General features: G+C 69.1%; 39 protein-coding genes and 1 tRNA gene (1 of these 40 cut by a window edge). 19 read left to right on the top strand and 21 right to left on the bottom strand.

Going from position 1 to position 43,509, the window contains the following annotated elements:
* Positions 1-510 precede the first annotated feature (510 nt).
* The 7 genes from AC3A3G_RS12120 to AC3A3G_RS12090 all read left to right on the top strand — a co-directional run bounded on the left by AC3A3G_RS12120 (position 511) and on the right by AC3A3G_RS12090 (position 11,538).
* Positions 511-852: a hypothetical protein gene (locus tag AC3A3G_RS12120; RefSeq protein ID WP_200168305.1), complete on the top strand. Its 342-nt coding sequence runs from the start codon at positions 511-513 to the stop codon at positions 850-852.
* 57 nt (positions 853-909) lie between these two features.
* Complete coding sequence (locus AC3A3G_RS12115) at positions 910-2,163, top strand: TolC family protein (RefSeq protein WP_200168306.1); 1,254 nt, start codon at positions 910-912, stop codon at positions 2,161-2,163.
* A complete protein-coding gene (locus tag AC3A3G_RS12110; protein WP_487488286.1) occupies positions 2,163-3,335 on the top strand; it encodes an efflux RND transporter periplasmic adaptor subunit in 1,173 nt (390 codons plus the stop codon). Before AC3A3G_RS12115 ends, AC3A3G_RS12110 begins: the two co-directional genes overlap by 1 nt.
* 12 nt (positions 3,336-3,347) lie before the next feature.
* Entirely contained in the window at positions 3,348-6,569 is a 3,222-nt protein-coding gene (locus AC3A3G_RS12105; RefSeq protein WP_487488285.1) for an efflux RND transporter permease subunit, read from the top strand.
* The gene (locus tag AC3A3G_RS12100) at positions 6,566-7,174 is read left to right on the top strand and encodes a cation efflux transmembrane domain-containing protein (protein ID WP_200168309.1); all 609 of its coding nucleotides are present in this window, start codon (positions 6,566-6,568) and stop codon (positions 7,172-7,174) included. Before AC3A3G_RS12105 ends, AC3A3G_RS12100 begins: the two co-directional genes overlap by 4 nt.
* A 114-nt stretch (positions 7,175-7,288) precedes the next feature.
* A complete protein-coding gene (locus AC3A3G_RS12095; protein WP_200168310.1) occupies positions 7,289-9,847 on the top strand; it encodes a TonB-dependent receptor in 2,559 nt (852 codons plus the stop codon).
* A gap of 11 nt (positions 9,848-9,858) precedes the next feature.
* The gene (locus tag AC3A3G_RS12090; RefSeq protein WP_200168311.1) at positions 9,859-11,538 is read left to right on the top strand and encodes an alkaline phosphatase D family protein; all 1,680 of its coding nucleotides are present in this window, start codon (positions 9,859-9,861) and stop codon (positions 11,536-11,538) included.
* Between the two features lie 66 nt (positions 11,539-11,604).
* Here the strand turns inward: AC3A3G_RS12090 and hmpA are convergent, their stop codons facing one another.
* Both hmpA and AC3A3G_RS12080 read right to left on the bottom strand, forming a co-directional pair.
* A complete protein-coding gene (hmpA, locus tag AC3A3G_RS12085; protein WP_200168312.1) occupies positions 11,605-12,807 on the bottom strand; it encodes an NO-inducible flavohemoprotein in 1,203 nt (400 codons plus the stop codon).
* A gap of 55 nt (positions 12,808-12,862) precedes the next feature.
* Positions 12,863-13,180: a TehB family protein gene (locus AC3A3G_RS12080; protein ID WP_234287867.1), complete on the bottom strand. Its 318-nt coding sequence runs from the start codon at positions 13,178-13,180 to the stop codon at positions 12,863-12,865.
* 124 nt (positions 13,181-13,304) lie between these two features.
* Between AC3A3G_RS12080 and AC3A3G_RS12075 the strand changes: the two genes are divergently transcribed.
* Complete coding sequence (locus tag AC3A3G_RS12075) at positions 13,305-13,754, top strand: RrF2 family transcriptional regulator (protein ID WP_200168313.1); 450 nt, start codon at positions 13,305-13,307, stop codon at positions 13,752-13,754.
* Here the strand turns inward: AC3A3G_RS12075 and AC3A3G_RS12070 are convergent.
* The 3 genes from AC3A3G_RS12070 to pdxR (AC3A3G_RS12060) form a co-directional block, all read right to left on the bottom strand.
* Complete coding sequence (locus AC3A3G_RS12070) at positions 13,730-14,218, bottom strand: peroxiredoxin family protein (protein WP_487488284.1); 489 nt, start codon at positions 14,216-14,218, stop codon at positions 13,730-13,732. The genes AC3A3G_RS12075 and AC3A3G_RS12070 overlap by 25 nt on opposite strands.
* Before the next feature lie 32 nt (positions 14,219-14,250).
* Positions 14,251-14,324 (bottom strand) — tRNA-Cys (locus tag AC3A3G_RS12065).
* A gap of 63 nt (positions 14,325-14,387) precedes the next feature.
* Positions 14,388-15,827, bottom strand: coding sequence for a MocR-like pyridoxine biosynthesis transcription factor PdxR (gene pdxR, locus AC3A3G_RS12060; RefSeq protein WP_200168315.1), 1,440 nt, complete (start codon positions 15,825-15,827; stop codon positions 14,388-14,390).
* Positions 15,828-15,944: 117 nt separating this feature from the next.
* On the opposite strand from pdxR (AC3A3G_RS12060), the gene AC3A3G_RS12055 reads away from it, so the two are divergent.
* The 3 genes from AC3A3G_RS12055 (at position 15,945) to pdxY (ending at position 18,382) form a co-directional block, all read left to right on the top strand.
* Positions 15,945-16,181: a thioredoxin domain-containing protein gene (locus tag AC3A3G_RS12055; RefSeq protein ID WP_125901901.1), complete on the top strand. Its 237-nt coding sequence runs from the start codon at positions 15,945-15,947 to the stop codon at positions 16,179-16,181.
* Positions 16,182-16,295: 114 nt separating this feature from the next.
* Entirely contained in the window at positions 16,296-17,564 is a 1,269-nt protein-coding gene (gene glyA, locus AC3A3G_RS12050; protein ID WP_487488283.1) for a serine hydroxymethyltransferase, read from the top strand.
* 17 nt (positions 17,565-17,581) lie between these two features.
* Positions 17,582-18,382, top strand: a complete 801-nt coding sequence (gene pdxY, locus AC3A3G_RS12045; RefSeq protein WP_487488282.1) for a pyridoxal kinase — start codon at positions 17,582-17,584, stop codon at positions 18,380-18,382.
* Between the two features lie 6 nt (positions 18,383-18,388).
* On the opposite strand, the gene AC3A3G_RS12040 is transcribed toward pdxY, so the two are convergent.
* From AC3A3G_RS12040 to pdxR (AC3A3G_RS12025), 4 genes are all read right to left on the bottom strand, one after another.
* Positions 18,389-19,546 carry a DegT/DnrJ/EryC1/StrS family aminotransferase gene (locus AC3A3G_RS12040; RefSeq protein WP_487488281.1) on the bottom strand — a complete coding sequence of 386 codons (1,158 nt, stop codon included), beginning with the start codon at positions 19,544-19,546 and terminating at the stop codon, positions 18,389-18,391.
* A 27-nt stretch (positions 19,547-19,573) separates the two neighbouring features.
* Positions 19,574-20,335, bottom strand: a complete 762-nt coding sequence (locus AC3A3G_RS12035) for a YggS family pyridoxal phosphate-dependent enzyme (protein ID WP_487488280.1) — start codon at positions 20,333-20,335, stop codon at positions 19,574-19,576.
* Complete coding sequence (alr, locus tag AC3A3G_RS12030; protein WP_487488279.1) at positions 20,332-21,468, bottom strand: alanine racemase; 1,137 nt, start codon at positions 21,466-21,468, stop codon at positions 20,332-20,334. Before alr ends, AC3A3G_RS12035 begins: the two co-directional genes overlap by 4 nt.
* Positions 21,469-21,584: 116 nt before the next feature.
* A complete protein-coding gene (gene pdxR / locus AC3A3G_RS12025) occupies positions 21,585-23,075 on the bottom strand; it encodes a MocR-like pyridoxine biosynthesis transcription factor PdxR (protein WP_487488278.1) in 1,491 nt (496 codons plus the stop codon).
* A 115-nt stretch (positions 23,076-23,190) separates the two neighbouring features.
* Between pdxR (AC3A3G_RS12025) and hemA the strand changes: the two genes are divergently transcribed.
* Positions 23,191-24,438, top strand: a complete 1,248-nt coding sequence (gene hemA / locus AC3A3G_RS12020) for a 5-aminolevulinate synthase (protein ID WP_289648365.1) — start codon at positions 23,191-23,193, stop codon at positions 24,436-24,438.
* A 49-nt stretch (positions 24,439-24,487) separates the two neighbouring features.
* Here the strand turns inward: hemA and AC3A3G_RS12015 are convergent, their stop codons facing one another.
* From AC3A3G_RS12015 to AC3A3G_RS12005, 3 genes are all read right to left on the bottom strand, one after another.
* On the bottom strand, positions 24,488-25,462 hold the full coding sequence (locus AC3A3G_RS12015; protein ID WP_200168323.1) for a DUF6607 family protein: 975 nt from the start codon (positions 25,460-25,462) through the stop codon (positions 24,488-24,490).
* A gap of 62 nt (positions 25,463-25,524) precedes the next feature.
* Positions 25,525-25,959: a hypothetical protein gene (locus AC3A3G_RS12010; RefSeq protein ID WP_487488277.1), complete on the bottom strand. Its 435-nt coding sequence runs from the start codon at positions 25,957-25,959 to the stop codon at positions 25,525-25,527.
* On the bottom strand, positions 25,842-27,815 hold the full coding sequence (locus AC3A3G_RS12005) for a TonB-dependent hemoglobin/transferrin/lactoferrin family receptor (protein ID WP_487488276.1): 1,974 nt from the start codon (positions 27,813-27,815) through the stop codon (positions 25,842-25,844). The genes AC3A3G_RS12010 and AC3A3G_RS12005 overlap by 118 nt, the downstream gene beginning before the upstream one ends.
* 215 nt (positions 27,816-28,030) lie before the next feature.
* On the opposite strand from AC3A3G_RS12005, the gene AC3A3G_RS12000 reads away from it, so the two are divergent.
* Genes AC3A3G_RS12000 through mnhG form a run of 6 tightly spaced genes read left to right on the top strand, consistent with a single transcriptional unit; the run spans position 28,031 to position 34,127 of the window.
* Positions 28,031-30,991 (top strand): monovalent cation/H+ antiporter subunit A, encoded by a 2,961-nt coding sequence (locus tag AC3A3G_RS12000; protein ID WP_487488275.1) that lies wholly within the window; start codon positions 28,031-28,033, stop codon positions 30,989-30,991.
* On the top strand, positions 30,988-31,332 hold the full coding sequence (locus tag AC3A3G_RS11995; protein ID WP_487488274.1) for a Na+/H+ antiporter subunit C: 345 nt from the start codon (positions 30,988-30,990) through the stop codon (positions 31,330-31,332). Before AC3A3G_RS12000 ends, AC3A3G_RS11995 begins: the two co-directional genes overlap by 4 nt.
* Positions 31,329-32,924 (top strand): monovalent cation/H+ antiporter subunit D, encoded by a 1,596-nt coding sequence (locus tag AC3A3G_RS11990; RefSeq protein WP_125901911.1) that lies wholly within the window; start codon positions 31,329-31,331, stop codon positions 32,922-32,924. Before AC3A3G_RS11995 ends, AC3A3G_RS11990 begins: the two co-directional genes overlap by 4 nt.
* Positions 32,921-33,418, top strand: a complete 498-nt coding sequence (locus AC3A3G_RS11985; protein ID WP_487488273.1) for a Na+/H+ antiporter subunit E — start codon at positions 32,921-32,923, stop codon at positions 33,416-33,418. The genes AC3A3G_RS11990 and AC3A3G_RS11985 overlap by 4 nt, the downstream gene beginning before the upstream one ends.
* Positions 33,415-33,696, top strand: coding sequence for a K+/H+ antiporter subunit F (locus AC3A3G_RS11980; protein ID WP_368923311.1), 282 nt, complete (start codon positions 33,415-33,417; stop codon positions 33,694-33,696). Before AC3A3G_RS11985 ends, AC3A3G_RS11980 begins: the two co-directional genes overlap by 4 nt.
* A complete protein-coding gene (gene mnhG / locus AC3A3G_RS11975) occupies positions 33,693-34,127 on the top strand; it encodes a monovalent cation/H(+) antiporter subunit G (RefSeq protein WP_292056400.1) in 435 nt (144 codons plus the stop codon). Before AC3A3G_RS11980 ends, mnhG begins: the two co-directional genes overlap by 4 nt.
* Here mnhG and AC3A3G_RS11970 read toward each other — a convergent pair.
* The 5 genes from AC3A3G_RS11970 to chvI form a co-directional block, all read right to left on the bottom strand.
* The gene (locus AC3A3G_RS11970) at positions 34,087-34,374 is read right to left on the bottom strand and encodes an HPr family phosphocarrier protein (protein ID WP_368923314.1); all 288 of its coding nucleotides are present in this window, start codon (positions 34,372-34,374) and stop codon (positions 34,087-34,089) included. The genes mnhG and AC3A3G_RS11970 overlap by 41 nt on opposite strands.
* A complete protein-coding gene (locus AC3A3G_RS11965; RefSeq protein ID WP_200168329.1) occupies positions 34,371-34,775 on the bottom strand; it encodes a PTS sugar transporter subunit IIA in 405 nt (134 codons plus the stop codon). Before AC3A3G_RS11965 ends, AC3A3G_RS11970 begins: the two co-directional genes overlap by 4 nt.
* A 101-nt stretch (positions 34,776-34,876) precedes the next feature.
* Entirely contained in the window at positions 34,877-35,320 is a 444-nt protein-coding gene (locus AC3A3G_RS11960) for an HPr kinase/phosphorylase (RefSeq protein WP_200168330.1), read from the bottom strand.
* A 10-nt stretch (positions 35,321-35,330) separates the two neighbouring features.
* Entirely contained in the window at positions 35,331-36,941 is a 1,611-nt protein-coding gene (gene chvG / locus AC3A3G_RS11955) for a two-component sensor histidine kinase ChvG (protein ID WP_487488272.1), read from the bottom strand.
* Positions 36,910-37,617 (bottom strand): two-component response regulator ChvI, encoded by a 708-nt coding sequence (gene chvI / locus AC3A3G_RS11950; RefSeq protein ID WP_200168332.1) that lies wholly within the window; start codon positions 37,615-37,617, stop codon positions 36,910-36,912. Before chvI ends, chvG begins: the two co-directional genes overlap by 32 nt.
* Before the next feature lie 193 nt (positions 37,618-37,810).
* Between chvI and AC3A3G_RS11945 the strand changes: the two genes are divergently transcribed.
* Positions 37,811-39,550 carry a hypothetical protein gene (locus AC3A3G_RS11945; protein ID WP_487488271.1) on the top strand — a complete coding sequence of 580 codons (1,740 nt, stop codon included), beginning with the start codon at positions 37,811-37,813 and terminating at the stop codon, positions 39,548-39,550.
* Positions 39,551-39,563: 13 nt separating this feature from the next.
* Here the strand turns inward: AC3A3G_RS11945 and AC3A3G_RS11940 are convergent, their stop codons facing one another.
* The 4 genes from AC3A3G_RS11940 to polA form a co-directional block, all read right to left on the bottom strand.
* Complete coding sequence (locus AC3A3G_RS11940; protein ID WP_487488270.1) at positions 39,564-39,914, bottom strand: TFIIB-type zinc ribbon-containing protein; 351 nt, start codon at positions 39,912-39,914, stop codon at positions 39,564-39,566.
* A 146-nt stretch (positions 39,915-40,060) separates the two neighbouring features.
* On the bottom strand, positions 40,061-41,284 hold the full coding sequence (locus AC3A3G_RS11935) for a BaiN/RdsA family NAD(P)/FAD-dependent oxidoreductase (RefSeq protein ID WP_487488269.1): 1,224 nt from the start codon (positions 41,282-41,284) through the stop codon (positions 40,061-40,063).
* A gap of 39 nt (positions 41,285-41,323) precedes the next feature.
* Positions 41,324-41,632, bottom strand: coding sequence for a GNAT family N-acetyltransferase (locus AC3A3G_RS11930; protein ID WP_487488268.1), 309 nt, complete (start codon positions 41,630-41,632; stop codon positions 41,324-41,326).
* Between the two features lie 29 nt (positions 41,633-41,661).
* On the bottom strand, positions 41,662-43,509 hold the 3' portion of the coding sequence (gene polA / locus AC3A3G_RS11925; RefSeq protein ID WP_487488267.1) for a DNA polymerase I. Its footprint extends 1,047 nt past the window's final position; the window shows 1,848 of its 2,895 coding nt (coding positions 1,048-2,895); its start codon lies off the right edge, out of view; the stop codon is at positions 41,662-41,664.

Genomic DNA, 43,509 nt, shown 5'->3' with positions numbered 1-43,509 from the left:
CTCCCGCCGGCGACGCAGATCGGCTATCAACCCCCTGGGCTCTCACAATGATCAAGGGACCAGAGGGGGGCACGTCAGAGGGTTTCATGCGAATTGCGTCATTGGCCTCGTCGCGCGTGTGAAGGTTACGCGCGGGCGTCACGTCACCCTCGTGCCGACATGAAGGCGTAACGCGGACCGCCTTGTTTGGCGGGGCCGTAACGATCTTAGCTCGAAGATGATGTCGTCGTGCGCAGCCGGGCGACCTTGTGCGGTTCGGCGGGATCAACGCCCGGGGCAATGACAGGCTGTCTGGTTTGGGCGCATTTTCTTTTGGGAAGTCGAGCGCTGCGCATGTTTTTGCTTCCGGCGTACTTGAATGAGAGTTGGCGGCATGAATTGGATTTCAGATACTTGTTGATTTCGAGAACATGTGTTTGCTGGCGTGTTATAACTTATCGTTTTGGTGATTTTTGATGTATTGTTACTCCGTAACGTTGTAATTGGGTTGGCGGATGCTAGATGGGCTGAATGGCTCGTCGGTTCGCCCGATCTCGATGGTTTCTCGCGTTCGTCGCGATGCTCCTGTCCCTGTGCGTCTTGGCGCCGGTGGCGGATGCGGCGACGTGCGCAGTCGAGTTTGATCCGTCTCATGTCGTCGCGGTTGTGGATACGGGCGATACGCATCAGGACGACGCTGGCGCTGCGCACGGAGCCTGCAGTCACGGCCATTGCCATCATGGCGTGAAGGCGCCGACGGACGTTTCTGTCGAGACGGCGGCCGATTTCGGCGGTCTGCGTCGTTTGCTCGAGCCTGACCAGACGTTGGCGTCCGTCTCGCTCGATGGCCTGAAGCGACCGCCCAGAACCTGACGGGATTCCGCGCGCCCTGTCGCGCGTCTCGTGTCAGATTTTCTGGGAAAGTAAACCATGCATCCCCCATTTCGCCTGCCGCCGCGCTCTGCGGCCGGTTGGGCGCTGGCCGCGCTTGCGGCCCTCCTCGCCGGCCCCGTCTGGGCTGATCCGGCGCCCTCCTACGCCGTTCTGCTGAAGCAACTCGGCCAGACGCCGGCCGCCGTCGAAGCGGACGCCCTGAGCGACGCCGCCGAGGCGCGAGTCCGTCAGGCCCGCGTCCGGCCCAATCCCAACCTGTCCATCGACCTCGAGAACGTGATCGGGTCCGGTCCTTATTCCGGTCTCAGCGCGGGCGATCTCAGCCTGGCGTTCAGCCAGAATCTGGAGCTGTGGGGCCGCCGCCCCGCAAGGGTGAACGCCGCCCGCGCCGATGCCGGTGCGGCGGCGTTGCGCCGCGACCTGACCGTGGTCGACACGGCCGGGCGATTGGCCCTGATCTACGCCGAGGCCGAGGCGGCGCAGCGCCGCGCCGCCCTGGCCGAGGAAGCGCTGACCCTGGCCGTGGCCGACGCCCGCGCGGCCCTGGCTCTGGTCGAGGAAGGGCGCGAACCCCTGCTGCGCGGCATCCAGGCCGAAAGCGAGGCCGCCGCCGCCCGCGCGAGCCTCGATGAAGCCAAGGCCGAGCGCGACGCCGCCTTCGCCCGCCTGAGCGCCGTCGCCATGCTGCCGACGCCGGCCACCTCGATCGAGGCCGGGCTGCTGGATGCGCCGACAATGCCGTCCGCGCGGTCCGAACGTGACGCGCCGACGGTGCGGGTGGCCGAGGCCGAGGCCACGGCGGCCGAGCGCCGCATCGATGTCGAGCGCATTAACGGCCGCCCTGACGTCACCGCCAGCGTCGGCGTGACCCGCTTCGGCGAGAACGATCAGACGGCCATGACCTTCGGCCTCAGCCTGCCCTTGCCGCTGTTCGACCGGAACCGGGGAAACATCGACGCCGCGCGCGCCGAGCACCGGGCCGCCGAGGCGCGCGTCATGCAGGCGCGTCAGGACGCCGGAGCCGACCGAGCCGCCGCCGGAGCGCGTCTGGCGTCTTCGGCCAGCCGGGTGTCGGCCGCCGATGCGGGCGTGACCTCGGCCGAGGAGGCCTATCGCCTGTCGCGCATCGGCGCCGAGGCCGGGCGCATCTCGCAACTGGAGCTGCGCACCGGACGCGCGGCCCTGATCAACGCCCGATCCGCCGCCGTCGACGCCCGCATGGCGCGCGTCCGCGCCGAAATCGATCTGGCGCGCCTGGAAGGCCGCGCCCCCTTTGAAGGAAGCCGCTGATGCGTAAGCCGTCATCGAACAAGAAAGTCCTGATCGCGGGCGCCGCCGCCGTCGTCCTGCTCGGCGGCGGGATGCTGGCCCTGACGCTTAGCCGATCCGATCCGCCCGTCGCCGAGAAGGCGGAGACCGAGGCGGAAGGCGAAGCCGCCGAAGCGCCCGAGGGCGTGGTCGAACTGACCGCCGAACAGCTTCAGGCGGCGGGCATCTCGGTCGTCGCCGTCTCGCGCGGCGGGGGCGGCGAGACGCGCCTGTCCGGCCGGGTCGAGGCCATGGTCGACGCGCGCGCCGCTGTCGGCGCCGTGGTCGGCGGCACGGTCGAGCGGGTGCTGGTGGCGCCGGGTCAGGCGGTACGCGCGGGCCAGCCCCTGGTCAGCCTCATCAGCGGCGACGGCGCCGCCCTGCGCGCCGAGATCGACGCGGCCTCGGCCGCCGCGACCGCCGCGCGTCAGGCGCATCAGCGCAACCGCAACCTGGCCGACCAAGGCGTCGTCGCGCGTCAGGAAGTCGAAGCCTCGCAGGCTCAAGCCGCCAGCGCCGAGGCTCTGGCCCGCGCCGCGCGGGCGCGGGCGGCGGCGGCGGGCTCGCCCAACGCCTCGGGCCGAATGAGCGTCGTCAGCCCCATCTCGGGTGTCGTGACCAACGTCCAGGTCGGCCCCGGCGGCTTCGTCGCCCAGGGCGCGGTCGTGGCCGAGGTGACCAATCCGGCGCGGGTCGAGCTGGTCTTCAACGCCCCGCCGCAGCTGGCGGCCCAGGTGCGCCTCGGCTCCCACGTTCGCGTCACCGGTCCGCAGGGCGAGTTCAACGCCCTGGTCACGGGCGTCGCCGCCGACGCCGGATTGCAGGACAGCGGCGCGACCGTGATCCGCGCCCGGCCCGAGGGCGGCCGCCTGCCGCCCGCCGGATCGCCCGTCACCGGCGCGGTCGTCACCGAGGGCCAGTCCGGCAGCGCCCTGACCGTGCCGTCCGAGGCGGTGCAGACGGTCGACGGCGCCACGGTGGTCTTCGTCCAGGCGGACGGCGGCTTCCGCGCCCAGCCCGTGCTGGCGGGTCGTCAGGCCGGAGGCTCCACCGAGATCCTGCGCGGCCTGACCGGGAGCGAAAAAGTCGCGGCGGCCAACGCCTTCCTGCTCAAGGCCGAACTGGCCAAGGGCGAAGCCGAGCACGGCCACTAAGGGAGGGCGATCATGTTCAAAGCGATCATCGAGGCGTCCGTCCGCTTCCGCTGGTTCATCGTTCTGGCCACGACCCTGGTCGCGGCCTGGGGCCTGTTCCAGCTGACCAAGCTGCCGATCGACGCCGTGCCGGACATCACCAACCGCCAGGTGCAGATCAACACCGTGGCCCCGGCCCTGGCCCCCGAACAGATGGAGCGTCAGGTCACCTACCCGCTGGAAACGGCGATGGCGGGCATTCCGGGCATCCAAAGCACCCGCTCCCTGACCCGCAACGGTTTCAGCCAGGTGACGGTCATCTTCAGCGACGCCACCGACATCTACTTCGCCCGCCAGCAGGTGGCCGAGCGGATGGCCCAGGCGCGCGAGAACCTGCCAGAGGGCGTCGAACCGGCCCTGTCGCCCATCACCACCGGCCTGGGCGAAGTCCTGATGTGGACGGTCGATCTCAAGCCTTTCGACGCCAAGACAGCGCGCGCAGGCCGACCCGGCTGGCAACCCGACGGCGCCTATCTGACGCCCGAGGGCGAGCGGCTGGACACGCCCCAGGCGCGCGCCACCTATCTGCGCACCGTTCAGGACTGGATCATCGCGCCCCGGATGCGGACCGCCCCCGGTCTGGCGGGCGTCGACGTCAACGGCGGCTATGTGAAGGAATACGCCGTTCGCCCCGATCCGGCGCGACTGGCGAGTTACGGCCTCAGCCTGAATGATCTGGTCCAGGCGCTGGACCGCGCCAACACCCAAGCCGGCGCGGGCTATATCCAGCGCGCGGGCGAGGCCCTGACCGTGCGCACCGACGCCCTGGCCCAGACGGTCGAGGATCTGGCCCAGGCGCCTGTGGTCAACCGCAACGGTCTGGTCGTGCGGGTCGTTGATGTGGCGACGGTCGAGATCGGCCAGGCGCCGCGTCTGGGCGGGGCCAGCCGCGACGGCCATGAGGCGGTCATCGGCACCGCCCTGATGCTGGCGGGCGAGAACAGCCGCACCGTGGCCCAGGCTTCCGCCGAACGGCTGGAGCAGATCAGCGCCAGCCTGCCGCCCGACATCGTGGCCGAGCCGGTGCTGAACCGCAGCGCCCTGGTCAACTCCACCATCAAGACGGTGGCCAAGAACCTGACCGAGGGGGCGCTGCTGGTCATCGTCGTGCTGTTCTTGCTGCTGGGGAACATCCGCGCGGCGACGATCACGGCCCTGATGATCCCGATCAGCTTCCTGTTCGCGGTCATCGGCATGAACCGCTTCGGCATCAGCGGAAACCTGATGAGCCTCGGCGCCCTGGACTTCGGTCTTCTGGTCGACGGCGCCGTGGTGGTGGTCGAGAACACCCTGCTGCGGCTGGGCCAGAAGCGCGCCGATCTGGGCCGCGCCCTGACCCGCCACGAGCGGCTGGGCGTCGCCGCCGACGCCGCGCGTCAGATGGTCAAGCCCGCCGCCTTCGGCCAGCTGATCATCCTGCTGGTCTTCACCCCCCTGCTGATGCTGGAAGGGGTCGAGGGCAAGACCTTCATCCCCATGGGCGCCACGGTTATGCTGGCCCTGGTCGGCGCCTTCATCTTCTCCTTCACCTTCGTCCCGGCCATGACGGCCCTGCTGGTCAAGGAGCCCAAGACCGTCCACGTCGATGAGAACGGCGAGGCGGAGGAGCACGAGACCTTCCTGCTGCGCCACGCGCGCCATTGGATCGAACCGGCCATCCGCGCCGCCGTTGCGCATCCCAAGACGGTGCTGGCCTCGGCGTTCGGGGCCCTGCTGGTCGGCGCCCTGGCCTTCACCCTGCTGGGGCGCGAGTTCATCCCGACGCTGGACGAAGGCGACATCGCCATGCAGGCGCTGCGCGTGCCCTCGGCCTCGCTGGAGCAGTCCCTCGCCATGCAGATGGCGCTGGAGCGGGCCATTAAGGCCCAGCCTGAGGTGAAGACCGTCTTTTCGCGCACCGGCACGGCCGAGGCGGCGGTGGACCCCATGCCGCCGAACATCTCAGACGCCGTCATCGTGCTGAAAAAACGCAAGGAATGGCCCGATCCGCGCCTGCCGAAGGAAGAGCTGATCGCCCGTATCGAGAAGGCCGCTTCGACCCAGTTGGGCAACGCCTTCGAGTTCAGCCAGCCGATCGAACTGCGCTTCAACGAACTGATCTCGGGGGTCCGCACCGATCTGGCGGTCATGGTCTATGGCGACGACTTCGCCAAGCTCCAGGCGACGGCGGATCAGGTGGCCAACGCCCTGCGCGACACGCCCGGCTCGGCCGACGTGCGGGTAGAACAGGCGTCCGGCCTGCCGACCCTGACGGTCAGCGTCGACCGCTTCGCCGCCGCCAACTACGGCCTGTCGGCGGCCGACGTGTCCGAAGCCGTCTCGGCCGCCATCGGCGGCGCCGAGGCGGGTCAGATCTTCGAGGGCGACCGCCGCTTCGACGTGGTGGTCCGCCTGTCGGACGCGGAGCGTAACGATCCCGCCGCCCTGAACGCCCTGCCCGTCACCACGGCGAGCGGCGTGACCATCCCCCTGTCCTCGGTCGCCCGCATTCAGGTGAAGGAGGGCCAGAACCAGATCAGCCGCAACGACGGCAGCCGCCGCATGGTGGTTCAGGCCAATGTGCGCGGCCGCGATCTGGGCGGCTTCGTCGCCGACGCCCAGAAGCAGGTCGATCAGCAGGTCAGCCTGCCCGCAGGCTATTCGCTCAAATGGGGCGGACAGTTCGAGAACCTGAAGCAGGCCGAGCAGCGGCTGGGCCTGGTCATCCCCGTGGTCTTCGTCCTGATCGGCATCCTGCTGTTCATGGCGCTGGGCTCCTTCGCGGAGGCGGGGCTGGTGTTCGCCTGCGTGCCGCTGGCCCTGGTCGGCGGGGCGCTGTCGCTGTTGCTGAGGGGGATGCCCTTCTCGGTCTCGGCGGCGGTCGGCTTCATCGCCGTGTCGGGCGTGGCGACGCTGAACGGCCTGGTGCTGATGCAGGCCATCCGCGAGCGCTTGCAGGCGGGCCAGACGCCGCGTGACGCGGCCCTGCTCGGCGCCTTCAGCCGTCTGAGGGCGGTGCTGACCACGGCCCTGGTCGCCATCGTCGGCTTCATCCCCATGGCCATCGCCACCGGGGCCGGGGCCGAGGTGCAGAAACCCTTGGCCACCGTGGTCATCGGCGGCCTTCTGACAGCGACAGCCCTGACGCTGCTGGTGTTGCCGACCTTCGCGGCCAAGGCCGTCAAACACCGTAAAGCGGAAGGCGTGGAAGAATGAGCGGATCGCATCATGGAGAGGGGCTTCAGCGCCGCACCCTGCTGATCGTGCTGGTGCTGAACGCCCTGCTGTTCGTCATGCTCGGACTCGGCGGCCTGTTCGCCGAGTCCAGCGCCCTGCTGGCCAACGCCGCCGACAACGGCTCGGACGCCATCGTCTATCTGATCAGCTTCCTAGCGGTCGGACGGGCGATGGCGTGGAAGCGCGGCGCCGCTCGATTGTCGGGGATCATGCTGTTGATCTTCGCCGCAGGCGTCCTTCTGGACGTCGGGCGGCGCTGGATCGTCGGGACCGAGCCGGTCGGCTGGACCATGATGGGTCTGGCCGTCATCGCGGCGGTGGTGAACCTGATCTGCCTGATGCTGATCCGGCGTCAGGGCAGCGACGACGTCAACATGCGCGCGGCCGAGACCTTCAGCTTCAACGACTTCGCTTCGAACGGCGGCATCCTGGTCGCCGGGGGTCTGGTCATGGTGCTGAACCAAGCGTGGCCGGACCTGGTGGTCGGGCTGATCGTGGCGGCCATCGCGGTGAAGGGCGGGATCGACATCCTGCGTGACGCCGCCGCCGAGGACGTGTCCGAACCGCTGGAAGATACGCCGTAGGGCGAGTGAATTTCGCGCATCCGCCGTCGCAGCTTCATTGCGCCGTGACGGCGGCGTCGCGCCCGCGACATTCAGCGTCTTTAGGTCTGCCCTGCTTTCTCAGGGGGTAAGACCATGAAGCCGATCAGCCTCAAGCGTGGATTTCTGGCGGGCGCCGCCGTCGCGGGCCTGATGGCGGCGGGCGCCGCCCATGCCCAGAGCGTTTCGTCGGGCGAGACGACGACCGCCGTGGACGACATCGTGGTGACGGCCCAGCTGCGCGCCCAGGATCCGATCGAGGTGCCGTTCGCCTTGACGGCCTATAGCGGCGACTTCCTGGAAAACCTGGGCGTGCAGGAGTTCGACCAGCTGTCGGCCTTCGTGCCGGGCTTCCTGGTGCAGAACCAATCGCCGAACAATCCGGGCTTCGTGATGCGCGGCATCACCTCGGACTCGGGCGCCGCCACCGCCGAGCCGCGCGTGTCGGTGTTCCAGGACGGGGTGTCGATCTCCAAGTCGCGCGGCTCCTATGTCGAACTGTTCGACATGGAGCGGGTCGAGGTGGCCAAGGGGCCGCAGTCGACCCTCTATGGCCGCGGCGCCCTGATCGGCGCGGTCAATCTGGTGCAGAACCGCGCCCGTCCGGGCCAGTTCGACGCCGGCGCCCGCATCGAGGCGGGCGATCTGGACTATCGCGCGGTCGAGGGTTTCGTGAACGCGCCCGTCGGCGAGACCGGGGCCCTGCGTCTGGCGGCGCGGATGAAGACGCGCGGCGGTACGGTCGAGAACCTGCTGGGCGGCGAGGATTACAACTCGATCGAGACCAAGGCCCTGCGCCTGTCGGGCGCCTGGGCGCCGACCGACAATCTGCGCGCCGATCTGATCGCCAACTATCAGACGGATACGGCCAGCGGCACCTCGTTCAAGTCGATCGCCTATGATCCGTTCGACCCGAGGACGGGCGCCTCCCTGGGCGGGCGCGCGCCGTGGGAAGGGGCGGCCCTGACGCCGGGCGCTGATTTCGACGGGGGCGTCGGCCTTGGGCTGGATCGCGAGGTCTGGGGCGTGACGGGCCTGGTGAAGTGGGACTTGTCGCCGTCGCTGACGCTGAACTCGACCACGGCCTATCGCCAGTTCGACTCGACCGAGGTGTTCGATCCGGACGGCACGTCGCTGCCCCTGCTGACGGCGGCCGAGCACGCCTATGGCGAGCAGTGGAGCCAGGAATTCCGCCTGAACTTCGACAACGGCGGTCGCTTCTCGGGCTTCGTCGGCGCCGGCTATTTCAATGAGGAAGGCTTCCAGCGGATGCCGACCCAGTTCGACGAGCGCCTGGCCCTGCTGCAGCTGGCGACGCCGCTGGGCGATCAGCGGCTGAAGATGATCTACGCCGCGCCGACGCCGTTGCTGATGGGCGGCATCCTGCAGTCCATGCTGCCCGCCGCGGCGCATCCGCTGATCCCCGGCATCGTCGGCAATCTGAAGCCCGCCCATATCGAGACGGCGACCAACCGGGCGGACCTAACCTCCTATGACCTGTTCGGCGACCTGACCTTCAAGGCGACCGACCGTCTGGAGTTCTCGGGCGGGGTGCGCTGGACGCGCGACGACAAGACGACGGGCTATTCGGCGGCGGTGCTGAACGGCCGCTCCATCGCCGGCGGCCTGGTGGCGGTGCAGACGCTCGGCGCTCAGGCGCAACGCCTGGCCCAGGCCGGCGATCTGGCCGGCGCCCAGCGGCTGCAACAGCAAATCACGGCCATCCTGACGGGCCTGGCGACGCCGGGCGCGGCCAGTCTGCCCGTGGCCTCGGGTCTGCCGCTGTTCGCCTTGACCGCCCAGCCGACCGCCAATAACGGCGACCTGATCCAGGCCGATCACGAGGACGACGGCTTCACCTGGCGTCTGACGGCGCGCTACGCCCTGTCGGACGACGCCAGCCTGTACGCCAACTATGCGCGCGGCCGTCGCCCCGAGGTGCTGGAAGTGCGCGGTCCGTCCGTTCCGCTGGGCGCCCCGACCTTTGAAGTTATCCCCGCCGAGACCGTCGACAGCTTCGAGGTCGGCTACAAGACGGCGCTGATGGATCGCCGTCTGCGCCTGGACGGGGCGGTGTTCCACTACGCCTACGACAACTTCCAGACGACCGAGCAGGACGGCACCCGCTTCGTCACCGTCAATGCGGGCAAGGCTGCCGCCTATGGGTTTGAGGGCCAGGTCGCCTTCGCGGCGACGTCGACCTTCGATCTGTTCGGCACCTACGGCTACAACCACTCACGCTTTGACGGGGGCGCGCGCGACGGCAACCGCTTCCGCCTGTCGCCGGACCACATGGCCTCCATCGGCGCGACCTGGCGCCTGCCGGTCGAGACCGGGACCATCGAGGTTCAGCCGACCTACACCTGGCAGTCCAAGGTCTTCTTCGATGACGACAACGACCGCCCGGAGCTGCAGACCGGCAACTTCGTCGCCGACACGGTGCAGGACGAATACCAGGACGGTTACGGCCTGCTGAACCTGCGGGTGCGCTACGCGCCGTCGTCGGGGAACTGGGGCGTCGAGGCCTTCGGCGACAACATCCTGGACGAGGAATACATCAAGGACGCGGGCAATACGGGCGATGCGCTGGGCCTGCCGACCTTCATCGCCGGACGGGGCGCCAGCTACGGCGTCGCCTTCACCCTGCGCTACTGAGGAACAGAGCCATGACCATGAACCGTCGCGGCCTTCTGGGCCTGTTCGGCGCGGGCGCGGCGGCGGGCTGCGCCACGGTCCCGTCAGGCGAAGGCGTCGCTGTCGCCTTCGCCCACGGCGTGGCCTCGGGCGATCCGGCGACCGACCGGGTGATCCTGTGGACGCGCGTCACCCCGGCGGACGGCCATGTCGGGCCGGTCTCGGTCGCCTGGCGCGTGCTGGACGGGCAGGGCGACCGGGTCGTCGCCTCGGGCCGGTTCGAGACGGGGCCTGAGCGCGACTATACGGTCAAGGTCGACGCGGCGGGCCTGCGTCCCGGCCGCGACTATCGCTACGATTTCGCCGTGGGCGAGACGCGCTCGCCCATGGGCCGCACCCGCACCCTGGCGGCGGAGGGCGTCGCGCCGGTCAATCTGGCGGTGGTGTCGTGCCAGCTGCACCCCGGCGGCCTGTTCAACGCCTATGAGGCGATCGCCGCCCTGCCGACACTCGACGCCGTGGTCCACCTGGGCGACTACATCTACGAATACAGTGCGGATTCCGACGCCTATGGCATGGCGACCGGCCCGAAGCTGGGCCGCGTGCCCGAGCCGGCGCACGAGATCGTCTCCCTGGCCGACTATCGGCTGCGCCACGCCCAGTACAAGCGCGACGCCGACCTTCAGGCCGCCCACGCCCGCGCGCCCTTCATCTGCGTCTGGGACGACCACGAGACGGCCAACGACGCCTGGCTGCACGGCGCCGAGAACCACCAGCCCGAGACCGAAGGCGACTTCGCTCTGCGCAAGGCGGCGGCGCTGAAGGCCTATTATGAGTGGATGCCGATCCGCGAGGCCGCGCCCGGCGCGCTGAAGGAGGCGATCCACCGCAGCTTCCACTTCGGCGATCTGGCCAGCCTGATGATGGTCGAGACCCGCCTGACCGGCCGCACCGAACCGCTGGCCTATGACAAGGATCTGACCGCCAAGGACGGGCCGGACGGCGAGCCGGTGCTGGACCTGGACGCCTTCCGCGCCAAGCTGAACGACCCCGCCCGCGATCTGATGGGACCGCAACAGCGCGACTGGCTGAAGCGCGAACTGGCCGCCTCCAAGGCCAAGGGCCGTCCGTGGCAGGTGCTGGGCAATCAGGTCGTCATGGCGCGCGTGGCCGGTCCCGACGTGTCGCGCACCCTGACCGAGGCCCAGGTTCAGGGCCTGATGGCCCAGATCCCCGAAGCCTATCGCGACCAGTTCGAACAGGCCCTGTTCCTGTTCAAGATGGGCCTGCCGTTCAACCTCGACGCCTGGGACGGTTATCCGGCCGGGCGCGAGCGGCTCTACGCCGCCTTCGCCGAGGCGGGGGTGCAGCCCATCGTCCTGGCGGGCGACAGCCACGCCTTCTGGGTCAATGAGCTGAAGGACGCCGGCGGCGCGCGCCGGGCGGTCGAGTTCGGGACCAGCGCAGTCTCCAGCCCCTCGATCGGCGACGCCATCGGCGGCTTTCCCCTGGGCGCGGCGTTGATGCAGGCCAATGACGAGGTGCGCTTCTGCGACCAGTCGGCCAAGGGCTTCATCCTGCTGACCCTGACCGAGGACCGGGCCGAGGCGGCCTTGATGCAGGTCTCGACCATCTTCGCCAAGCCGTTCGAGGTCACGACGTTGAAGCGGGTCGGCGTGAACCGCGCCGATGGGGCGATCACGGGCGTCTGATCGCCAGCTTCCTTTCTGGCCTGTCTCCGGTCCGCCCCGCCGTGCGGCGCGGACCGGATCACAGCCTCAGGCGGCGAGGATTTCGTCGGCCGGGCCGAAGAATTCATAGTGGATGCGGTCGGCCGGAACGCCGGCGTCGCGCAGGTCCGACACCAGGGCGCGCAGGAAGGGGCGCGGGCCGCACAGATAGTAGTCGGCTTCCTGGATCGGCGTCTGCTGACTCAGCCAGGCGCCGGAGATGCGCCCCGCATGGTCATGGCCGTCGCCGTCATTGGCGGGGGCTTCATAGAAGACGGTGCTGCGCGCGCGCGGATGGGCCGCCGTCAGGGCGCGGATGTGCGGCCCCATGGCGTGCGCCCCGGCGTCATAGGCGCCGTGGACATAGTGGACCTCGGTGTTGGCCTTCTCGGCGACCAGGGCCTCCAGCATCGACACCATCGGCGTCAGGCCCACGCCGCCGGACAGCAGGACGACCGGGCGCGGCGGCGTCTCGGGCAGGAAGAAGTCGCCCGCCGGAGCCCCGACCTTCAGCACCATGCCGACGCGGGCGTTGTCGTGCAGCCAGCCCGAGGCCAGACCCTTGTCCTCGCGCTTGACCGAGATGCGATAGGTCACGTCGTTCGGAGCGCAGGAGATGGAGTAGTTGCGCTTGATCGGCGGATGGCCGGGGATGTCGAACCAGAAGGTCAGATACTGGCCGGGCCGGTGGCGCAGCACCGGGCCGCCGTCCTTGGGCTTGAGCACGAAGGAGGTGATGACCGAGCTTTCGGGACGCACCTCGACCACCTCGAAGGCGCGCCAACCGTTCCAGCCGCCGTGGGCCGTCGCCAGGTCTTCATAGATGGCCGCCTCGCGGGTGATCAGGATGTTAGCCAGGAACCAGTAGGCCTCGCCCCAGGCGGTCATGATCTCCTCGGTCGCGGCCTCGCCCAGCACATGGGCGATGGCGCCCAGCAGGGCGTTTCCGACGTGCGGATAGTGTTCGGGCAGGATCTGCAGGCCGACGTGCTTCTGGGCGATGCGCTCGACCGCGGCCGCCAGGGCGCCCAGGTTATCGATGTTGGCGGCGTAGGCCAGGATGGCGCCGGTCAGGGCGCGCGGTTGCGAGCCGGCGTCGCCGTGGTGCGACTGGTTGAACAGATCGCGGATCTCGGGGTTCTGGAACATCCGCGAATACATCTCGCGGACGATGTCGAGGCCGTGGGCCTCGAGCGCGGGGACAGTGGCTTTGACAAGCGCGATCGTGCGCTCGCTGAGGGCTTGAGCCATCAGGAAACTCCTAGGCGTTGCGATGTGGAAGGGAAGGAAGGGGGAAGGCCGGGCCCTAGCCGTCGGGCGGCCGGTCAAAGAAGTCGACACGCATCTTCATCGGCCCCAGAGGCTCGACGAAATGAACCTGCTGCGGTCCGATGCGGCCCGGCGTTCCGGGCTTCAGGACAGTGGTCATGTGCGGGTCGCTATAGGTCAGGCGAACCTCGCCCTCCAGCACCTGGATCAGGCCCCAGGTTCCGGCCTTGAGGCTGTGTTCGGCTCGCAGGGCGGGGGGCAGGGTGGCGGCGTCGAACACCGGGGTGGAGCGATAGGGCGCGGGCGGCGAGGCGCCCGTCGGCTGGGGTTGCTGGCTATGCGAGCGGCCGTTCATCGCCTTCGCTCCATTGATGCATTGATAATGCATCTATAGCCCGCGTTTGAAACATGCAACGAGGATGCATATAATTTTCTGCGGCGCGATGACGCGCTGATCGCCGAGGCTTCTGAGAGGCTGAATGCGCCTGACGCGCTACACCGACTACGCCATGCGGGTGCTGCTCTATCTGGGGGCGCGCCAGGATCGGCTGTGCTCGATCGCCGAGATCGCCCAGGCCTACGGCATCTCGCAGAACCATCTGATGAAGGTGGTCAGCGACCTGGTGAGCGCGGGTTATCTGGTCAGCGTGCGCGGGCGGTTCGGCGGGGTGCGGCTGGCGCGTCCGCCGGATCAGATCAACGTCGGCGCCGTGGTGCGCCATACCGAGGACGGCTTTGATCTGGTCGATTGCGGCAGTTGCGTCATCGCCCCGGCCTGCGGCCTGACGGGCGCCCTGCATCAGGCCCTGGCCGCCTTCATGAAGGTGCTGGACGGCTACACCCTGGAAGGTCTACTCAGCCGCCGGATCGACATGGCGGGCCTGTTCGCCGCCGCGCCGGCGGCTCAGGATTCGCCGGATGCGGGTTGACGCTCCAACAGCAAGGCCATGATCTCGGCGCCCAGTTGCATGTCCGAGACCGGACCGAAACGGCGGGTGCGCATCCTCCCCTGCCGATCGACCAGCACCAGACTGGGCGTGCCCTGTAGGTTATAGGCGGTCATGGTTCGCGGCGCGGTCGTCGTTTCGGACGGCGCATCGACGGCGACGGGAAAACGGCAGCCGTTGTCCGCCAGCCATCGAGCCAGGCCCGCACGGTCCGACTGTTGTTCGTGATGTTCGAACACGCTGTGCACGCCCAGCACCACGACCTCGCCCGAGGTGAAGGTTTCGGCGACGCGGCGAGCCTGGGGCAGGGCGTAATGCGAACAGCCGGGGCACAGGCGTTGCAGAAAGACGATGCAGACCACCTTGCCGGCCAGGTCCGTCAGGCGCACCGGCTCCGGGGCGTTCAGCCATTCGGCGGCTTCGATCGGCGGTGCGGGACGAGGCATGGGCGGTCTCTTTGTCGACATCAGCGCGCCGATGGAGGCCGGACCTGGAATCGAACCAGGCTGGACGGATATGCACTCCGTCGCGTAACCGCTCCGCCATCCGGCCTTCGGCGTGTGGAGCTTCGATAGCAGGCGACGACCGACTTGGCCTCGGCCGGTTTGCACGTCTTCAAGGGGCCGGTTTCGTCGCGGCCAGCCGCTTTACCGCGCGTCGCAATTCATCGTCATCCAGGCTGGCGAAGCCCAGGCGGAAGGCGTTCAGCCTTTGCGCCGGGTCCAATTGCAACTGGCCGCCGTAGGTGAGCATCAGGCCCGCCTTTTCCGCGGCCGCGGCCCAGGCGGCGGCGTCGATGGAAGCGTTCACCTTCAGCCACAGGGCCAGGCCTCCGGCGGGGCGTTCGAACGTCGCGACGTCGCCCAGGGCCTGGGCGATTTCGGTCGCGAGCAGGTCGCGGCGCTGTTCATAGATGCGGCGCGCCTTGCGCGCGTGACGGCCCAGGTCGCCTTCGTCGATCAGCTTGGCCAGGGCGTGTTCCAGCGGCACGTCGCCCTGCCTGTCCACGGCTTCGCGCAGCCGCGCCATGCGCGCCAGGATCGGCCGGGGCCCGGTCGCGTAGCCGATGCGCAGGGCCGGAGCCAGCAGCTTGGAGACTGAGCCGATGTGCACCACCCGGTTCTCCGCCTGGGCGCGGGAGGCCAGTGGCAGCACGGGGCGGCCCTCGAAGCGGTATTCGTGGTCGTAGTCGTCCTCGATCAACGTCAGGCCATGGCGGCGGGCCAGATCCAGCAGCCGCAGCCGCCGCCCGGCCCCCAGCGTCACCGTGGTCGGATACTGATGGTGCGGCGTGACATAGACGGCGCGGATCTCCGGGTCGCGCGCCAGCAGGGCCTCCAGCCGGTCGACGTTCAGACCCTGGCCGTCGACGGGGGCGCCGACCACGCGGGCGCCCGCCGCGCGGAAGGCCTGCCAGGCCAGCGGATAGCCGGGATCCTCGACCGCGATCGCCTGACCTGGCTCCAGCACGGCGCCCGCCGCCAGGAACAGGGCCATCTGGCTGCCTCGCGTCACCAGCACGTCGTCGGCGCCCGCCGTCAGGCCGCGCTCGGCCGTCAGATAGCGGGCCAGGGAGGCGCGCAGCGGCGGCGCGCCGCGCGGATCGCCATAGCCGGTCAGCATGCGCAGGCCCGCCGCCGACACCGCCCGGCGAAAGGCGCGCGCCAGTTCCGCGCCGGGCATCAGTCGGGCGTCCGGCGCGCCGTCCGAAAAGCGCAGGGGCGCAGGCGTCGCGCTCGGCCGCAACGGCGAAATCGGCGCCGCCTCGCTTTCGTTCCAGCCGCAGACGCCCAGGTCAGGCAGATCGCGCGCGACATAGGTGCCGCGCGACGCCTCGGCCGCCAGCCAGCCCTGCAGGATCAGCTCCTGATAGGCCGCATCGATCGTGTTCCGGTGCAGGCTTAGCGTCGCCGCCAGGGCGCGCGTGCCCGGCAGACGGTCGCCCGGGTTCAGCCGCCCGCGCTCGATCTCGCGGACGATGGAGGCGGCCAGGTTGATGAAGATCGGCTGGGCCGGGTTGTCGATCAACTCGATGACGATGGCGCTTCGCCCCATGAACCGGCCTATCCATTTTGAATAAAGCGGCTCTTAGCGGCAGGCCGTCAGATGGGTATCCCACGCTCGATCCCGCACAGCAACACCGCTGTCGGACAGAGCGAAGGGATAGGCGTCATGGCCCGCAAAGCTGTTTTCTATCATGCCGGATGCACCGTCTGCGTCGATGCGGAGCAGCGTTTCGCCGGGGCGCTGAACCCGGCTGACTACGCGGTCGAGGTCGTCCATCTGGGCGAGGCGCCGGGCCGCCTGGATGAGGCTGAGGCTGCAGGCGTCAAGTCGGTGCCCGCCTTCGTCATCGACGGCGCCGTCTATCACATCAACCACGGCGCGGACCTGTCCGCCCTGCGTTGATCGACGTTCGGCCCTCGCCCTCTCCCCCGAGGCGAAGGCCGCTTGGCGGGTCGGCGTCCCTCCTCCTCAGATCGGCCCGACCCGCCCCTTTTTTATCCGACTGACGGAGACGGCATGACTTCCGAACTGGCGACGCGGGCTCTGGACCCGCAACTGGCCCAAGCCCTGATGCTGGAGCGCCAGCGCCAGCAGGACAGCATCGAGCTGATCGCGTCCGAGAACATCGTAAGCGCCGCCGTGCGTCAGGCGCAGGGCTCCGTCCTGACCAACAAATACGCCGAGGGCTATCCGGGCCGCCGCTACTACGGCGGCTGCGAGGCGGTTGACATCGCCGAGAAGCTGGCCATCGAGCGCGCCTGCACCCTGTTCGACACGGCCTACGCCAACGTCCAGCCGCACTCGGGCGTCAACGCCAACCTGGCCGTGCTGTTCGCCCTGATCAGGCCCGGCGACCGCATCATGGGGCTGGACCTGGCCTGCGGCGGCCACCTGACGCACGGCTCGCCGGTCAGCCTGTCGGGCCAGTGGTTCGAGGTCAGCGCCTATCGGGTGCGCGAGGACGACGACCTGATCGACTATGACGACATGGAACAGCGCGTCCTTCAGGACCGGCCGCGCCTGATCTATGCGGGCGGCTCGGCCTATCCGCGCCGCATCGACTTCGCCCGGATGCGCCAGATCGCGGACAAGGTCGGCGCCTATCTGGTGGCCGACGTGGCCCACTACGCCGGGCTGATCGCGGCGGGCCTATATCCCAATCCGACGCCGCACGCCCATGTCACCACCTCGACCACGCACAAGACCCTGCGCGGCCCGCGCGGCGGCCTGATCCTGTGCAACGATCCGGAATTGGCGCGGCGCATCGACAAGGCGGTCTTCCCCGGCACCCAGGGCGGGCCGCTGATGCACGTCATCGCGGGCAAGGCGGCGGCCTTCCATGAGGCGTTGCAGCCGGACTTCGTCGAATACTCCAAGGCGGTGATCGTGAACGCCCGCGTACTGGGCCAGACGCTGGCGGACGGGGGCCTGCGCCTCGTCTCGGGCGGGACGGACTGTCATCTGGTGCTGGTCGATCTGCGCCCCTTCGGCCTGACCGGCAAGGCGGCGGTCGAGGCGCTTGAGGATCACGGCCTGATCGCCAACAAGAACGCGGTCCCCTATGACGCGGCCTCGCCGATGGTGACGTCCGGGCTGCGGCTGGGCTCGCCATCCTCGACCTCGCGCGGGTTCGACGCCGAGGCGTTCCGCACGGTCGGCGGCATGATCCTGACCATCCTCAAGGGTCTGCGCGACGGCGATCTCGACAGCGCGGCGGTGAAGGCGCAGGGAAGAGAACTGACGCGGGCCTGGCCGATCGCCGGACCGGCGCTGACGCCCGCTTAAGGAGGTTCCGAACGCGCGTGCGGGTCATCTCGATTCAAAGCCAGGTCGTCTACGGCCACGTCGGCAACAGCGCGGCGGTCCAGCCGATGCAGGCCATGGGGCTGGAGGTGGCGGCGGTGCCGACCACCCTTTTGTCCAATCACCCGCACTATCCCACCATGCGCGGCCGGATTCTGGAGACGGAACTGGTCGCCGACCTGCTGTTGGGGGTCGAGGAGCGCGACCTGCCCATGACATCCGGGGCGGTGGTCACGGGCTATATGGGCTCGGCCTCCAATGCGGCGGCGACGGCGGGTTTCCTGCGTCGCTGGAAGGCGAAGAACCCCGCCCTGCTGCACATCTGCGACCCGGTGATCGGCGACGATGATCTGGGCGTCTTCGTCGCCGATGGCCTGATCGAACAGTTCCGCGACTTCCTGACGCCGATGGCCGACATCATCACCCCCAACCAGTTCGAGCTGGGCCGACTGGTCGGCGAACGGCCCGATACGGTCGAGGAGGTGATCGAGGCGACGCGCATCGTGAACGCGCGGGGAACCGGGCGGACGGTGGTGACAGGCTGCGTCCTGACCGACACCGCGCCCGGCGAGGTCGAGACCGTGGCGGTCGACGGCGGCGTCGCCCATCGCACCTCCATTCCCCGCATTCCGATCCGGCCCAGCGGCACCGGCGACCTGTTCACCGCATACCTGACCGGCTGGCTGATGCGCGGCGAGGGGCTGGCCGAGGCCGCCGCCCGCGCCACCGCCGAGGTCCAGACCGTTCTGCTGCGGACCCAGGCGGCGGGCGCCTTCGAGATGCGCCTGACCGAGAGCTGAAAGCCCTCAGCCGAAGCTGGCGACGGCGGCGATCACCCGGTCCTGTACCGCCTCGTCCAGATAGGCGCTCATCGGCAGGCTGATGACGCGTTCCGCCCTGGCCTCGGTCACGGCCAGACCGCCGGGGCCGATCGGGTGATGGCGATAGGCGGGCTGGCGGTGCAGGGGGATCGGATAATAGACGGCGGTCGGCACGCCCTGCGTCTTCAGATGGGCGGCCAGGGCGTCGCGGTCGTCGTGCTCGACGGTGAACTGGGCCCAGACCGAACGGCCGCCGGGAATGACCACCGGCGTCGCCGCCACACGACCGGCCAACCCCTGCACATAGCGCTCGGCGATGCGGTTGCGGCGTTCGATCTCTTCCGGGAAGATCTTCAGCTTCTCCAGCAGGACGGCGGCCTGCAACGTGTCCAGACGCCCGTTCATGCCCAGACGCGGGTTCAGATATTTGGGGTCATGCGCAAAGCCCTGCGCTGCCGCGTCCGCCGCCGTCGCCTGACCGTGGACGCGAAGGGAAATGAGGTGATCCATCAGGGCCGCCTCCTTCATCAGCACCGCGCCGCCGTCGCCATAGGCGCCCAGAGGCTTGGCCGGGAAGAAGCTCAACGTCGTCGCGTCGGCCCAATGGATGGGGTGTCGGCCGTTCAGGGTGCAGCCGAACCCCTGCGCCGAATCCGCGATCAGCTTCAGCCCGTGTTTCTGGGTGATGTTCGACAGGGCGGGATAGTCGGCGGGCTGGCCGAACAGGTCCACGGCGATGACGGCGCGGGGTTTCAGCACGCCCTCGCGCTCGACCGCCTCGACGGCGGCGCGCAGGTGGTCGGGGTCGATTGTCCAGGTGTCGGGGCGGATGTCGACGAAGACCGGCGTAGCGCCAGCCAGCGCGACCACCTCGGCCGTGGCGGCGAAGGTGAAGGCGGGGCAGAAGACGGCGTCTCCCGGCCCCACGCCCCACGCCATCATCAGCAGCACCAGCGCATCCGTTCCATTGGAACAGGACAGGGCGTGGGGCGCCTGGCCGAAGTCGCACAGGGCCTGTTCAAAGGCGCCGACCGCCGGACCCATGATGTACTGGCCGCTGGCCGCGACCTCCATCAGGGCGGCGTCGATGGCCGGGCCGATGCGGCGGCGCTGGCTGAGAAGATCGATGAAGGGAATGGACACGCGGTTACTCCGGGGAGGGAAGGTTGGTCAGGCCAGACCGGGCCAGTAGTGGGCGTTCGGCGTCGGGCGCGGGCCGAAGATGGCCTGTCCGACCCGCACCACGGTCGCGCCTTCGCGCACGGCCAGTTCGTAGTCGCCGGTCATGCCCATCGACAGACCGGTGACGCGCGCATCGATGCGCTCGGCCCGGTCGCGCAGGGACCGCAACAGGGTGAAGCAGGGCCGCACCCGGTCGGGATCGTCGCTGAACACCGCCAGCGTCATCAGCCCCTGCGGCTTCAGCCGGGGAAAGGCCTCCAGCCGTTCGATGAAGTCCAGCGCGTCGTCGGGATGCAGGCCGAACTTGCTCTCCTCGCCCGAGGTGTTGACTTGGACATAGATCTTCATGTCGCGCCCGTCGGTCTCCAGCCGCTTGTCCAGCACCTCGGCCAGTTTGAGGCTGTCCAGCGCATGGAACTCGTCCGCCAGACGGGTCAGGTATTTGACCTTGTTCGACTGCAGGTGGCCGACGACGTGCCAGCGCATCGACAGGTCGGCCATGGCCTCGGCCTTGTCGCGGGCCTCCTGCAGCTTGTTCTCGCCGAAGTCGGTGACGCCCGCGGCCCACGCCAGACGCAGTATCTCGGCCGGAACCGTCTTGGTGATCGGCAACAGGCGCACGCTGTCGATCGGCCGCCCGACCTGTTCGCAGGCAGCGGCGATGCGGCGATGAACCAGCGCCAGATTGGCGGCGAACCGCTCGCGCGGATCGGGGCCGAAGCGTTCGAGGTTTTCAGGCGAAAGGGTCACGAAACATACTCCCGACACAGGCGGCGGCCCAGCCGCGCGATGACTTCATAGTCGATGGTCGCGCCGTCCAGCGCCAGTTGTTCCGGCGTGCGGTTGGGGCCCAGAAGTTCCACCTGATCGCCTGCCTTCAGCGCGTCAGGCGGAAGGGCGCTGATATCCACGACCAGACTGTCCATCGAGATGCGCCCGACGAAGGGCAGCAACCGCCCCTCGAATGCGGCGGCGCCGCTCGCCGATAACTGGCGCGGCCAGCCGTCGGCATAGCCCACGCCGATGGTGGCCAGCCCCATTCCCTTAGCCGCTGTAACGGCCCAGCCGTAGCCGACGCCGGCGCCCGCAGGCACGGCGCGGGTCTGGATGACGCGGCCCGTCACCTCGACCACCGGCTGCATGGGCCGCGCAGAGGGGGAGGCGTCCAGCCCGAACAGGGCCGCCTCGACCCGGCACAGGTCGTAGTGATAGTCCTGGCCCAGCCAGCAACCGGCCGAGTTGGCCAGCGAGCGCGGGGCGCCCTGGGGCGCGTGGGCCAGAATGCGCTCGAAGGCCTGACGCTGGCGCGCATTGCCTGCGTGGCCGGGCGTGTCGGCGACGGCCAGATGGCTGAGGATCAGGCGCGGTTCGATCCAGCGGATCGGGCCGTCCGGGTCGAAGGCGAAGGCGGCGTCCTCGGGCGGCAGGCCCAGCCGCGACATGCCGGTGTCGAACTGGATCGCCGCCGCCAGCGGCCGCCCGACGGCCCGGCCCAGACGCGCCCAGCCCTCCATCTGCTCGCGACTGTTCAGCACGGGGATCGCTCCGGCGGCCAGGGCGGCGTATTCGGCGCCCGGCGCCAAACCGTTCAGCACGAACAGTTCGGCGTCGGCGGGCAGGACGCGGCGCAGGTCCACCGCCTCGAACAGATGGGCGACGAAGAAGACGCGGCATCCGGCGTCATAGAGGGCGGCCGCGATGCGGGCCGCGCCCAGACCATAGGCGTCGGCCTTGACCACGGCGGCGCAGGCGGCGGGCGCGACCTGACCGCGCATGGCGCGATAGTTGGCGGCGACGGCGCCGAGGGAGACGCGAATCCGGCCGCCGCCGTGGTCGGATCGGCGGCCGGGCGGGTCGGTCGGAAACAGGGCGAGGGCAGGCAAGGGACGGGAACTCTCACGGCGTCGGCTGACCGCCGACATCCGCACCCTAGACACCTATATCCCGGCCATTCCCCGCCACGTCGGCGCAGATCGTCAGACCGCTTTGTAAGCGTCGATCACGCGGGGAACAGCTTCGCCAGCCGATCGACGGCGGCGTCGATCTCGGCCGGGGTCGAGGCGGCGAAGCCCATCAACCAGCCGGGACGGCCCGCGCCCGCGTCGTGCAGGGGCGTCAGGCCGGTCAGATGGACGCCGACGCGCCGGGCCGCGCGCACCGTCTCGGCCTCGTCAAAGCCGTCCTTCAGGAAGCAGGGCATCTGTAAGCCGCCGACAGGCCGGTCGGGCGTGACGACGTGGGGCAGGCGAGCCCTCACCGCCGCCTCCAGCGCATCCAGCCGTTCCGCATAGACGCCGCGCATGGTGCGGACATAGGCGCCGAACCGGCCGTCCTCGATGAAGCGGGCCAGGGTCAGTTGCGCCACCGAGGCGGTGAAGCCGTCCATCAGGCTGCGCGCCGCCACCATCGGCTCGACCAGAGGGCGCGGCAGGATCAGATAGGCCAGCCTCAGACCCGGAAACAGCGACTTGGTGAAGGTGCCCAGATAAAGGGTCCGGTCGTGGGGGTCCAAGCCCTGGACGCAGGCGGTCGGCCGCCCGGCATAGTGGAACTCGCTGTCGTAATCGTCTTCCAGAATCCAGGCGTCATGCTCGGCCGCCCACTGGATCAGGGCCAGCCGCCGGTCCAGCGACAGGGTGCGGCCGGTCGGAAACTGGTGCGAGGGGGTGACGAAGACCGCTCGCCCATCCTCACGCCGGGCCAGCAGGTCGTCGGTCCTCAGCCCCTGGGCATCGACCGCCACGGGGAGGCGCTTCAGCCCCGCCGCGTCCAGCGCCTTGGCGGCGCCCTGATAGGCCGGGTCTTCGATGAAGACGCCGTCGCCGGGATCGGCCAGCACCCGGGCGCACAGGGACAGGGCCTGCTGCGAACTGGTCAGGATCAGGATCTGGTCGGGATCGGCGCGCGCCCCGCGTTCCAGGTTCACATAGCCGGCGATGGCGCGGCGCAGGCGCGGATGGCCCTGCGGGTCGCCGTGGTGCAGGGCGGCGGCGCCCTCCTCGCGCAGGGTCAGGCGGTGCAGCCGGTCCCACTGGGCGAAGGGAAACAGCCGCGTCTCCGGCACGCCGGGCGAGAAGGCCAGCGGAGCGTAAGGATCGCGCAGACCCCCGCTGTCGGCCATCGCCTGCCCGCGTTTGCTCAGGGTCGGCGCCGTCGCCGGTTGCAGGGCGGGGCGGCGGCCTGCCGGGCGCAGCACGCCGCGCTTCAGCCCCAGTTCGGTCAGCTCGCAGACGAAGCTGCCGCTGCCGACGCGCCGCTCGATGAAGCCCTCGGCGTGAAGCTGGGCATAGGCCGTCTCGACCGTGTCGCGCGACACGCCCAGCGACCGGGCCAGCGTCCGCGACGAGGGCAGGGGCCGCCCCGCCGTCAGCGATCGCTCGACGATCAACTGGCGCACGGCGCGCTGGATGCGGGCGTGCAGGGGCAGGCCGGACTGGGCCGGGTGGTCCATGAAGGCCTGAACGGATTCCAGCTGGGCGCGCTTCAGCAATGGTCTGCGACTTCTTTCCAAAGTGGCCGGAATGATCCGGCCAATGCAGCGTTAGGTGTCACGCCCCCGGCGGGATGGCAATGTCGCCGCCCGTCCTGTGATGGGATGTGATGTCATGGGCGCTTTCGACTTCGCCGACTTCTTCAGCCGCGATCTGGACGATCTGAAGCAGGAGGGCCGGTATCGCGTCTTCGCCGATCTGGAGCGGCTGTCGAAAGGCGCGCCCTACGCCTGGGATCACCGGCGCGAGCGGACCATCACCATCTGGTGCTCGAACGACTATCTGTCGATGGGCGTCCATCCCGAGGTGGTCGAGGCGGCGCAGGGCGCGATCCGCACCTATGGCGCGGGCGCGGGCGGGACGCGCAACATCTCGGGCACCAGCCACGAGCACGTTCTGCTGGAGCGCGATCTGGCCGATCTGCACAGCAAGGAGGCGGCGCTGCTGTTCACCTCAGGCTATGCGGCCAATGACGCGGCCCTGTCGACGCTGGCGTCGCGCCTGCCGGGGGCGGTGATCTTTTCCGACGCCCTGAACCACGCCTCCATGATCGAGGGCGTGCGGCGCTCGGGCGTGGAGAAGCACATCTTCGCCCACAACGACTGGCGCGATCTGGATCGGCTGATGAGCGGGGTCTGCCGCTATCGGCCCAAGCTGGTCTGTTTCGAGAGCTGCTATTCGATGGACGGCGACTTCGCCCCCATCGCCGCCCTCTGCGACGTGGCCGAAAAGCACGGCGCCTTCACCTATCTGGACGAGGTTCACGCCGTGGGCCTGTACGGCGCGCGCGGCGCGGGCGTGGCCGAGCGCGACGGCCAGTCGCATCGCATCAGCATGATCCAGGGCACCCTCAGCAAGGGGTTCGGCGCCATGGGCGGCTATGTGGCGGGCGATGCGGCGGCGGTCGATTTCGTGCGCAGCCACGCGCCGGGCTTCATCTTCAGCACGGCCCTGCCGCCCTCGGTCGTGGCCGGGGTGCGGGCGGCCCTGCGTCATCTGAAGGCCGACGGCGCGCCGCGCCGGGCGCTCGCCGCGCGCGCCGCCTCGATCAAGGCGGGGATGCAGCGGCTGGGCCTGCCGGTCCTGCCCAGCCCCAGCCATATCCTGCCGGTGATGATCGGCGACGCGGCCACGGCGCGGGCGGTGACGGACGCCTTGATGGATGAGCACGGCGTCTATATCCAGCCGGTCAACTTCCCCACGGTGCCGCGCGGGACCGAGCGGCTGCGCGTCACGCCGACGCCGCTGCACAGCGACGACGACGAGGATCATCTGCTGGAGGCTCTGGCCGCCGTCTGGGCCGATAACCCCGACTGGCGCCGGTTCTCGCGACGGGCGGGTGCGAGTATGGCGCACGCCTGACGTGGTAACGACGCCCCTCGTCGCGTGCAGGCGGCGAGGGGCGAGACGATCAGCGCCGGGTCGCCCGGTTGATCAGGGCGCGGGCTTGCTCGATGGCGGCCGGGGTGGTCAGTTCGCCGGCGTGAATCTTATCGGCCATCTCCATCAGCGAGGCGCTGGTGGCGGCGCCTGTGTCGGCGACCTCCTGGACATGAACGCCGTTGTCGCGAGCTATGACGGCGTCCCAGGCGGTGCGAACCTCGCCCCAATAGTCTTGAGTGGCGGCCCAGTAGTCGTCGCCTAGCTTGGGGTCGAAGGCGGTCGAGGCGTCATAGGTGTTGACCACGTCTTCCTGAACCACGACCAGTGGCTCGCCGCCATTGCGGCCGGTCATCTTGACGTTGTCCTGAATGTGAACCCAGCCGCCGGGCCGTATGACGTGCCGGTTAGTTCCGAGGTAGCGGTCATAGACCGGGTTGCGCACGGCGTCGCGCCGGGCCAGCGGACGCCAGGTCGGACCGGACGTCCAGACGGTCATGCCGTTGTCGTAGGTCCAGCGGCCGACACCGCCGTAACGCGGCGAGTCGTCCGTCTGCCACACTGTCTGGGACCAGGCGCCGCGACGCGCTTCAGCCGACACGGGGGTCAGGGTCCACTGGTTCGGGCCGGCGTAGGTCAGCACGGTTTCGGGTTGATAGACCCAGTCCTGACGCCAGTGCTTGACCAGGACGGTCTGGCCCTCGTGGTGCATGACGAGGATGTGCTGCAGGCTGATGCGGTCGCCTTGGTCATAGACGACGCGCACGATCTCGGTGCCGCCGGACCGCTTGGGTTCTAACGGCTGATAGTCAGCCTGCAGGCTGACGGTCTCGCGCATGTCGAAACGCACGCGATAGTCGCCGACCTGAGCCAGGATGGCCTGACGATCGCGTTCAAAGGCGCTGGCGGGGGCTTGGGTCTGAGTTTGGGCCGCGAGGGCGGCGGGCATGGCCTGGGCGGCGGGCGCGCCGGTCAGCAGGGCGGCGGCGATCAGGATGGCGCGCATGGGGGCTCCATTTGCTTGCGGGGTGCGGGGCTTAAGCTTGCGCTTCTGGGTCATGGTCGGGTTCACAGGCGGACGCTCAGGGAGACGCCGACGTTGCGGCCCGGCTGGGTGAAGGCGTCCAGCGTTGCGGGACTGGCGCCGACGGCGGGGCGGCTCAGGCCGCGTACGTCGCTCCACCAGGCGTATTTCTCGTCGAAGACGTTGAAGACGCCGGCGCGCAGGGTGGCCCGCTCAGCCACGTTCCAATAGGCGGTGACGTCCAGCAGGGTGAAGGAGTCGCCCGGCCAGCACAGGCCGCCGCCGCACTCATGGTTCGACTTCTTGTCCGACCAGGTGACGGTGGCGCTCCCGCCCCAGACGCCCGAGGGCGCGGCGTAGTTCAGGCCGCCGACCAGCTTGATGGATCGACGCTGGTCAGGGCGCCGCGCTCGCCCTCCGTCTCCTGTTCGCCGTCGGCGAAGGAGGCGGCGACGATGGTCGAGAAGCCGTTGTCCCAATGGATGTCGCCGCGCGCTTCCAGACCCCAGATCTTCACCGTGGTCAGGTTGACGTACTGATAGATTAGCGGGTCGACGCCGGGACGACCCGTGCCGCGCACCACCACCTGGTTGATGAAGTCGTCGTATTCCGTGCGGAAGGCCGTCGTCTGCAGCGACAGGTGCCCGCCGAAGAGGTCCAGGTTGCGGAAGCGGAAGCCGCCCTCGATGCTCTCGCTCGTCTCGGGCTTCAGGTCCGGGTTGGGGATGGACTCATAGCCGAACACCGGGTTGGCGAAGAAGTTGTTCACCTGCATCGGCGAGGGCGCCTTGAAGCCCTGGGCGTAGTTGGCGAAGACGCCGAAGTGGTCGTCGGCCCAGTAGATGACGCCGATCTTGGGCGACAGATGGCTGTCGCTCTGCTTCTCGGCGGCGGCGGGGAAGAGGGCGTCCTTCTTGGGCGTCAGCTCATACCAGTCGTAGCGCAGGGCCGGGATGATGCTGAGGCGGCCGCCCAACAGGTCGATCTCGTCCTGAATGAACAGGCCCGCCAGATCGAACTCGGTCTTGGGGAAGGGGCGGGTCGGGAAGGTTTCGCCGGTCGGCGGCGCTGTGCCGTCGCGGACGCCTTCCTGGGTCGTGCGCGACCAGTCGGCGCCGAAGGTGACGCGGTGGCGGACGGCCTCGCCGACGAAGCTCTTGGACCCCTGCGCCGCCAGGCCCCAGACGGCGTTGTCGAAGGTCACGTCGCGGGTGCGGTCGCCCGAGACGGTCGCCGGCGGGGCGGCGCCGACGATGGTGGTGATGTCGCGGTCTTCAAAGGTGAACTGGCGGGTCGTCGCCTCCTGCCAGAAGCCGGCGACCGAACCCTTGTCCAGGCCCAGGAAGTCGCTGAAGCGCCAGTCCAGGCTGACGCGGTCGCGCTGGGTCTCGTCCTCGGCCAGAACCTGATTGACGGTGGTGACGGTGGTGCGGCCGGGCATGGCCATGGTGCTGGAGCCGCGGGTGCTCAGGGCGTCGCCGCTCATGTCCTGGTCGAAGTGGTCATAGGTCAGGCGCACGACGTGGTCCGGGTTCACGTCCCAGACCAGCTTGGCCAGCACCGCGTTGGAGGCGAAATCCTGCGGGTTGGGCTGGGTGCGGGCCGCGCCGACGCCGCCCGTCTCGGCCATGTTTTCGGTCTCTTGAGCGTCACGACGGGTGTAGGCCAGCAGGCCCGAGAAGGCGCCGCTGCGCCCGGCCAGGGCCAGGCCCTCGGTCCAGCCTTCATCGGCCGAGTTGTAGCCGACGCGCGCGCGGGCGCCGAAGTTGCGGCCCGCCTCGATGAAGTCGGCCGGGTCTTTCGAGGTGAAGCTGACGGCGCCGGCGATGCCGTCCGAACCATAGAGGGCCGAGGCCGGACCGCGCAGGATCTCGACCGACTTGACCAGATCCAGGTCGTTATAGCCGCCGCGACCGACCGACTGGGCGCCGAAGGCGAAGCCGTCCGGCACGCGCACGCCGTCCTGCACGATCAGCACGCGGTTGCCGCCCATGCCGCGAATGGTGAAGCCGGAATTGCCGTCGCGCCCGGCGCCCGACAGGGCGGCCGAAAAGCGGGCGGGGCTGGTCGGGACGCTGACGCCCGGTTCGAACCGGATCAGATCCTTGATGTCGGTGACGAGGTTGGTCTCGATATCCTTGGCGGTGATGACGCTGATGCTGGCGGGCACTTCGTCGACGCGGCGCTCGGTGCGGGTGCCGACGACGGTGACCGGGGCCACGCGCACGGGCTCGTTCAGGTCGATCGCATTGTCTTCGACGGCGGGCGCGGCGATGGCGGGAACAGCGGCGGCGAGGGCGGTCAGCCCGACGGAAATCATGAGTAGCGAGCGCATCGGCGAGACCCCGGTTGAAACTGGGCCTGCTTTAATGCGAACGATTATCAGAATCAATCTTAGTCTTTTGACGCTTCAATCGTTCCCGCTACGGTCACAATCGCGCCAACTCGTCGCCTTGACGCAAGCGCGTCATTTCCCTTAGGAAAAACTCTGGCAGAACGAGAAGGCGCGATCCGCAGCCTTTCGGACGCCGTCCCAAAATTTTTTCGGAGATGATCGACACGCCCGTGCCCGCCAGCTTCCTCTTGCTCGTCATTCTCGTCCTGCCCTTCATCGGGGCCATGATCGCCTCGGGGCTGCCGCGCCATGCGCGCACCGCTGCGGCCATCCTGTCGTGGATCATCGCCCTGATCAGCGTCGGCTGTCTGGCGGTGCTCTGGCCCAGGTTCCAGGACGGCGAGGTGCTGAAGCTGACCCTGGCATGGCTGCCGTCTCTGGGGGTCAATCTGACCATTCGCCTGGACGGCCTGTCCTGGCTGTTCAGCGCCCTGATCCTGGGGATCGGCGCGCTCGTGGTGCTGTATGCGCGCTACTACATGTCGCCGAAGGATCCGGTGCCGCGCTTCTTCTCCTTCCTGCTGGCCTTCATGGGCGCCATGCAGGGCGTGGTGCTGTCGGGCAATCTGATCCAGCTGGTCGTCTTCTGGGAGCTGACCAGCCTCTTCTCCTTCCTGCTGATCGGCTACTGGCACCAGAACGCCTCGGCGCGCGAGGGCGCGCGCATGGCCCTGTCGATCACGGCGACGGGCGGGGTGGCCCTGCTGGTCGGCATGATCCTGATCGGGCGCATCGTCGGCAGCTATGAGCTGGACGCCGTCATCGGCGCGCGCGACGTCATCCTGGCCAGCCCGCTGTACCCGGTCGCCCTGGGCCTGATCCTGATCGGCGCCCTGACCAAGAGCGCCCAGTTCCCGTTCCACATCTGGCTGCCGCGTGCCATGGCGGCGCCGACGCCGGTCAGCGCCTATCTGCACTCGGCCACCATGGTGAAGGCGGGCGTCTTCCTGCTGATGCGGTTCTGGCCCGTCTTCGGCGAGACCGAGATGTGGTATTTCGTGGTCGGGGGCCTGGGCCTGACGACCCTGTTGGTCGGCGCCTGGTGCGCCATCTTCCAGCACGACCTGAAGGGCCTGCTGGCCTATTCGACCATCAGCCACCTGGGCCTGATCTGTCTGCTGCTGGGCCTGGGGTCGGACCTGGGCGCCATCGCCGCCATCTTCCACACCATCAACCACGCCACCTTCAAGGCCTCCCTGTTCATGGCGGCGGGCATCATCGACCACGAGGCCGGCTCGCGCGACATGCGCAAGCTCAGCGGCTTGATCCGCTTCATGCCGATCACCGCCACCCTGGCCATGGTCGCCGCCGCCGCCATGGCGGGCGTGCCGCTGCTGAACGGCTTCCTGTCCAAGGAGATGTTCCTGGCCGAGGCCCTGGCCAGCACCCAGACCTCGGCGCTGAACCAGGCCCTGCCGGTGCTGGCGACCCTGGCGAGCGCCTTTAGCGTCCTCTATTCGCTGCGCTTCATTCACAGCACCTTCTTCGGCCCGCCGCCGACCGAGCTGGACCGCGTCCCGCATGAGCCGCCGGCCTGGATGCGGCGCCCGGTCGAGGTGCTGGTGGCCCTGTGTCTGCTGGTCGGGATCTTCCCCGCCATCACCGTCGGCCCCTTCCTGCGCAGCGCAGCCGTGACCATGCTGGGCTTTGACCTGCCCCAATACAGCCTGGCCCTGTGGCACGGCTTCAACCTGCCGCTGCTGCTCAGCGTCATCGCCATGGCGGGCGGGATCGGCCTCTATGTCGTGTTCGGCAAGGCGTTGAACGCCAATCCGCGCGGCGGCCCCTGGGGCATGAAGCGGCTGAACGGCGGCTATCTGTTCGAGCGATCCCAGGTCATTCTGATGGACCTGTCGCAGTGGATCGTGCGTCATCTGGGCGCGCGGCGCCTGCAGCCGCAGCTGCGCCTGATCCTGTTGACGGCCCTGCTGTCGGCGGCCGTGGCGGCGGCGGGCGGCTTTGTGCTGACCTGGCCCGAGTTCCGCGTTCCCCAGGCGCACAACCTGGCCTTCGCCGCCCTGTGGCTGGCGGGCGGGGCCTGCGCCCTGGCCGCCGCCTGGCAGGCCAAGTATCACCGCTTGGCCGCCGTCATCCTGATGGGCGGGGCGGGTCTGGCCAGCTGCCTGACCTTCGTCTGGCTGTCGGCGCCCGATCTGGCCCTGACCCAGCTGGTGGTCGAGGTGGTGACGACGGTGCTGCTGCTGCTGGGCCTGCGCTGGCTGCCCAAGCGCCTGGCCGAGATCCATGTGCCCGAGTCCGAGCAGCGCCGCGCCCGCTGGCGTCGTCGTCTCGACCGGGGGATCGCCGTCTGCGCCGGGGCGGGCGTGGCCCTGATCGCCTGGGCCGTCATGGTGCGCCCGCCGGTCGAGGGCGTGTCGCGCTTCTTCGTCGAGAAGGCCTATGAGGAGGCGGGCGGCCGCAACGTCGTCAACGTCATCCTGGTCGACTTCCGCGCCTTCGACACCTTCGGCGAGATCACCGTCCTGGGCGTCGTCGGCCTGACGGTGCTGGCCCTGTTGCGTCGTTTCCGCCCGGCCAGCGACAGCCTGTCCCAGCCGATGCAGAAGCGGGTGCAGGACGCCTCGGACCGCGCCCGCGAAGGCCGCACCGAGGGCGACACCCTCAGCGACACCATGATGATCCCCGGCGTGGTGATGCGCTGGCTGTTCCCTTTCATCATCCTGCTGGCCGTGCACCTCTTCCTGCGCGGGCATGATCTGCCCGGCGGCGGCTTCGCGGCGGGTGTGGCGCTGTCGATCGCCTTCATCCTGCAATATATGTCGTCCGGCGCCCGCTGGGTGGAGGAGCGGCTGGAGATCCGCCCGATCATCTGGATCGGCGTCGGCCTGCTGCTGGCCGCGCTCAGCGGGGCGGTGGGCTGGATCTTCGATCAGCCCTTCCTGACCACCTATTTCCAGTACGCCGATCTGCCGCTGCTGGGCCGCGTGCCGCTGGCCAGCGCCGTCCTGTTCGACCTGGGCGTGGTGGTGCTGGTGGTGGGCGCCACGGTGCTGGTGCTGGTCGCCCTGGCCCACCAGTCGCTGCGCCGCGCGCGCATCGAGGAAGCCGAGGCCGAAGCGGAAGCCGAGGCCGAGCAGAAGGGAGGGGCGCAATGACCCAGATTGTCCTGGCCCTGGCCATCGGCGTCCTGACCGGTTCGGGCGTGTGGCTGATGCTGCGTCCGCGCACCTTCCAGGTCATCATCGGCCTGTCGCTGGTCTCCTATGCGGTCAACCTGTTCATCTTCTCCATGGGGCGGCTGCGCTCGGCCGCGCCGCCGATCGCCAGCAAGGGCGCGGAAGACCCTGCACTTTACGCCGACCCGACGCCCCAGGCCCTGGTGCTGACGGCCATCGTCATCAGCTTCGCGCTGACGGCCCTGTTCCTGGTGGTGCTGCTGGCTTCGCGCGGCGAGACCGGCAGCGACCATGTCGACGGCCAGGAGGCGCCCGAATGACCGACTGGCAGGAACACCTGATCATCGGGCCGATCGTTCTGCCCATGGTCATCGCTGCGGCCATGCTGCTGTTCGACGAGCGTCGCCGCCTGCTGAAGGGCGGGCTCAGCCTGTTCGCCATGGCGGCCATCCTGGCCATGGCCCTGGCCCTGCTGCACGAGAGCGCGACCGGGGCGACGGGCGGGGGTGACACCGCTCGCGTCTATCAACTGGGCGACTGGCCGGCGCCGTTCGGCATCGTCCTGGTGGCCGACCGTCTGTCGACCTTGATGGTGGCCCTGACCAGCGTCCTGGGCGCCTGCTCCATGATCTTCGCCCTGGCGCGATGGGACCGGGCGGGGCCGCGTTTCCACGCCCTGTTCCTGTTGCTGGTCATGGGGGTCAACGGGGCCTTCCTGACGGGCGACCTGTTCAACCTCTTCGTCTTCTTCGAGATCATGCTGGCGGCCTCCTACGGTCTGGCGCTGCATGGGTCGGGCGAGGCGCGTATCCGGGCGGGCCTGGCCTATATCGCCGTCAACCTGACGGCCTCCATGCTGTTCCTGATCGGGGTCAGCCTGATCTACGGCGTCACCGGCACCCTCAACATGGCCGATCTGGCCGTGCGCATCCCCCAGATCGCCGAGGCGGACCGGGGCCTGTTCCACGTCGGCGCGGCCGTCCTGGGCGTGGCCTTCCTGACCAAATGCGCCATGTGGCCGCTGGGCTTCTGGCTGACCACCACCTATTCGGCGGCCAGCGCCCCGGCCGCCGCGGTCTTCGCCATCCTGTCCAAGGTCGGCGCCTATGTGATCATCCGCCTCAGCTTCCTGCTGTTCGCGCCGGACAGCGGCGCCTCGGCCGGGTTCGGCCAATTGTGGATTCTGTTGGGCGGCCTGGCGACCATCGGCTTCGGCACCGCCGGGATGATCGCCGCGCGCGATCTGTCGATCGCCGCCGCCTACGCCGTCATCGTCTCGTCGGGCACTGTGTTGGCGGCCGTCGGCATCGGCAACACCGACGTCCTGGGCGGGGCGGTCTTCTACCTGGTCGGCTCGACCCTGGCCTGCGGCGCCCTGTTCATGCTGGCCGAGGTGCTGAACCGGGGGCAGGATCCCGGCGCGCGCTCGGGCCGCGCCGTCTTCGAGGACGAGTACATCGATCCCTTTGACGACGAGGAGCGCAACGAGCCCGGTCTGGTCATTCCGGCGGCGGTGGCGGCCCTGGGCGGCGCCTTCCTGATCTCGACCCTGATGATCGCGGGCCTGCCGCCGCTGGCGGGCTTCATCGGCAAGCTGGCGATGATGGACGCCCTGTCGGGCGTCGGCGGCTGGGCGGGCTACACGGTGATCGCGGCCTTGTCCCTGGCGTCGCTGGGCGCCCTGATCGGGCTGACGCGCCTGGGCATGGCGGCCCTGTGGGCGCGGGACGACGACGCCGAGCCGGCGGTCGTGGTCGGCGCCGCCGAAGGCGTGGCCATCGCGGGCCTGCTGGCGGCCTGCATCTTCCTGGCGATCTTCGGCGAGGCGGGCTTCGCCTATGCCGACCACACGGCCGACTGGCTGGTGCGGCCCGACGCCTATGTCCGCGCGGTGCTGGGAGGCGGCTCATGATCCGGGCGGTCCTGCCTCACCCCATCCTGTCGCTGGCCCTGTTCGGGGCCTCGGTGCTGCTCAGCGGATCGGCCGCGCCGCCGTCTCTGGCGCTGGCCCTGCTGATGGCCCTGGCCGCGCCCCACATCATGCGCGCCCTGGAGGTCGAGCCGGTTCGCGTCAGAAAGCCGCTGACCCTGCTGAGCTTCGGCCTGGTGGTCGCGCGCGACATCATCCGGTCGAACTGGGAGGTGGCTCTGGTCGTCCTGGGGCTGAACGCCTCGCGCGACAGCCGCGTCTCGGGCTTCGTCCATATTCCGCTGGAGATGCGCGACCGATACGGCCTGGCCGTTCTGGCGGTGATCATCACCAGCACGCCGGGCACCATCTGGGTCGAGTATGAGGACGCCACGGGCGTCCTGTTGCTGCACATTTTGGACCTTCGTGATGAGGACGACTGGGCTGACCGCATCAAGAACCGCTACGAGCGCCGCCTGATGGAGATCTTCGAATGAGCGGCGCCGTCTTCTACTGGGCGCTGGTTGTGGCGCAGCTGTTGCTGGCCGGGACGGCCCTGATCGGGGTCTGGCGCATCGCCAAGGGGCCGCGCGCTCAGGACCGCATCCTGGGGCTGGACACCGTCTATCAGGCCGGGATGCTGCTGGTCGTCGCCTTCGGGGTGCGGACGGGCAGCCACCTGTATTTCTATGCGGCCGTCATCATCGGCATGCTGGGCTTCACCTCATCGGTCGCCCTGGCCAAATTCCTGATGCGCGGCGAGGTGATCGAATGAGCGGCTTTCCCGCAAACGTCCCGGCCTGGGCGGCGCTGCTGGCGGCGGGGCTGGTGCTGGCCGGTTCCGGCCTGACCTTCGTCGGCGCCCTGGGCCTGGTGCGGCTCAAGACCTTTTATGAGCGGGTTCACGCCCCGACCCTGGGGGCGACGCTGGGCATGTTCCTGATCCTGGGCGGGTCGGTGGTCTACTTCACCGCGGCCGAAGGGCGGTTCATGCCGGTCGAGCTGCTGGTGGCGGTCTTCTTCACGGTGACGACGCCGGTGACGCTGATCATCCTGGCGCGCGCGGCCCTGTTCCGCGACCGGACCGATCGCTCCGGCGACGGGGTGCGGGTGCCGCTGGAGGGCGAGTGCGACGGGGTGGTGCGCACGCCGCCGGACCTGACGGCTATTGATCCTCGTCGAAGCGACGCGCCACAAGGTCGGTAAGGGCGGCGACGGCCTCGGCGGCGTCCGGCCCCTCGGCCTTGACCTCGACGCCGCAGCCGATCCCGGCGCCCAGCATCAGCAGGCCCATGATCGAGCGGGCGTCCACGGTCACGCCGTCGCGCGTCACCTTGATCTCGGATTCGAACTCGGAGGCCAGCTTGACGAACTTGGCCGAGGCGCGGGCGTGCAGGCCGCGCTGGTTGCAGATGTTCAGCACCGCCTGGGCGGAAGGGGCGGCGTCGCTCATTTCTCGCCCGCCAGCACCCACGACGCCACCGAGATGTATTTGCGGCCCGCATCCTGGGCGTGGGCCACGCAGGCCTCCAGCGTCTCGCGGCCGCGCACGCTGGCCAGCTTGATCAGCATGGGCAGGTTCAGTCCGGCGATGACCTCGGCGCCGGTCTGCTCCATCACCGAGATGGCCAGGTTGGACGGCGTGCCGCCGAACATGTCGGTCAGCAGGATGACGCCTGCGCCTTCATCGACGGCGGCGGCGGCGTCGACGATGTCGCGGCGGCGCCGCTCCATGTCGTCTTCAGGGCCGATGCAGATGGCGGCGACGCCGCGCTGCGGCCCCACCACGTGCTCCATCGCCGACAGGAATTCGGAGGCCAGGCCCCCGTGGGTGACGATCACCAGCCCGATCATATAGGCTTCACCAAAGACATCCCCAGCTCGCCTCGACGAGCGACAAGCCTCGTTTCATAGGGCAATCGCGGCGCGGATCAAAGGGCGCCGTCGTCGCGCCGTCACGGAAGCGTTGCGACGACGTTCATCGCCGCTGCGACGACCAGGGGCGCCGAGGCGGGGCGAGGGTCCAGAACCAGGCGTGGGATCGCGATTCCGTCGATCACGTCCTGGGCCTTTTCGGGCATCCGCTCGACCGGCTCATGGGTCAGGTGCAGCGACAGGGCGATCCGCGCGAAAGGCAGGAAAGGCCGGTCGACCAGGCCCAGGCCGCGCACCTCCATCCGCCCGGCGATGGTCGCGGGCGCGGCGGCGTAGAGGGCGCCCTCGCAGGCGAAAACCTCGACCCAATCGTCGCCGACCAGCCGCCAGCCGTTCTGCATCAGCCGCAGGGCCAGGTCGCTCTTGCCGGCGCCGGATCGTCCCTGGATCAGCACGCCGCGCCAGGCGCCGCCGAGCCGGAGCGCGGCGACGGTGGCGTGCAGGGGCTGTCGGGGCGCGGTCATGAGGGTCAGATCACGGGCGCTTGCCCGTCGCCGGCAACCGCACCTCGAAGCGGGCCCCGACCACGGCGCCGTCGGGGCCGGTGCGGTTCTCGGCGTGAACGCGCCCGCCGTGGGCGTCGATGATCTGGCGCACGATGGCCAGGCCCAGGCCCGAGTTGGCGCCGAAGGCCGTGCCCTTGGGCCGTGAGGTGTAGAAGCGCTCGAACACCGTCTCAAGGTTTTCAGCCGGAATGCCGGGGCCGTCGTCTTCAATGCGGACGCGCAGGGGTAGGTCGGGCTGGCTGTCGTCGCGCTCCAGGCTCACCCGCACTTCGCCGTCGGGCGGACTGAAGGAGCGGGCGTTGTCGATCAGGTTGCGGAACACCTGGCCCAGAGGAATGTCGCGGCCGACGACGCGGGCGCTGTCGGCGCTCAGGACGAAGCGCACCGGGGGCTCGCCCGGCTTCTGACCGGCCTCATAAACGCCGATGATGTCGCCCAGCAGTTCCTTCAGATCGATGGCGCGCGGGCGGTCGCGCGACAGTTCGGCGTCCAGACGCGAGGCGTTGGAGATGTCGGTGATCAGGCGATCCAGCCGCCGCACATCCTGTTGCAGCAGATTGGTCAGGCGGGCCCTCTGCTCGTCGGTCTTGACCAGGGGCAGGGTCTCCAGCGCCGAGTGGATCGAGGTCAGGGGGTTCTTGATCTCGTGGCTGACGTCGGCGGCGAAACGTTCGATGGCGTCCATGCGCGTCGACAGGGTGTCGGTCATGGACTCAAGCGCGCGGGCCAGGTCGCCGATTTCGTCCTTGCGGTCTTCAAGGTCGGGCAAGGAGATGGCGCGGGCGCGCTGCAGGCGCACCTGGTCCGCGGCCGCCGACAGCCGCATCACCGGCCGCGCCACGAACAGGTGCAGAACCAGCGACGCCAGCAGATTCACCGCCAGCGCCACCAGGGCGAAAGGCATCAGCGCGCGGCGTTGCGCGTCCAGGGTGGCGTTGACGTCGCCGGCTTCCAGGGTCAGCACGCCGAGCACCTGCTGCACATGGCGCACGGGCAGGGAGACGGAGACGACACGCTCGCCCTCTTCATTGCGGCGGATGGCGGCCTGAGGCGTGCCCTGCAGCGCGCGCTCGACCTCGGCCGACAGTTCGGCGTCGGCGCGGGCCAAACGCGCGGTTTCGCGACGTGAAGGCTCGGTCGGGGCCAGGGCGGTGCCCGCCGGGTTGGCCGGGGGCAGGGGCGCGCCGGGGATGGCGTCGCTGACCCGATAGGAGTCCGACACCTCGATCCCGTCCATGTCGAACAGGCGGGCGCGCTGGCCCGCCGGGATGAAGTTGTCGCGCAGCCACAGGGCGGCCGCGCGGTCATCCAGCATGGGATAGGGGTCGCCCTGGGTGATGCCCAGTTCGCCCAGGACGTTGGCCAGCAGCTCAGCCTGGACGCCGAGCGATTCCTGGCGCGCCTCGATCAGGCCGCGCCGCCACTCGTTCAGCAGCAGGGCGCCGCCGAACAGGATCAGCAGGCTGAGAAGATTGAGGGCCAGGATGAAGCCGCCCAGGCGCGATCCGCCGAAGCGGAATCGGCGCCGCGCCGGGGCGTCTTCAGGTTCAGCTCTCGCGGTAGCGGTATCCGACGCCATACAGGGTCTCGATAGCGTCGAACTCAGGGTCGACCATGCGGAACTTCTTTCGCATCCGTTTCACATGGCTGTCGATGGTGCGGTCGTCGACATAGACCTGATCGTCATAGGCGGCGTCCATCAGATTGTCGCGGCTCTTCACGAAACCGGGGCGCTGGGCCAGGGCCTGAAGCAGCAGGAACTCGGTGACGGTCAGCTTCACCGGCTTGCCGTCCCAGGTCGATTCGTGGCGCGCCGGGTCCATCGACAGCTTGCCGCGCTTGATCGCCTTGCCGGCTTCGACGGCGGCGGGGTCGACGGGGTCCAGACCTTCGACGCCGGCGCGACGCAGCAGGGCCTTGACCCGCTCGATCAGCAGGCGCTGGCTGAAGGGCTTGTGGATGTAGTCGTCGGCGCCGAGGTTGAAGCCGAGGATTTCGTCGATCTCCTCGTCCTTGGACGTCAGCATGATGACCGGAATGCTGGAGGTCTGACGCAGGCGGCGCAGCACTTCCATGCCGTCCATGCGCGGCATCTTGACGTCCAGGATAGCCAGGTCCGGCGGCGTGGCCTCCAGCGCTTCCAGGCCCGAGGCGCCGTCGTGGTAGGCGGTCACCGTGTGACCGTGGCTTTCCAGAGCCAGGGACACGGAGGCGACGATGTTCTCGTCGTCGTCGACCAGGGTGATGTTGGCCAAGGGCTTCTCCTTAGTACGGGCGGGGGAACGTCCGGTCCGCCGTCGTCTGCACAACGCACAGCAAGCGTAACTGTTCTACCCGATCGTGGTGACTTTACGGTCACACAAAATGGAGCGCCGCGCTGTTGCTTTCAACCATCGAGGCGAAAAGCGAAACCCGGCCTTAAAGCTTGGGGCGACAGGATGGAGCTTCGTGCTTGTGAAAGACCCCATGGCCGGACCGGTTCACTACGAAATCTATATGCGTCGGACGGCGCCGGCTGACTGGTCCCTGCACCAGGCGACGGAGGACCGCAGACAGGCCGTGGACACGGCCGAGGAGCTGTTGCGTGACCGCGAGGCCGTGGCCGTTCGAGTCACCAAGGAGACGCTGAACCCCGAGACGATGGAATTCGCCAGCGTCGTCATCCTGACGCGCGGCGCGCCCGAGCTGACGCGCAAGCGCGCCCCCGCAGCGGACCCGCGCGGCCCGGTCTGCCGGGGCGTCGGCGACCTGTACGCCCCCCATGCGCGCGAGACGATCGGCCGGGTGCTGGAGGATTGGCTGCATCGCCAGGGCGCGACAGCCTTCGAACTGTTGCACCGTCCTGACCTGGCCGAAAGGCTGGAAGCCTCCGGCGTCGAGCTTCAGCACGCCATCCAGAAGATCGCCGTGCCTGAGGCGCAGGGGGCGGCGAAGTCGGTGCACGAATTGATGCGCCATTATCAGCGCCTGGCCGAGCAGGCGATCGAGCGTCTGCTGATCGCCGGGCGCAAGAAACAGTTGCCCAGTTTCGACGATCGCCCGGTCTCGACGACGGCTCTGGCGCTTCAGGGCGCGCCGGATCGCGCCTTCGTCATGGGCGGGGCCGTGGCGAGCGCGCTGTGCGGCCTGCCGGGGGCGCGGGCGCGTGTGGAGCGTTTGATGGACATTTGCGACCAGGCCCCGGTCGAGGGCGCGCCGCGCGCCTTGGTCTTCGTGCCGGTGGAGCAGATTCTCTGTGAACTGATGGGATCGCGCTCCGGTCTGGCTCAGGTGCTGGGGCCTGGCCTCGATCAAGGCGCCAGTCTGGCGGCCGTGGTTCGGATGGCGGCCCCGCGGGAGGTGGACGCCGTTCTGGCGCAGGACGCGCGCCTCAATCTGCTGGCGCCGCCGATCGAGGGGCCGGTGCGGCGTCTGGGCGAGCGGTTGGCGGCGGGCGAGTTTCCCCTGCTGGCGGCTTCCCTGGCCCGCATGGTGCTGCGCGAGTTGATGAGCCAGCGTCGTCTGCGGCCTGGGGATGCTGTCGGCGAGATTGAGATTTTGCGCGTCCTGGCCATGGCGTTGACGGCGACGGCCGGACGTCTGCTGACTCTGGAAGAGGTGCAGACCGCCTTCATCGAACGATCCAAGGGGCTGGTCGCAGCCGACTTCGTCGCAGCCTATGTCAAAGACTGCACGACCGTTCTAGCCGAGGCCGAACGGCTGACGCGCCTGTGCGAGAACGTGACGGGCGGGGCCAACAAGCGGGCGGCGGCGCGCTGGCTGGACGCCTGCGTCGCCTCTCTGCGCTTCGAGACCGAGCTCCGGGCGCGGACGCCGGGCGCGATCCCGCCGGGACAGCGGCTGATGGCTCTGGGCGAATTGCAACGCGCGGTGCGCAAGGCGGGGTTGTCGGAGCGCGAGACTCAGACGGTCGTGGACGCCCTGGGCGCCGTCGGCGGATCAATCGAGGTTGACGCTCGACTGACCGCTCAATTGGCCCGTGCGCCTGCGCCGGTCGCGCAGAAGCTGGCCGCGCTGTTGCGGCTGGCGGCCGCCGAGACAGGGCCGACCGGCCCCGTCGCTGAACGCGCCCGCGCCGAAGCGGTGCGGTTGATGCGCGCGCCGGACACCCGCGCCGCCCTGGGGGCCGAGCCGCAGGCGGTGCTGACCCTGCGGCCGCTGATGCAGGCGGTCGGCCTGGCGGCCTGACCGCCCTTGGGCGTCAGTCGAAGATGTCGAAGATGTCCAACCGCTTCTTCTTCTTGCGGTAGTGGTAGTCGTCGTCCCGGCGACGGTCGTGGTCATAGCGGTCGTTGCGATGACGCGGCGGCTCGCGATAGGTCGGCTGGCTTCCCCAGGGTTGCTGAGGCTGAGCGGGGGCTGGTTGCGGGGGCGGGGCGTAGGCGGCGGGCGCGGCGGCGCGCCCTTCGTCGGTCGCCGATTCCATCAGCTTCTCCAACTCGCCGCGATCCAGCCAGACGCCGCGGCAGGTCGGGCACATGTCGAACTGGACGCCGTGGCGGTCCAGCGTCTGCATGGGCGCATTGTCGTTCGGGCACATCAGCAGGGGCATGACATCCTCTTTCGTCGTTGAATGCGGTCCGACATCACGCCGCCGAAGCGCCGCCAGAGGGGCCCGTCCCGCTACCGCAAAAGAGGTAGGGAGCGCCCGCCCGCGCGACAACGCGCCGCGTCGCCGCAGGCTCTGTTTTCATGCGGTCAGCAGTGCTGGCCCGCCGCCCAGCCCGACGACCAGGCCCACTGGAAATTGTAGCCGCCCAGCCAGCCGGTCACGTCCGCGACCTCGCCGATGAAGAACAGGCCGGGGACCGCCTTGGCCTCCATCGTCTGCTGGTCCAGGGCGGCGGTGTCGACCCCGCCCAGCGTGACCTCGGCGGTGCGATAGCCTTCCGATCCGACCGGCTTGACCGTCCAGGCGTTGATCCCCTCGGCCAGGGCGCGCAGCTTCTTGTCGCCGACCTCGGCCAGCTTGCCCGACAGGTTTTCGCGCATACACAGAGCCTCAGCCAGACGGCGCGGCACGACGTGGCCGACGGCCGTATGCACCGCCTGCTTGCCGTTCTCGCTCTTGGCGGCCAGAATTTCAGACACAGCGTCGCGGTCGGGGGCCAGATCAACGGTGATCGCCTCGCCCTCGCGCCAGTAGGAGCTGATCTGCAGGATCGACGGCCCCGACAGGCCGCGATGGGTGAACAGCAGGCCCTCGCGGAAGACGGTTTCCTTGGTCGGGCGACCCGCGCCCGCATCCTTGGGCGCCTTGTGCCGCACCACGGCGTCGACCGACACGCCCGCCAGAGGCTTCAGCTGCTCCAGCAGCCCCGGCTCGAACGTCAGAGGAACGAGCGCAGGTCGGGTGTCGGTGACGCGCAGGCCGAAGCGTCGCGCGACCTCATAGCCCCAGCCGGTGGCCCCCATCTTGGGAATGGATTTGCCGCCGGTCGCCACGACCAGCGAGGCCGCCGTCACCCGCGATCCGTCGTCCAGATCGACCTGAAACCGCTCGCCCGCGCGCTCCACCGCCTTGACGCCGACGCCCAGCGACAGGCTGACGCCCGCCGCCTTCATTTCGTCCGTCAGCATGCGGATGATCTGCTTGGCGCTGTCGTCGCAGAACAGCTGGCCCAGCGTTTTCTCGTGCCAGGCGATGCCGTGGCGATCGACCATCTTGATGAAGTCGTGCTGGGTGAAGCGGCGCAGGGCCGATAGGGCGAAGCGCGGATTCTCGCCCAGGAAGTTGGCGCCGCCGGTCCCCAGATTGGTGAAGTTGCAACGCCCGCCGCCCGAGATGCGGATCTTCTCGCCGGGCGCGCGGGCATGGTCGATCACGCGCACGCGGCGGCCGCGCTTGCCCGCCTCGATGGCGCACATCATGCCGGCCGCGCCGGCGCCGACGATCAGGACGTCGATGTCTGAAGACTTCATCGCCCCGCCCTAGCAGGCGGCGGGGCCTGAAGCGATGCCCTACAGGCCCAGCATGGCCCGATAGGTCGGATGCACCTGATCGGCGTATTCCGGGTGCTTCTTCAGATAGCTGGAGAAGAAGGGGCAGGTCGGCAGGATGAGCAGACCTTTTTCCTTCAGGTCAGCCAGGACGTGCTTGGCCATCCGGCTGGCGATGCCGCGTCCTTCCAACGGGATCGGCACAATGGTTTCGGTGATCAGCCGCCCGCCCGCGACGGGGTTGTAGATGACCACGGCGGTCTCGCCGTCGACGTCCAGCTCGTAGCGTTTGGCCTCTTCATTGTCGCGGATTTCGGGGTCCAGGCTCATGTCTCGTCCCTAGTCAAAGATAAGCGGATTTAGTGCGCGTCGTCCCAGTTGCCGGCGGCCTTGGCTTCGACGTCCAGCGGAACGCTCAGGGCCACGGCCGGTTCGGCGGCGGTCTCCATGACGCGGCGGATCACGGCGACGGCGCGTTCGGCCTCGGCCTCGGGGGCCTCGAACACCAGTTCGTCGTGGACCTGCAGCAGCATGCGGGTCTGAAGCCCGGCCTCGGCCAGGGCGCCCGGCATGCGGATCATGGCGCGGCGGATGATGTCGGCGGCGGCGCCCTGGATCGGGGCGTTGATGGCCGCGCGCTCGCCGAACTGACGCTCGGCGCCCGACTTGGAGTGGATGGCCGGGATGTGGATGCGCCGCCCGAAGACGGTGGTGACGAAGCCCTGCTCCTTCACCAGCGCCTTGGTCCTGTCCATGTAGTCGCGAATGCCGGGGAAGCGCTCGAAATAGGTCTTGATGTAGGCCCCGGCCTCGCCCTGTTCGATGCCCAGCTGGGCGGCCAGGCCGAAGGCGCTGATGCCGTAGATGATGCCGAAGTTGATGGCCTTGGCCCGGCGGCGCGTCTCGCTGGGCATGCCCTCGACCGGGACGCCGAACATTTCCGAGGCGGTCGCCGCGTGGATGTCGAGGCCGTTCTTGAAGGCGCGCTTCAGCTCGGGGATGTCGCCGATGTGGGCCAGCAGGCGCAGCTCGATCTGGCTGTAGTCGGCGCTGATCAGCACATGGCCGGGCGAGGCGATGAAGGCCTGACGGATCTGGCGGCCCGTCTCGGTGCGGATCGGGATGTTCTGCAGGTTCGGATCGGACGAGGCCAGCCGCCCCGTCGTCGCCGCCGCCAGCTGATAGGAGGTGTGGACCCGATTCGTCTGCGGGTCCATCGCCGCCACCAGGGCGTCGGTATAGGTGCCCTTCAGCTTGGACAGCTGGCGCCAGTCCAGGATGGTGCGGGGCAGGGGGTGATTCTGGGCCAGATCCTCCAGCACGCTGGCGTCGGTGCCCCACTGGCCGCTGGCGGTCTTCTTGCCGCCAGGCAGGTTCATCTCGCCGAACAGGATCTCGCCGATCTGGCGCGGGCTGCCGACGTTGAACGGGCGGCCGGCCAGTTTGTGCGCCTCCTCCTCCAGCTCGGCCATGCGCTGGCCGAAGGTCGAGGACAAGGAGCGCAGACGGTCGGGATCGACCCGCACTCCCGCCAATTCCATGTCGGCCAGAATGGCGGGCATGCCGCGTTCCAGCGTTTCATAGACGCTTGATAGTCCCTCGGCCGCCAGGCGCGGCTTCAGCAGGCGGTGCAGGCGCAGGGTCACGTCCGCGTCTTCGGCGGCGTAGCGGGTCGCTGTCGTCAGGTCGACGTGCTTGAAGCTTTTCTGGCTCTTGCCCGTGCCCGCCACGCTCTTGAAGGTCATCGGCTCGTGGCCGAGGTGAAGGCGCGACAGCTCGTCCATGCCGTGGCCGTGCAGGCCGCCTTCCAGCACGTAGGAAATCAGCATGACGTCGTCGATCGGGGCGACACGGACATCGTGCCTGGCCATGACGGCGAGGTCGTATTTGATATTCTGGCCGACCTTCAGCACCGACGGATCTTCCAGGAGTTCCTTCAACCGGGCCAGGGCCGTCGGCTTGTCGATCTGTTGCAGGGGCGGGCGGGCATCGCCGCCGTCGCCGAAGTCCAGACCGCCGTCGCCGGTCGGCTCGTGCTCATGCGTCAGGGGAATATAGCAGGCCTCGTTCGGCCCGACCGCCAGCGACACGCCGCACAGCCCGGCGTGGGTCGAGGACAGGGCGTTCGTCTCGGTGTCGAAGCCGATTACGCCCGCAGCCTTGGCCCGCGCGATCCAGCGGTCCAGATCGTCGAGAGTTTGCACGCG

This window comes from Brevundimonas sp. Soil_N_31, assembly GCF_057655995.1.
The sequence above is the reverse complement of the archived record's forward strand: the minus strand, read 5'-3'. Positions and strand labels throughout refer to the sequence as shown.

Bases quoted from the DNA above. Each gene is read 5' to 3' on its own strand.
- AC3A3G_RS12120 (WP_200168305.1), top strand. From the start codon at position 511: ATGGCTCGTCGGTTCGCCCGATCTCGATGGTTTCTCGCGTTCGTCGCG.
- AC3A3G_RS12115 (WP_200168306.1), top strand. From the start codon at position 910: ATGCATCCCCCATTTCGCCTGCCGCCGCGCTCTGCGGCCGGTTGGGCG.
- AC3A3G_RS12110 (WP_487488286.1), top strand. From the start codon at position 2,163: ATGCGTAAGCCGTCATCGAACAAGAAAGTCCTGATCGCGGGCGCCGCC.
- AC3A3G_RS12105 (WP_487488285.1), top strand. From the start codon at position 3,348: ATGTTCAAAGCGATCATCGAGGCGTCCGTCCGCTTCCGCTGGTTCATC.
- AC3A3G_RS12100 (WP_200168309.1), top strand. From the start codon at position 6,566: ATGAGCGGATCGCATCATGGAGAGGGGCTTCAGCGCCGCACCCTGCTG.
- AC3A3G_RS12095 (WP_200168310.1), top strand. From the start codon at position 7,289: ATGAAGCCGATCAGCCTCAAGCGTGGATTTCTGGCGGGCGCCGCCGTC.
- AC3A3G_RS12090 (WP_200168311.1), top strand. From the start codon at position 9,859: ATGACCATGAACCGTCGCGGCCTTCTGGGCCTGTTCGGCGCGGGCGCG.
- hmpA (WP_200168312.1), bottom strand. From the start codon at position 12,807: ATGGCTCAAGCCCTCAGCGAGCGCACGATCGCGCTTGTCAAAGCCACT.
- AC3A3G_RS12080 (WP_234287867.1), bottom strand. From the start codon at position 13,180: ATGAACGGCCGCTCGCATAGCCAGCAACCCCAGCCGACGGGCGCCTCG.
- AC3A3G_RS12075 (WP_200168313.1), top strand. From the start codon at position 13,305: ATGCGCCTGACGCGCTACACCGACTACGCCATGCGGGTGCTGCTCTAT.
- AC3A3G_RS12070 (WP_487488284.1), bottom strand. From the start codon at position 14,218: ATGCCTCGTCCCGCACCGCCGATCGAAGCCGCCGAATGGCTGAACGCC.
- pdxR (WP_200168315.1), bottom strand. From the start codon at position 15,827: ATGGGGCGAAGCGCCATCGTCATCGAGTTGATCGACAACCCGGCCCAG.
- AC3A3G_RS12055 (WP_125901901.1), top strand. From the start codon at position 15,945: ATGGCCCGCAAAGCTGTTTTCTATCATGCCGGATGCACCGTCTGCGTC.
- glyA (WP_487488283.1), top strand. From the start codon at position 16,296: ATGACTTCCGAACTGGCGACGCGGGCTCTGGACCCGCAACTGGCCCAA.
- hemA (WP_289648365.1), top strand. From the start codon at position 23,191: ATGGGCGCTTTCGACTTCGCCGACTTCTTCAGCCGCGATCTGGACGAT.
- AC3A3G_RS12015 (WP_200168323.1), bottom strand. From the start codon at position 25,462: ATGCGCGCCATCCTGATCGCCGCCGCCCTGCTGACCGGCGCGCCCGCC.
- AC3A3G_RS12005 (WP_487488276.1), bottom strand. From the start codon at position 27,815: ATGCGCTCGCTACTCATGATTTCCGTCGGGCTGACCGCCCTCGCCGCC.
- AC3A3G_RS12000 (WP_487488275.1), top strand. From the start codon at position 28,031: ATGATCGACACGCCCGTGCCCGCCAGCTTCCTCTTGCTCGTCATTCTC.
- AC3A3G_RS11995 (WP_487488274.1), top strand. From the start codon at position 30,988: ATGACCCAGATTGTCCTGGCCCTGGCCATCGGCGTCCTGACCGGTTCG.
- AC3A3G_RS11990 (WP_125901911.1), top strand. From the start codon at position 31,329: ATGACCGACTGGCAGGAACACCTGATCATCGGGCCGATCGTTCTGCCC.
- AC3A3G_RS11985 (WP_487488273.1), top strand. From the start codon at position 32,921: ATGATCCGGGCGGTCCTGCCTCACCCCATCCTGTCGCTGGCCCTGTTC.
- AC3A3G_RS11980 (WP_368923311.1), top strand. From the start codon at position 33,415: ATGAGCGGCGCCGTCTTCTACTGGGCGCTGGTTGTGGCGCAGCTGTTG.
- mnhG (WP_292056400.1), top strand. From the start codon at position 33,693: ATGAGCGGCTTTCCCGCAAACGTCCCGGCCTGGGCGGCGCTGCTGGCG.
- AC3A3G_RS11970 (WP_368923314.1), bottom strand. From the start codon at position 34,374: ATGAGCGACGCCGCCCCTTCCGCCCAGGCGGTGCTGAACATCTGCAAC.
- AC3A3G_RS11965 (WP_200168329.1), bottom strand. From the start codon at position 34,775: ATGATCGGGCTGGTGATCGTCACCCACGGGGGCCTGGCCTCCGAATTC.
- AC3A3G_RS11960 (WP_200168330.1), bottom strand. From the start codon at position 35,320: ATGACCGCGCCCCGACAGCCCCTGCACGCCACCGTCGCCGCGCTCCGG.
- chvG (WP_487488272.1), bottom strand. From the start codon at position 36,941: ATGGCGTCGGATACCGCTACCGCGAGAGCTGAACCTGAAGACGCCCCG.
- AC3A3G_RS11940 (WP_487488270.1), bottom strand. From the start codon at position 39,914: ATGCCCCTGCTGATGTGCCCGAACGACAATGCGCCCATGCAGACGCTG.
- AC3A3G_RS11935 (WP_487488269.1), bottom strand. From the start codon at position 41,284: ATGAAGTCTTCAGACATCGACGTCCTGATCGTCGGCGCCGGCGCGGCC.
- AC3A3G_RS11930 (WP_487488268.1), bottom strand. From the start codon at position 41,632: ATGAGCCTGGACCCCGAAATCCGCGACAATGAAGAGGCCAAACGCTAC.